Source organism: Mucilaginibacter sp. RCC_168 (genome assembly GCF_041355315.1).
Lineage (GTDB): Bacteria > Bacteroidota > Bacteroidia > Sphingobacteriales > Sphingobacteriaceae > Mucilaginibacter.
On sequence record NZ_JBFUPN010000025.1, the window covers coordinates 57,672 to 115,342 of the forward strand.

General features: G+C 42.1%; 60 protein-coding genes (1 of these 60 only partly in view). 50 read left to right on the forward strand and 10 right to left on the reverse strand.

Annotation, left to right across the window (positions count from 1 at the left end):
• Positions 1-301: 301 nt before the first annotated feature.
• The 5 genes from AB6735_RS22325 to AB6735_RS22345 are packed head-to-tail and all read left to right on the forward strand — an operon-like array spanning position 302 to position 7,370.
• On the forward strand, positions 302-2,212 hold the full coding sequence (locus AB6735_RS22325; RefSeq protein WP_370998293.1) for a hypothetical protein: 1,911 nt from the start codon (positions 302-304) through the stop codon (positions 2,210-2,212).
• On the forward strand, positions 2,209-3,318 hold the full coding sequence (locus tag AB6735_RS22330; RefSeq protein WP_370998295.1) for a hypothetical protein: 1,110 nt from the start codon (positions 2,209-2,211) through the stop codon (positions 3,316-3,318). The genes AB6735_RS22325 and AB6735_RS22330 overlap by 4 nt, the downstream gene beginning before the upstream one ends.
• Positions 3,311-5,200, forward strand: coding sequence for a hypothetical protein (locus tag AB6735_RS22335; protein WP_370998296.1), 1,890 nt, complete (start codon positions 3,311-3,313; stop codon positions 5,198-5,200). Before AB6735_RS22330 ends, AB6735_RS22335 begins: the two co-directional genes overlap by 8 nt.
• Positions 5,197-6,333, forward strand: a complete 1,137-nt coding sequence (locus AB6735_RS22340; protein WP_370998297.1) for a hypothetical protein — start codon at positions 5,197-5,199, stop codon at positions 6,331-6,333. The genes AB6735_RS22335 and AB6735_RS22340 overlap by 4 nt, the downstream gene beginning before the upstream one ends.
• Positions 6,334-6,338: 5 nt before the next feature.
• Positions 6,339-7,370: a PfkB family carbohydrate kinase gene (locus AB6735_RS22345; protein WP_370998298.1), complete on the forward strand. Its 1,032-nt coding sequence runs from the start codon at positions 6,339-6,341 to the stop codon at positions 7,368-7,370.
• Positions 7,371-7,532: 162 nt separating this feature from the next.
• Here AB6735_RS22345 and AB6735_RS22350 read toward each other — a convergent pair whose 3' ends face one another.
• Positions 7,533-7,763 (reverse strand): helix-turn-helix domain-containing protein, encoded by a 231-nt coding sequence (locus AB6735_RS22350; RefSeq protein WP_370998299.1) that lies wholly within the window; start codon positions 7,761-7,763, stop codon positions 7,533-7,535.
• 330 nt (positions 7,764-8,093) lie between these two features.
• On the opposite strand from AB6735_RS22350, the gene AB6735_RS22355 reads away from it, so the two are divergent.
• The 4 genes from AB6735_RS22355 (at position 8,094) to AB6735_RS22370 (ending at position 14,422) form a co-directional block, all read left to right on the forward strand.
• On the forward strand, positions 8,094-8,375 hold the full coding sequence (locus AB6735_RS22355; RefSeq protein ID WP_370998300.1) for a hypothetical protein: 282 nt from the start codon (positions 8,094-8,096) through the stop codon (positions 8,373-8,375).
• Positions 8,376-8,486: 111 nt separating this feature from the next.
• A complete protein-coding gene (locus AB6735_RS22360) occupies positions 8,487-9,785 on the forward strand; it encodes a TlpA family protein disulfide reductase (protein ID WP_370998301.1) in 1,299 nt (432 codons plus the stop codon).
• 27 nt (positions 9,786-9,812) lie between these two features.
• Positions 9,813-13,022 (forward strand): SusC/RagA family TonB-linked outer membrane protein, encoded by a 3,210-nt coding sequence (locus tag AB6735_RS22365; protein ID WP_370998302.1) that lies wholly within the window; start codon positions 9,813-9,815, stop codon positions 13,020-13,022.
• Positions 13,023-13,039: 17 nt separating this feature from the next.
• Complete coding sequence (locus AB6735_RS22370) at positions 13,040-14,422, forward strand: RagB/SusD family nutrient uptake outer membrane protein (protein ID WP_370998303.1); 1,383 nt, start codon at positions 13,040-13,042, stop codon at positions 14,420-14,422.
• Between the two features lie 36 nt (positions 14,423-14,458).
• Here the strand turns inward: AB6735_RS22370 and AB6735_RS22375 are convergent, their stop codons facing one another.
• The 4 genes from AB6735_RS22375 to AB6735_RS22390 form a co-directional block, all read right to left on the reverse strand.
• A complete protein-coding gene (locus AB6735_RS22375; RefSeq protein WP_370998304.1) occupies positions 14,459-14,809 on the reverse strand; it encodes a hypothetical protein in 351 nt (116 codons plus the stop codon).
• 76 nt (positions 14,810-14,885) lie between these two features.
• The gene (locus tag AB6735_RS22380; RefSeq protein WP_370998305.1) at positions 14,886-15,197 is read right to left on the reverse strand and encodes a hypothetical protein; all 312 of its coding nucleotides are present in this window, start codon (positions 15,195-15,197) and stop codon (positions 14,886-14,888) included.
• Positions 15,198-15,246: 49 nt separating this feature from the next.
• Positions 15,247-15,453 carry an HTH domain-containing protein gene (locus tag AB6735_RS22385; protein WP_370998306.1) on the reverse strand — a complete coding sequence of 69 codons (207 nt, stop codon included), beginning with the start codon at positions 15,451-15,453 and terminating at the stop codon, positions 15,247-15,249.
• A 104-nt stretch (positions 15,454-15,557) separates the two neighbouring features.
• Positions 15,558-15,887, reverse strand: coding sequence for a helix-turn-helix domain-containing protein (locus AB6735_RS22390; protein ID WP_370998307.1), 330 nt, complete (start codon positions 15,885-15,887; stop codon positions 15,558-15,560).
• Positions 15,888-16,023: 136 nt separating this feature from the next.
• Between AB6735_RS22390 and AB6735_RS22395 the strand changes: the two genes are divergently transcribed.
• A complete protein-coding gene (locus tag AB6735_RS22395; RefSeq protein ID WP_370998308.1) occupies positions 16,024-16,191 on the forward strand; it encodes a hypothetical protein in 168 nt (55 codons plus the stop codon).
• A 30-nt stretch (positions 16,192-16,221) separates the two neighbouring features.
• On the opposite strand, the gene AB6735_RS22400 is transcribed toward AB6735_RS22395, so the two are convergent.
• Positions 16,222-16,842: a rhomboid family intramembrane serine protease gene (locus tag AB6735_RS22400; RefSeq protein ID WP_370998309.1), complete on the reverse strand. Its 621-nt coding sequence runs from the start codon at positions 16,840-16,842 to the stop codon at positions 16,222-16,224.
• A 78-nt stretch (positions 16,843-16,920) separates the two neighbouring features.
• Between AB6735_RS22400 and AB6735_RS22405 the strand changes: the two genes are divergently transcribed.
• From AB6735_RS22405 to AB6735_RS22415, 3 genes are all read left to right on the forward strand, one after another.
• Entirely contained in the window at positions 16,921-17,589 is a 669-nt protein-coding gene (locus tag AB6735_RS22405) for a hypothetical protein (protein ID WP_370998310.1), read from the forward strand.
• Positions 17,590-17,634: 45 nt separating this feature from the next.
• The gene (locus AB6735_RS22410; protein WP_370998311.1) at positions 17,635-19,032 is read left to right on the forward strand and encodes a cysteine peptidase family C39 domain-containing protein; all 1,398 of its coding nucleotides are present in this window, start codon (positions 17,635-17,637) and stop codon (positions 19,030-19,032) included.
• A gap of 91 nt (positions 19,033-19,123) precedes the next feature.
• The gene (locus AB6735_RS22415) at positions 19,124-19,969 is read left to right on the forward strand and encodes an RteC domain-containing protein (protein WP_370998312.1); all 846 of its coding nucleotides are present in this window, start codon (positions 19,124-19,126) and stop codon (positions 19,967-19,969) included.
• 50 nt (positions 19,970-20,019) lie between these two features.
• On the opposite strand, the gene AB6735_RS22420 is transcribed toward AB6735_RS22415, so the two are convergent.
• The gene (locus AB6735_RS22420; protein WP_370998313.1) at positions 20,020-20,937 is read right to left on the reverse strand and encodes a bacteriophage abortive infection AbiH family protein; all 918 of its coding nucleotides are present in this window, start codon (positions 20,935-20,937) and stop codon (positions 20,020-20,022) included.
• A gap of 660 nt (positions 20,938-21,597) precedes the next feature.
• Between AB6735_RS22420 and AB6735_RS22425 the strand changes: the two genes are divergently transcribed.
• From AB6735_RS22425 to AB6735_RS22590, 34 genes are all read left to right on the forward strand, one after another.
• The gene (locus AB6735_RS22425) at positions 21,598-22,542 is read left to right on the forward strand and encodes a hypothetical protein (RefSeq protein WP_370998314.1); all 945 of its coding nucleotides are present in this window, start codon (positions 21,598-21,600) and stop codon (positions 22,540-22,542) included.
• 240 nt (positions 22,543-22,782) lie between these two features.
• On the forward strand, positions 22,783-23,193 hold the full coding sequence (gene mobC / locus AB6735_RS22430) for a plasmid mobilization relaxosome protein MobC (RefSeq protein ID WP_370998315.1): 411 nt from the start codon (positions 22,783-22,785) through the stop codon (positions 23,191-23,193).
• A 303-nt stretch (positions 23,194-23,496) separates the two neighbouring features.
• A complete protein-coding gene (locus tag AB6735_RS22435) occupies positions 23,497-24,492 on the forward strand; it encodes a relaxase/mobilization nuclease domain-containing protein (protein WP_370998316.1) in 996 nt (331 codons plus the stop codon).
• Positions 24,493-24,513: 21 nt separating this feature from the next.
• Entirely contained in the window at positions 24,514-25,140 is a 627-nt protein-coding gene (locus AB6735_RS22440; protein ID WP_370998317.1) for a ParA family protein, read from the forward strand.
• Entirely contained in the window at positions 25,128-25,487 is a 360-nt protein-coding gene (locus AB6735_RS22445; RefSeq protein WP_370998318.1) for a hypothetical protein, read from the forward strand. Before AB6735_RS22440 ends, AB6735_RS22445 begins: the two co-directional genes overlap by 13 nt.
• Positions 25,484-25,894 carry a hypothetical protein gene (locus tag AB6735_RS22450; protein WP_370998319.1) on the forward strand — a complete coding sequence of 137 codons (411 nt, stop codon included), beginning with the start codon at positions 25,484-25,486 and terminating at the stop codon, positions 25,892-25,894. Before AB6735_RS22445 ends, AB6735_RS22450 begins: the two co-directional genes overlap by 4 nt.
• Positions 25,891-26,175, forward strand: coding sequence for a hypothetical protein (locus AB6735_RS22455; protein ID WP_370998320.1), 285 nt, complete (start codon positions 25,891-25,893; stop codon positions 26,173-26,175). Before AB6735_RS22450 ends, AB6735_RS22455 begins: the two co-directional genes overlap by 4 nt.
• A 3-nt stretch (positions 26,176-26,178) precedes the next feature.
• The gene (locus tag AB6735_RS22460; RefSeq protein ID WP_370998321.1) at positions 26,179-26,475 is read left to right on the forward strand and encodes a DUF4134 family protein; all 297 of its coding nucleotides are present in this window, start codon (positions 26,179-26,181) and stop codon (positions 26,473-26,475) included.
• 227 nt (positions 26,476-26,702) lie between these two features.
• The gene (locus AB6735_RS22465; RefSeq protein ID WP_370998363.1) at positions 26,703-27,008 is read left to right on the forward strand and encodes a DUF4134 domain-containing protein; all 306 of its coding nucleotides are present in this window, start codon (positions 26,703-26,705) and stop codon (positions 27,006-27,008) included.
• The gene (locus AB6735_RS22470) at positions 27,008-27,295 is read left to right on the forward strand and encodes a plasmid transfer protein (RefSeq protein ID WP_370998322.1); all 288 of its coding nucleotides are present in this window, start codon (positions 27,008-27,010) and stop codon (positions 27,293-27,295) included. Before AB6735_RS22465 ends, AB6735_RS22470 begins: the two co-directional genes overlap by 1 nt.
• A complete protein-coding gene (locus AB6735_RS22475; protein ID WP_370998323.1) occupies positions 27,273-29,696 on the forward strand; it encodes a TraG family conjugative transposon ATPase in 2,424 nt (807 codons plus the stop codon). The genes AB6735_RS22470 and AB6735_RS22475 overlap by 23 nt, the downstream gene beginning before the upstream one ends.
• A complete protein-coding gene (locus AB6735_RS22480) occupies positions 29,693-30,373 on the forward strand; it encodes a hypothetical protein (protein ID WP_370998324.1) in 681 nt (226 codons plus the stop codon). Before AB6735_RS22475 ends, AB6735_RS22480 begins: the two co-directional genes overlap by 4 nt.
• Positions 30,370-30,891 (forward strand): MT-A70 family methyltransferase, encoded by a 522-nt coding sequence (locus AB6735_RS22485; RefSeq protein ID WP_370998325.1) that lies wholly within the window; start codon positions 30,370-30,372, stop codon positions 30,889-30,891. Before AB6735_RS22480 ends, AB6735_RS22485 begins: the two co-directional genes overlap by 4 nt.
• Before the next feature lie 8 nt (positions 30,892-30,899).
• Entirely contained in the window at positions 30,900-31,568 is a 669-nt protein-coding gene (locus AB6735_RS22490; RefSeq protein WP_370998326.1) for a hypothetical protein, read from the forward strand.
• Entirely contained in the window at positions 31,565-32,239 is a 675-nt protein-coding gene (locus AB6735_RS22495) for a hypothetical protein (RefSeq protein WP_370998327.1), read from the forward strand. Before AB6735_RS22490 ends, AB6735_RS22495 begins: the two co-directional genes overlap by 4 nt.
• Positions 32,236-33,015 carry a hypothetical protein gene (locus AB6735_RS22500; protein WP_370998328.1) on the forward strand — a complete coding sequence of 260 codons (780 nt, stop codon included), beginning with the start codon at positions 32,236-32,238 and terminating at the stop codon, positions 33,013-33,015. The genes AB6735_RS22495 and AB6735_RS22500 overlap by 4 nt, the downstream gene beginning before the upstream one ends.
• The gene (locus AB6735_RS22505; protein ID WP_370998329.1) at positions 33,012-34,169 is read left to right on the forward strand and encodes a plasmid transfer protein; all 1,158 of its coding nucleotides are present in this window, start codon (positions 33,012-33,014) and stop codon (positions 34,167-34,169) included. The genes AB6735_RS22500 and AB6735_RS22505 overlap by 4 nt, the downstream gene beginning before the upstream one ends.
• A gap of 89 nt (positions 34,170-34,258) precedes the next feature.
• On the forward strand, positions 34,259-34,873 hold the full coding sequence (gene traK, locus AB6735_RS22510; protein ID WP_370998330.1) for a conjugative transposon protein TraK: 615 nt from the start codon (positions 34,259-34,261) through the stop codon (positions 34,871-34,873).
• Positions 34,874-34,934: 61 nt separating this feature from the next.
• Positions 34,935-35,264 (forward strand): hypothetical protein, encoded by a 330-nt coding sequence (locus tag AB6735_RS22515; protein ID WP_370998331.1) that lies wholly within the window; start codon positions 34,935-34,937, stop codon positions 35,262-35,264.
• 6 nt (positions 35,265-35,270) lie between these two features.
• Positions 35,271-36,479 (forward strand): conjugative transposon protein TraM, encoded by a 1,209-nt coding sequence (traM, locus tag AB6735_RS22520; protein WP_370998332.1) that lies wholly within the window; start codon positions 35,271-35,273, stop codon positions 36,477-36,479.
• Between the two features lie 18 nt (positions 36,480-36,497).
• Entirely contained in the window at positions 36,498-37,292 is a 795-nt protein-coding gene (locus tag AB6735_RS22525) for a DUF4138 domain-containing protein (RefSeq protein ID WP_370998333.1), read from the forward strand.
• Between the two features lie 17 nt (positions 37,293-37,309).
• Positions 37,310-37,525, forward strand: coding sequence for a hypothetical protein (locus AB6735_RS22530; protein WP_370998334.1), 216 nt, complete (start codon positions 37,310-37,312; stop codon positions 37,523-37,525).
• Positions 37,526-37,550: 25 nt separating this feature from the next.
• A complete protein-coding gene (locus AB6735_RS22535; protein WP_370998335.1) occupies positions 37,551-42,986 on the forward strand; it encodes an SNF2-related protein in 5,436 nt (1,811 codons plus the stop codon).
• 12 nt (positions 42,987-42,998) lie between these two features.
• Positions 42,999-43,670 carry a hypothetical protein gene (locus AB6735_RS22540; RefSeq protein ID WP_370998336.1) on the forward strand — a complete coding sequence of 224 codons (672 nt, stop codon included), beginning with the start codon at positions 42,999-43,001 and terminating at the stop codon, positions 43,668-43,670.
• 68 nt (positions 43,671-43,738) lie between these two features.
• Positions 43,739-45,745 carry a type IV secretion system DNA-binding domain-containing protein gene (locus AB6735_RS22545; RefSeq protein ID WP_370998337.1) on the forward strand — a complete coding sequence of 669 codons (2,007 nt, stop codon included), beginning with the start codon at positions 43,739-43,741 and terminating at the stop codon, positions 45,743-45,745.
• Positions 45,735-46,151 (forward strand): hypothetical protein, encoded by a 417-nt coding sequence (locus tag AB6735_RS22550; RefSeq protein WP_370998338.1) that lies wholly within the window; start codon positions 45,735-45,737, stop codon positions 46,149-46,151. The genes AB6735_RS22545 and AB6735_RS22550 overlap by 11 nt, the downstream gene beginning before the upstream one ends.
• Positions 46,152-46,204: 53 nt before the next feature.
• Positions 46,205-46,615, forward strand: coding sequence for a hypothetical protein (locus AB6735_RS22555; protein WP_370998339.1), 411 nt, complete (start codon positions 46,205-46,207; stop codon positions 46,613-46,615).
• Complete coding sequence (locus AB6735_RS22560) at positions 46,612-47,094, forward strand: M23 family metallopeptidase (RefSeq protein ID WP_370998340.1); 483 nt, start codon at positions 46,612-46,614, stop codon at positions 47,092-47,094. Before AB6735_RS22555 ends, AB6735_RS22560 begins: the two co-directional genes overlap by 4 nt.
• On the forward strand, positions 47,033-48,208 hold the full coding sequence (locus tag AB6735_RS22565; RefSeq protein ID WP_370998341.1) for an ArdC family protein: 1,176 nt from the start codon (positions 47,033-47,035) through the stop codon (positions 48,206-48,208). Before AB6735_RS22560 ends, AB6735_RS22565 begins: the two co-directional genes overlap by 62 nt.
• Positions 48,209-48,985, forward strand: coding sequence for a DUF4099 domain-containing protein (locus AB6735_RS22570; RefSeq protein ID WP_370998342.1), 777 nt, complete (start codon positions 48,209-48,211; stop codon positions 48,983-48,985).
• Positions 48,985-49,587: a hypothetical protein gene (locus AB6735_RS22575; protein WP_370998343.1), complete on the forward strand. Its 603-nt coding sequence runs from the start codon at positions 48,985-48,987 to the stop codon at positions 49,585-49,587. Before AB6735_RS22570 ends, AB6735_RS22575 begins: the two co-directional genes overlap by 1 nt.
• Entirely contained in the window at positions 49,571-50,029 is a 459-nt protein-coding gene (locus tag AB6735_RS22580) for a PH domain-containing protein (RefSeq protein WP_370998345.1), read from the forward strand. The genes AB6735_RS22575 and AB6735_RS22580 overlap by 17 nt, the downstream gene beginning before the upstream one ends.
• A 54-nt stretch (positions 50,030-50,083) precedes the next feature.
• The gene (locus tag AB6735_RS22585; protein ID WP_370998347.1) at positions 50,084-50,386 is read left to right on the forward strand and encodes a hypothetical protein; all 303 of its coding nucleotides are present in this window, start codon (positions 50,084-50,086) and stop codon (positions 50,384-50,386) included.
• Positions 50,387-50,520: 134 nt separating this feature from the next.
• Positions 50,521-51,552 carry an alpha/beta hydrolase gene (locus AB6735_RS22590; protein ID WP_370998348.1) on the forward strand — a complete coding sequence of 344 codons (1,032 nt, stop codon included), beginning with the start codon at positions 50,521-50,523 and terminating at the stop codon, positions 51,550-51,552.
• 163 nt (positions 51,553-51,715) lie between these two features.
• On the opposite strand, the gene AB6735_RS22595 is transcribed toward AB6735_RS22590, so the two are convergent.
• On the reverse strand, positions 51,716-52,951 hold the full coding sequence (locus tag AB6735_RS22595) for an IS110 family transposase (protein ID WP_370998349.1): 1,236 nt from the start codon (positions 52,949-52,951) through the stop codon (positions 51,716-51,718).
• 158 nt (positions 52,952-53,109) lie between these two features.
• On the opposite strand from AB6735_RS22595, the gene AB6735_RS22600 reads away from it, so the two are divergent.
• The 3 genes from AB6735_RS22600 to AB6735_RS22610 all read left to right on the forward strand — a co-directional run bounded on the left by AB6735_RS22600 (position 53,110) and on the right by AB6735_RS22610 (position 54,927).
• Positions 53,110-54,078 (forward strand): hypothetical protein, encoded by a 969-nt coding sequence (locus AB6735_RS22600; RefSeq protein WP_370998350.1) that lies wholly within the window; start codon positions 53,110-53,112, stop codon positions 54,076-54,078.
• Positions 54,079-54,372: 294 nt separating this feature from the next.
• The gene (locus AB6735_RS22605) at positions 54,373-54,636 is read left to right on the forward strand and encodes a helix-turn-helix domain-containing protein (protein ID WP_370998351.1); all 264 of its coding nucleotides are present in this window, start codon (positions 54,373-54,375) and stop codon (positions 54,634-54,636) included.
• 3 nt (positions 54,637-54,639) lie between these two features.
• A complete protein-coding gene (locus AB6735_RS22610; RefSeq protein ID WP_370998352.1) occupies positions 54,640-54,927 on the forward strand; it encodes a hypothetical protein in 288 nt (95 codons plus the stop codon).
• Between the two features lie 286 nt (positions 54,928-55,213).
• On the opposite strand, the gene AB6735_RS22615 is transcribed toward AB6735_RS22610, so the two are convergent.
• A complete protein-coding gene (locus tag AB6735_RS22615; RefSeq protein ID WP_370998353.1) occupies positions 55,214-56,449 on the reverse strand; it encodes a site-specific integrase in 1,236 nt (411 codons plus the stop codon).
• A 768-nt stretch (positions 56,450-57,217) separates the two neighbouring features.
• Positions 57,218-57,671, reverse strand: the end of a protein-coding gene (locus AB6735_RS22620; RefSeq protein WP_370998354.1) for an enoyl-CoA hydratase/isomerase family protein. Its footprint extends 869 nt past the window's final position; only the last 454 of its 1,323 coding nucleotides appear in the window; the start codon falls outside the window, past its right edge — the gene reads right to left on this strand; its stop codon occupies positions 57,218-57,220.

The following is a 57,671-nucleotide window of genomic DNA, read 5'->3' on the forward strand; positions in this document are numbered from 1 at the left end:
GGATTAAATTTTATCCAATAATGTTATCTCCGAAATCAAAATGACCTCGATTCTGCCAGTAATACGCGAAGATTCTGAGGGATTTAACAACCCACATTCCGGCCTAAACATGAGAAATGCATTAACTATTCTTTTTATATATTATTGGAACAAAAACCGTCTCAAAACCTATTTTAAAATCAAAAATACTAATATTTTTAGTATTTTTACCTGGTGATATTTTGTGGGTGATAAAAATGTTAATAGGAAGACTTTTCAACACCGCCCCAAACTGCTATACCTTTTACTAAATTTACCAGATATGGGAAAACCCTTTGCTAAAGAACTTGATCAGTTAAATGCGACACTGGAATGGAGCCTTGAACAATCAACTGCTGACCTGAGATCAGCCATATTACATCAGAAAAAGCCGTTGCTTATCGTGGGTTCTGGAGGTTCTTTAAGTGCTTGTCATTATGCGGTTTTGTTGTACCAGCAATATGGGATGATGGCCAAAACCATCACCCCGCTTGAGTTGCACTATGCGCAGAACACGCTTCGAGAATCACATGTTTTATTTATCAGCGCCAGTGGGCGTAATAACGATATTCTTTTCGCCTATAAAACGGCGATTTCCTGCGAACCCAACCGTTTGTTCAGTTTATGCATGAAGAACGATAGCCCCTTGGGTGAGCTCGCGGCGTCCGTTTCAACCAGCAAACACTTTGCCTACCCTTTACCAACCGGAGGCGATGGTTTCCTCGCGACCAATAGCTTGGTTGCATTTTTTGGCTTATTATATAAGGCACTCCGCCCAGACGTGGCGCTAAATATCAGTGATACTCTTGACCACAGTTCTTATTTTGAGCAACTTCAGTCATTTTTCGGACAAGTTCGACCGGATTTTACTTTTACCCTTCTTTATGCTGGATGGGGACACCCGGTCGCGGCGGATATGGAATCCAAACTTGCAGAGGCAGCGCTGGGGGATGTGCTGGTTTCAGACTATCGGAATTTTGGTCATGGCAGGCACCATTGGTTTGACAAGCGCAGATCCAATTCCTGTATTATCGCGATCATAACGCCTGCCGAAAAGGAGATTGCTGCAAAAACATTTGCTTTGTTACCGAGTGACATTCCGGCACTTTTTATAGAAACTACATTAACGGGGCCCGCAGCCAGTATTGACCTGTTGATCAAATCTTTTTATTTCATCCGGGATTTAGGTAAATTGCAGGGAATAGATCCCGGCCGACCGGGGGTTCCAGATTTTGGCAGCCAGCTTTATCACTTGAATTATCAGCAGTTATACCGGACAAAACTGAAAAAGGCCGAGCATAAAAAACAAATGGCGATCATTCGCAAAGCCGGTGTTTCCTTATACCAAGAACTCGGTGAGCAGGAACAGGTGTATTGGGATAATGCCCATGATCATTTTGTTGCGGGTTTACGCAAGGCATCTTTTGGCAGTGTTATTTTTGATTATGATGGAACAATCTGTTCCTCCGAAAATCGCTGGCTCGGGGTTAATCAAGAGGTTGTTCCTTATCTCTTAACACTTTTAGAAAAAGGCTTTGTGATCGGGATCGCTACGGGCAGGGGAAAATCGGCCCGGGAAGCGCTTTGCCAGGTCATTCCGCAAACATTACAGGAAAAAGTGATCATCGGGTATTACAATTGCAGTGAAATTGCGCCGCTTGGTGATGCAACCGTGCCTAACAAAGGCTTGGCTATCAATGAAAATTTAAAATTATTGCACGAGCGGTTAACCGGCTATGATTTTCCCGTGAAGGTTGAAATAAAAGTCAAACCCTGCCAACTCACTATACAGATCGACGATTCTGAAAACTGGAATAAAGTGCGATCCAGTATTATTCAACTGATCATGCTGGAAAATTTGTCTCATATCCAGATATTAGAGTCCAGCCATTCGATGGATATCATCGATCAAAGCCAAACCAATAAACTCAATATCAAAAGTTATTGTCAGCAAATGGCTAGTGCAAGCGGCCTTGCAGCAGACTGTTTATTTATCGGTGATAAAGGCCAGTGGCCCGGTAATGATTACCAATTGTTATCGGAACCATACACGTTGAGTGTGGATGAGGTTTCTCCGCTCTATCAAAGCTGTTGGAACCTGGCATCGCCTAGCATTAAAAATGTGGAAGCGACAATATATTATCTATCTTGCCTTGAAATCGGCGAGACCGCCTTAAACCTTAAACTTAAATGAGAACTGCGCTTGCCGAACGACTCTTGGTAAAAATCATGGAGTGGAACTCTGATGAAATTTCCAAACAACGCCCCATGTTGCAAGCGCTAGCTAATTTTAAATATGATGAATATCAGCAATTCTCACCAGGTATCCGTTTTATGGAAAGCCTCGTTAAATGGCTCGGACAGTTTAAAGAACTGGAAGAAAAAAGAGTGGCCTATCATTTTATCATGTCGCAGCTCATTTTTATTTCGGGCAATCAGTTATTGCATTTGGTGAATATTACTTTTGCCGATAAGATCAACCCAATCATTATTGAAAAAGCGGCACTCTCCAGTAATTTCAGCCCATATAAATTAAAAAAAATTGTGCGCAGCAGTACCTATGGTTTTTTTCTGCGGCGATCACTCTTTATCGGCCTCAGTGACGGTTCTAAGATAGACTTGCTGCGTCGGAGTTATCCCAAGATCAGTAATGAGCAGGTGCTGGCCACCTATTCAGTATCCAAGGAAAAAGTGGACGATATGATAAAGGAACTAAAAAAATCAGGGATATCTTCTAAGAAGTTCAACACCGCCTTTTTAGTTGACGATTTTACAGCCAGCGGCACTAGTTATTTTCGCAAAGAGAACGGTAAATGGGGTGGTAAAATATTTAAGTTTATCAACTCTGTTTTTAACGAAGAAGCTAAAAAGCATTCGGCTGTACATGAGCTGATCCAGGAAGATGAATTATTGGATGTCCATATTATTTTCTATATCGCTACCGAGGAGGCTATTAAGAGATTGACAGCTAATATCAACGATTTTAAAACGGAATTTCCAGCTTACTCATTTCAGTTCCAGATCCACGCCATACAGGTGCTGGGCAGTGAAATCAAAAATAAAGTAATGGCTGATAGCCCATTTATGACGCTGATCAAAAAATATTTCGATTCGACAATTGTTGACTCTCATTATGAAATGGGCAAACATGACGATCCATATCTTGGATTCAACGAATGTGCGCTTCCGGTTGTTTTAAATCACAACACACCTAATAATTCATTGCCCATTCTCTGGTTTCCGGAAGATAAGGGAATACTTGGACTCTTTCCACGCGTAACAAGACATAAAGATGAGTAAGCTTAGAAACCCCTTCCGATTACGCGCATCTGAGAAAATTGAGTCAGACAGCAATTTTTTGAAGCTTTATAGTCCCAGCGTACTGGAGGCTTTACAGGAATTAGAGAAAAACGGAAAGCTATGGAGCAATGTGGTTTATATCCATAGTTCACCCGGTGCGGGCAAAACCTCACTCTTACGAGTTTTTGAACCGAACACCTTATCCACCTTGCTTAATAACAAAACAGCTGCCGAGTATAAGACCATTTTCACGATTTTAAAAAAACTTGGCGTGATCAGTGATGATGCCATCCGAGTTTTTGGTGCTTCGCTGGTATGTACCCGTAATTATGAGATATTGGAGGAACTGGAGGTTTCTCCCGCCCAAAAAATACGCTACTTTTTCTCACTACTCAATGCCAGGATCGTTTTGGCAACTCTTAAAACATTGGTCAGTGTTTCCCAGTATAACCGCTCTTTTGCGGATACACTGGAGACCATTATTTACAATTATGATGACCGGGATAATTACTTCAAGGATATTGACTTCCCCTGTACAGGAAAGGCACTTTATCAATGGGCTTCCGGCATTGAAAAAAAGGTATACGAAGCGATAGATAGCTTTTTACCGGTCGCCGATGTGAAGCCGGTGGGGCATGACGAGCTCTTTTCCATGGAAGCATTAAAACCGGCTTATTTTACCGTGAATGGTAAAAACCTGGAGGGACAGTTTTTATTTATGCTGGATGATGCACACAAACTGTCTTTCAACCAGCGTCAGTCGCTCAAAAAATACGTGATCGAAAAACGAGGTAATTTCAGCGTATGGATTGCCGAGCGCTTGGAGGCGCTGGAGCCGGTTGATAACCTGCGGTCTTTTGAAGAGCGTGACTATGACGAATTGAATATCGAAAAGTTTTGGAGTGAAAAGCCGGAAAAATTTGAAAAGATATTAAGTAACATTGCCGAAAAACGCGCAGCAACGTCTACCGAGGATGTGACTGCGTTCAGCGATTACCTCGACGAGGTATTGGAAGAACAGATATACAAAGACGATTTACTGGCTGCTATCCAGAAATCCAAAGACAACTTGAAAAAGATTACTGATTATACACCAAAGTTCGATCATTGGATCGATTATGTGGAGCGTCAGGATAAATTGCCGCTGGAGAAAGCGGTGCTGTATAAAAAGCTGGAGATCGTGATCAACCGGACACTTAACCGGCAGCAGCTTGCTTTGGAATTCCCTCTGGCCGAACAGGAATTATTCGAAAAGTTCAAAGCGGAAATGGACGGGATATCCAAACTCTTTATTGCCAATGAAAATTCCATTCCATATTATTTTGGTTTCAATGACCTTGCCAGGCTGGCTTCCAACAATATTGAACAGTTTTTGTCTTTTTCTGCTAACTTATTCGAGGAGATGCTTTCCAATAAGCTCTCCGGTTACCAGATTAATCTGGAATCCGGCGATCAACAGCGGATATTAAAAGAAGTGGCTGAAAATAAATGGAGCGAATTGGCGAAAATACTTCCTTATTCCAACCAGGTGATCCAATTTTTAACAAAACTAGGGGAGTTTTGCTACCGGGAAACCTACAGGCCGAGTGCACCTTATAAGGAAGGCGTAACGGGTTTTGCCATCCGGGATGAACAATCTTTATTTCGGAAGACTGGCGAATGGTTTGAAGATCATGCGAAACAACCCCTTATCGATGTCATATCTACCTGTGTTTCCTTTAATTTACTCGAAGTCAAACAGGTTAAACAAGGTGCGCCTGGGAAACTGAACGATGTCTATTACCTGAACCGTTGGCTCTGCCTTAAATTTAATTTATCCTTCGCTTACGGCGGATGGCGTCATAAATCAACGGATGAATTGCTTAAATGGACTAAAGTATGATGAAATTACGCTGGGATCCATCCATGCTGATACAAGGACAGCAAACTTCCGTATTCTGGAAAGAACACTTTTCTCAGACCGGGCGCAAGTTGCTTTTTATACTTGGTAAAGGCTTTGATGTTCGCATGAATATTGCGTTAACAAATTTATTGTATAACAGTCCCTCGGTTGATATGACCTGCTGGATGATCGATTTTGAAGAAGGAGAAGAGTCAAGTTCCAATAAATACGCGGCACAGGTCGCCGCTAATTATACGGAATTACAAAAACTTTTGGGTACCAGACCGCTGGTAGAAAAACAAATTTCGCTTTGGAGTAAAAAGAACCAGGGAAAAAAACAGCGGATCGGCGACCGGCAGGCAGCCGGTTTATTGACCGATTTTAACCAAATTGCCGGTTTTACCGACATTATTATCGATATCAGTTCGCTGCCACGCGGGGTATATTTTTCGTTGGTTGGTAAATTTTTATCTTTTATAGATCGCTTCGCGGCAGATACCCCGCCGAATTTCTTTATTGTCGTGTCCGAAAATGCGGACATTGATATCAAAATCAAAGAGAAAGGTATTGATGAAGATATTGGGTACTTGCATGGGTTTGGCGGGACGCTTGAACTGGCTTCAGAGCGTGAAGAGCCGGTGGTATGGTTTCCTATCTTAGGTGAAGATAAACTTGAACATTTAGAAAAAGCGCATGTGCAGATCCGGCCGAACGAGATTTGCCCGGTACTGCCTTTTCCTTCGAAAGACCCGCGAAGGTCGGATCAATTGATCCAGACCTATCACCAGCTGTTGTTTGACCGGCTGGGTATAGAGCCACAAAACCTGATGTACGTGCCGGAACGAAACCCTTTTGAAGCCTATATTCGTTTAACTAAAGCCATCTATAATTATCATAAGTCTTTGACGATACTTGGGGGGTGTAAAGCAGTCATCTCGACGTTTTCGAGTAAGCTTTTATCTATTGGCACGCTTTTATCTGCTTATGAACTGATTAATCATATTGGCGTCGGTGTCCTCAATGTCGATTCACAGGGTTATGAGATAGATGATTATGAAGAAATGAAAAAATTGAAGGATAATAGTGAACTTTTTGTAATTTGGCTAACCGGAGAACCCTATACTGAAAATTAATTTTTATGAATTCATCAACCCCCATTTGTGTAGGAACAGGCCTCGTTGCGCTGGACGTTGTGATCAGCGGCAACATTGTAAATGATACGCAATTTCTGGCTGGTGGATCTTGTGGGAACGTACTGACTATTCTATCTTATTTAGGATGGACCTCGTTTCCTGCAGCTCGTTTATCCAATAATATAGCGACTGAACTATTGCTGGAGGACTTGCAACGGTGGGGCGTTCAGGATGATCTGTTGTCCGTTAGTGAAACAGGAAGTACGCCGGTAATTATTCACCGGATTATGAAAGATAAATCTGGTTTACCAAAACACCGGTTTGAATTCAAAAACCCAGAGGACGGTAAGCATTTGCCGGCTTATAAACCTTGCCTGGCCAAGGATGTACAGGCAATTTTTGAGCAAAAGAGCAATTCAAATGTCTTTTATTTTGACCGGATCAACCGCGGAGCTATTGAGCTGGCGAAGGTTTATAAAGCTAGCGGAACGATTATTTTCTTTGAGCCTTCGAGCGTAAAAGATATCAAGGGCTTTAATGAGTCTTTGGAAATAGCGGATGTCGTGAAGTTTTCTGATGATCGTATTGCTGATTATGACCAGCTTTATCCTATTGCCAAAGCCGGTTTAGAAATCCAAACTTTGGGCTGCTCTGGGTTAAAATTCAGAACGAAAGGCCAGCAAAATTGGATAAAGCTATCTGGGTACCAGATCGATAATGTTGTTGATGCAGCGGGGGCGGGTGATTGGTGTACTGCGGCCGTGATCTACCATCTTTTTAAACAAAATAAAATGGCGGATTTGACAGAAGCCGATATCGTTTTTGCATTGCAATTCGGTCAGGCCTTAAGTGCTTTGAACTGCACTTTTGAAGGGGCACGTGGCTTAATGTATTATATTAAACGTACCGATCTCTTACTTTATATCCAACATATAGTAGAAAGTAATATATCCAAAATTGCTCAAAAGAGGACGATGCAAATCGATCAACCGCATAAGCAGAGCTTAAAAATATCTTCTTTATTTACCCGTGTATAGAAGAGTCGCTAAATTATATTTCCATACCGCCAATAACTTTAAACTATTCATGAATAGTTTAAAGTTCTAATAATAAGACAAATGCCTTATTATTAGATGGTATATTGGTGCCACGGATTTCAAAGCGTTCAAATAGGTCAACGCATAAAAAAACAAAAATCGCTATATTTTAAAGTCCAATAATTCTTTAGGTTCAACCTCAAGTCCCTTCGCAATTTCAAGTAGAGTTGTAAAGTTAAAGTCCTTATTGCCGTTTTCGATCATACTCAAATTTCCTTTAGTCACATCGCATTTCTCTACAACGTTGTCTTGACTTAATTGCAATTTGTGCCTTAGAGCTCGCAAATGTGCACCAAATTGTTTTAGTCTTTCTTTATCTCTTTCTTCATTCATGATTAATTCATGAAAAGAGCAGAATTTTTATCAAATAATTGTTACAAGAACTTGTAACAAACGCGATAAATGTTTATTTTTGATAGTTGTATCGCTTTTTGCGATTAACGTTATTATATATTTGCGAATCTTCTTGACAATTCAAGCATTCGCACTTAAATCTTGCTTTAGAAACCTAGGAAATTTCAAAGGAAACAAGAGGATAAGTGACAGTGCTCACGCCATAAGCGTGGGCCTGCTTATTCGTTTCCGGGCTTCCTAGGGCCTCTAAAGCGGTAAGTAGGTCCCACGTTTTATTTTTTTGGAGCCCGCTTGCCATAACTCATGTGCATGGAAGCGATAATTGTAAAAGACAACTTTACGTCCGGTTTATCCTTAAAAGACGAATTGGCTATCTTCTTTAGAGATAATACGCCTGAATCAGCGAAGGTTCTTTTCTGGAAGTTATTTCAATGCTGGGTAACAAAAGATTGTAACATTAAAGCGGATATCCGCGATGAAGAAGTAGCCCTGTTCTTTGATCAGTTAATGGACCTGGTGGCCGCGGCTTACATATTACACCAGGCGAACGGGGCTTTGCCAAATCCGCAGGAAGGGGAGTGGCATGAATAGCTATCCTGTCCATACCTGGCTGCTGCTTATTTCCCCACCGGAATAAGTAGAGCCTCCCAGGGCCGACTCCGGCAATCTAAATTTCTTTTTTAATTATTTAACTCAAGCAAAATGAAGCAAAAAATATGTTTACTGGGATTGCTATGCCTTTTTCTTAGGGCTCAGTCTCAAACTTCAAATTTCGCAAACGCCCTCAAAATCGGCGACCATGTACCTGATATTACCATTAATAATTTCATCAACTATCCAAATAAAAGTGCTAAAATATCTGATTTCAAAGGGAAACTGCTGATACTCGATTTTTGGGCGACTAACTGCGGGAGCTGCATAAGGGCAATGCCTAAAATGGACAGCCTTGCAAAGAAATTCAATAGGAATATACAAATAATAGCAGTGTCCTATGAAAAACAAGCGATTGTAACCGCCTTTTTAAAACGTAATCCTGTAGGCAGGTCAATGCAATTGCCGATTGTCACAGACGACATTAAACTTAGAAGTTTATTTCCGCACCGCATCCTTTCTCACGAGGTATGGATCGATGAAAATGGAATGGTTGTAGGAATCACCGAGCCTGAATATGTTAATGAAAGAAATGTGCAAGCTATGCTGGCTCATAAGATGCCGGATATGCCTGTCAAGACCGATATGATGGCTTATGATTACCAACAGCCACTACTCGTCAATAGTTCAAAAGCTATGATCTATAGCGCAATAGATAGCTATAAACAGGGAGTTGCACCAAAATTTGGCGCAGTAACTGATTCGCTAAACAACAGGCTCCGATTCTACATCATCAATTTTCCTATTCTGCAAATGTATATGCTTGCCCTGGATCACTTGCTTTACTTCCCTAAAACCTTTATGCAAATACAGATTAGGGATACCGCACGATTGCAAATGCCATCGGGTATCTACAGAAATCCCTGGAAGCAAAAGAATAATTTTTGTTATGAAACAGTCCAATCATCCAGCACATCAACCGCCCGGCTAAAGGAGATCATCAGGTCAGATTTAAACAGGTTTTTCAATCTGGATGGCCGCATGGAAAAGAGAAAGGCGAAATGCCTGGTACTGCAGCGTTTTAAAGAGGAAAATCATTTACTGGCAACAACAAGTAGCATACCACTAAATACCCTTCATAGTAAAGATTCAGTCAAAGTGATATCCGGCGGATCAATTTCCAATATCATATGGGAACTCAATGAGATTAAAAACGGAATGCCCGCAATCGACGAAACAGGTATCAAAGAAAACGTAGAAATGCATCTGCCTATACAATCATTCGCCAATATTCCACAAGTCAATCAGGCGCTCTACAAATATGGATTGGTCTTAAAAGAGGAAATGCGGGAACTGGAGTTCTTTGTTCTTTCTGATGCACAAGCGTCCACTCAATCATCACTCAATTAATTATTGCCCTCAAACCCGCATTTCAAAATGAAAAGATATTTACCTCTTATTTTTACTTTCATCTCATTAAATGCTGTGGCACAGGTTGAAGCGCCAATTACCGGTAAAATACTGAGTGCAAAAGACAGTCTTCCGCTGAATGGTGCAACCATCTTGGTCAAAGAAACAGGGCATAGCTACACAACCGATAATTCAGGTGTCTTTACTATCCGAGGACTAAAGGATCAGCTTAATTTAACCATTTCATTTATTGGGTATAAAAAAACAGCTTTATCGGTCAGCGTACCGCTCAAAAGTTCGCTCATCGTGTATCTGCAACAGGAGCATACCGAATTGAAAGAGGTTACCGTTTCTACGGGTTATCAAACCCTGCCAAGAGAAAGGGCGACCGGCTCATTTGAAAAGGTCAATGCCGAATTGTTTAATCGGGCTACGGGAACGGATGTGCTGACCAGGCTTGACGGAATAACCACCTCCACACTTTTTGATAAACGCACGGGGGCAGATCCCATAAGTTCATTAACGATCAGAGGGATTAGCTCCCTTTATGCAACAACATCCCCTCTGGTAATAATAGACAACTTTCCCTATGACGGCGATATCAATAACATTAACCCTAATGATGTAGCGAGTGTCACGTTACTGAAGGATGCGGCAGCTGCATCTATTTGGGGTGTAAGAGCAGGTAACGGTGTTATTGTGATTACTACCAAGAAAGGATCATTTAACCAATCTTTACAGGTCAGCCTGAACAGCAATATCACCTTTACAGCAAAACCCGATCTGTATTACCTACCGCAAATAAGTAGCTCAGACTTTATTGATGTAGAAAAAATGCTGTTTGCTAAAGGATTTTATGATAATGATCTCGGCAATACATTTTCCAGACCACCGGTTTCACCAGTCGTAGAAATTTTAAGCCAGCAAAGAAATGGTCAGATCAGTGATAATGAAGCCGATGCTCAGATCGATGCTTTAAGGAATTATGATGTACGTAAAGACTTTAATAAATACATCTACCGAACAGAAATTAACCAACAACATGCTCTTTCACTTTCTGGAGGCAATCAATCCTCCAATTATTTCTTTTCTGTGGGATATGATAAAAACCTCTATAACCTGATGAATAGTGGCTATGACCGGGTGACCATTAAAAGCAACAATACTTTTAAACCTTTTAAGCATACCGAATTACAAGCTGGCATACAATATACATCAAGTAACACATCTAATCAAAACTCGCTTTCTCCCTATGGTTATGGGCAGATCGTTCCAACAGGCAAATCGGCTCTTTATCCATATGCTCAATTAGCTGATGCTGATGGCAATCCTTTACCCATTGCCAAAGATTACCGTTTAGGTTTTATTGACACTACAGGGGCTGGGAAATTACTGAACTGGCAATATAAGCCGCTACAGGAAGTACAACAAGCCGATAACCACACCAAGGCGCAAGACGTTTTGTTAAACTTCGGTATCAGATATTATTTCAGTAATCATCTAAATGCTGAAGTCAAGTACCAGTACGAAAAAGCAATAAATGCCAATAACCAATACTATAGCGCGGATAATTATTATACAAGGAATCTGATCAACAGTTTTACACAGCTTAACGGAACAAGTGTTGCCAGGCCGGTACCGTTGGGCGGAATATTGGATATGACGAATAACAACCTAGAGGCCCATGATGTACGAACGCAGCTTAATTATAACAATTCATGGAATACAAAAAATCAGGTTTCTGCCATTGCAGGTGCAGAAATAAGACAGAATACCACGTCCTATAGTGTCAGCAGAATTTATGGTTACAATCCTAATGTGCTTACTTATACCAATGTGGATGAAGTAACTACTTTTCCCTTCTACCAGGGATTAAATAGTGATGGTACTATTCCCAACCCAGCCCAATTCGGCAATATTTTAAATCGTTATGTTTCACTGTATGCAAACGGCTCCTATAGCTACGATAACAGGTACATGCTTTCATTAAGTGCCCGTAAAGATGAATCGAATCTTTTTGGGGTGAACAGTAATCAGAAAGGGGTTCCGTTATGGTCAGCTGGACTGGCCTGGAATCTCTCCAATGAGCGATTTTATCACGTCTCCGTGCTTCCTTATTTAAAGCTGAGGTTGACCTATGGATATAGCGGGAACGTCGATAACAGCCGTTCTGCTTATACCACCATTGGCTATGTAGCTACCAATAATTACACGCACATTCCTTATGCTAATGTGATCAATCCGCCCAATCCAGAATTAAGATGGGAAAGGGTTGGCATGACTAACATAGGCATTGATTTTGGTTCTGTAAATGAACGTATAACCGGTAGTTTGGATTACTACTTAAAAAAATCAAAAGACTTGATCAGTCCGACCCAGATTGATTTCACAACCGGGTTCAGTTATCTGTTTATCAATAGTGCAAAAACAAAAGGACAGGGTGTTGACTTGCAACTAAATTCCCGCAACCTGACAGGGGCATTTGCCTGGAATACCACTTTGTTGTTTTCTTACAACCGTAATCAGCTCACAGCTTACTACAATGATTTATCGACTGCAAGTGCTTATGTAAGTACCGGGCTTACACTTAATCCCGGTGTCGGCAGGGATGTTTATGCTCTATATAGTTATAAATGGGCCGGACTTGATCCGCAGACTGGTGACCCACAGGGTTATGTCAATGGATCGATAAGTAAGGATTATTCCGCTATCATGAATGGAAGTTTAAATGACTTGGTTTACAATGGCTCAGCCATACCAATCTATTACGGGGGATTCAGAAACACTTTTACCTGGCGCGGTATATCTTTATCGGCTAATATTACATATCGCCTCGGCTACTTCTTCAGAAAAACAAGTATCAACTACAATAACCTTTATTCGGGCTGGGTAGGGAACAGTGATTACACTTTGCGCTGGCAAAAGCCGGGAGATGAAAAAACGACCAGTGTCCCTTCCATGATCTATCCTAACGATCCGAACAGGGATGAGTTTTATGCTTACTCAGATGCCACAGTAGCTAAAGCAGATAACATACGATTACAGGACATCCGGATTGGTTATCAACTGGAAAAGAACCAGCAAGCCTGGCTGCCTTTTAATAGCCTGCAGTTCTATGTATATGCCAGTAACCTCGGTATTATATGGCGTGTCAATAAGTGGCATATCGACCCGGATTATGGTTCAAGCTTTCCAGCACCCCGTACGATTTCACTCGGCCTTAAAGCAGATTTTTAATCTCAAATCAGACAAACATGAAAAATATAATATTCAAAAAACATACAGGTTCTAGGTTGATCTTGCTTTTCTTAGTGTTGGTAAGTACTTCTGTCGTTTCGTGTAAAAAATATTTGGATGCAAAGCCTAATCAACAACAGGTGGTTCCATCTAATTTACAGGACTTACAAGTCTTGCTGGATAACGTTTTGGTGATGAACCGCTCTTTTCCATCTATCGGTGAAGCAGCAGCAGATAATTATTACGTCACAATTACTGACTATAATGCCTTGGTTACGGTCGAAGACAAATCACTGTATTTATGGCAGCCGAATGGTATCATTCCAAACGGGCAATGGCTTGCTCCTTATCAGGTAGTCTATTACGCCAATCAGATTTTGGAAAGCCTGGAACAGATTTCCCCAACACCAACCGTTCAATCTCAACAAATCAAGGGAGCGGCTTTATTCTTCCGTGCCTATGCGTTCTTGCAATTGGCCAGTATCTTTTCAAAACCTTATAATGTACAGACCGCAGATAATGATTTAGGGATACCCATTCGGCTCACCGCTGATTTTAACCCAATTTCTGTACGTTCAACTAATCAGCAGACATATGATCGTATTGTTTCTGACTTTAAGGAAGCCGTGCCTTTGTTACCACAAAGCAGCGTTTATCCATCTCAGCCAACAAGAATAGCGGCTTATGCTGTATTGGCCAGGACCTATCTCGCAATGGGACAATATTCTATGGCTGGAGCTTATGCAGATTCATGCTTAAACCTTCAACCCGAGTTAATAAATTTCAATATCCTGAGTACAACATCTGCTAATCCGATTGCCCGGTTCAATAAGGAAACCTTGTTTTATGCCATGTCGGGAGGTTCAACCTTACTGGTTCCTTCAAGGTGTAAGATGGATTCCACGCTGTATTCTTCTTACGGTACAAATGATCTGAGAAAAACAATTTACTTTAAGAATAACAACAATGGTTCATATGCTTTTAAAGGGAACTATGATGGCAGCCAAAGCGCAACAATTTTTTCTGGGTTGGCAACAGATGAAATTTATTTGATCCGGGCGGAATGCTATGCAAGAGCAGGTCAAACCGCTAATGCATTAACAGATCTAAATACCTTACTGCAAACACGATGGAAAGCCGGAACTTTTGTACCCTTACAGGCAACGGATTCAAACACTGCATTAACTTTGATATTAAGTGAACGACGAAAAGAGTTAATATTCAGGGCGCTAAGGTGGACGGATTTAAGAAGGCTAAACCAGGAAGCTGATTTCAAAATCACAGTAAAGAGAAATTTGGGATCAACCCTTTACCAATTGCCGCCGAAGGATTTGAGGTATGAGTTTTTAATCCCGCAGGAGGTAATTACGACAAGTGGTATCCCACAGAATCCGAGATAAAAGAAAGAGAGCCAGGCTCTCTTTCTTTTATTAAAACTATTGATCCTGCAACAGCACATTGGTAGACGGTGAATGATTATTTACCGCGTTGTTGATTTCGGTCTGCAAGGCAGGAGTGATCACAGGTTTGGAATTACTGCCAACTGTCGCCTGAATGGAACACACACTTGTCGTTCCAGGGCAATCAGGAGTGCCGCTTGCTTCAACATAATTTAGCGGGTCGGTAATACTACCCGATCCATCATAGGTAAACCATGATATTGCAAAATTTGCTTTGCTGTTTTTTGCAGCTTTATGTGTGCTGGCCATAGCGATGCCAACACCTAACACAATTGTAAACATGGCTACTATAGCCATGACTTTGTTTTTGAACAGTTTAGTGTTCATAATGATTGATCTTTTTATAATAGCAAAAAAGGGCTCCAAAAACTTTATATTCGTATAATCATGTGACGGTTTGCCTTTAGGCAGGCCTCACCGGAAACTTTTGCGCCCTGGGTGCTACTGTTTCCATTTGCCCGAATAGCCCGGCACGGCTATTCGGGTTTTTCGTGAATACAGCATCTTTACGGTCGTGAGCATTGATGTGGATAACTCTGCTTGGGCAGCAAGCATAATTAAAGGCAAAACGTACATCTATAGTAAAGTAACATTTATATACGGGTATGTAATGTAGATTGAAACGGAAGGTCAGCACTACCGGAGGAGCAAGCCTGCAATAGTGAATCAAATGACTGATCAAAAAGTGAAACCAATTTTTACGTTCAATTGCCATAGCCCGTTTGTTTGATATAAAGGTAAGCTGGCTATAATGACAGAAAATGTCACTCTAATTTTTTGATGATATATTTTTTTTGTAGCCTGTCATACTGAATGTCATGCCCTCGTTCACGGAGATGGTTCAACATTCGTTTTACTGTGCGGGTGCTGCAACTGAAACGGGTGGCGATGGCTTCAATGGAGCGGAACCTATTTTTGGTAATTAGTTCCACAATGTAGTCCAGCCGCTTTTCGTACGATCTGTAGTCCATGACATCTGTTTTTTGTCCTCATTTTGATGAGTGAAAATCAGATAAATAGCTTAGATAAATTACAACCAGAAATTGTAAATTAATTCAAAAAAGTGTTTTGAATGTCACTGTAATGAAGTATGTGACTCGTTATCCTGGTTAAGGGAACTTTTTTTTCTTCGATTAGCTTGCCAGAATTTCCTTAGTTTATTCAGTGTTTTATAAACGTATTCCTGAGCCAACGCTGTACCATATTTGGGCTTTGGCATGAATATATAGGGTGAAACTTCGAGGATCTCTGCAATTTCAAAAATTCGGTTTATGGTAAGTTCCGTCTGTCCCAGTTCGATCTTGGAATATGCAGCCTGGGAGATATCAAGCTCGAAAGCCATATTCTCTTGGCTGAGCCTTTTTTCAAGCCTTTTTAATCGTATTTTCTCTCCTGTTGAATTCATTTAATAACAATGATATTCGTATTATCCTATAAGCAAATATAATAATTTACAACTAATAGTTATAGTGTCTGACTTTCATCCCGCGGAACTTTATATCAATTTCTAATAGTGGAAAGAAACATAAAATATAATCGAAATGAAAGATCTTTCAGACAATGAAGCAGATGAATTAAAAGCTGGTGCCAGTGCGTGTGCTACCAGTATTGTCTTATCTACATCAATAGGCGGACTGTTTGGTGGTGTAGGAGCGGCAATTGGTTTTATAGGTGCAGCAGCAGGTCCTGCTTGTCTTGGCATCTTCTAAATTAAATACCGGGGTGCAAATCCCCGGTATTTAGAACAAAGTAGGAGGGGAAACTACAAAGGCTGCTAAAATCCCTCCGAGTGCACCATAGAAATGAATTTCATGATTAATCATCTCATTTCCCTTCCTCCATTTGTAATAAATCAGCAGCAAAATATAAATCAACCCTGTATAAATATTTTCAACACCTCCGATAAAAGCAAAATTTACGGCTGTTCCATGTGGGTCAATGATCATAAAAGCAAACAGGCATCCCATAACACTTGGCGACGAACCGGCACTGGAATTATCAAAGTTGTTCCGGTATCTCAAAGTATAAAGTATATTGCTTGTAGCCAGACAAATAAAAAAGATTTCTAAAAACTGCCAGCTTCCGTATTCAGACTTTCTTCTCAAAACTTCTTCGAGATCAGAACAAAAAACATACAAAGTTACTTCATTTAAGATCAGGTGCATTAGATCATTGTGGACAAAGTCTGCTGTAAAAAGACGGTAGTATTCTCGTTGGTGAATAATGCTATACGGATGAAGTAACAGGCGCGCGAATATATTTCTTCGGTATATGCCGATTAGACTTACAATTAAAATTGTTGTAGCCAATCCGTAAGTCGCAGGACTCATTGAACGAGATATGGTGATAAGTAGCGTCATGCGTAATTATCTGATTCAGTGCAAACACCCCTGGCTGTAATTTACAACTATTAGTTATTGTTTATTGCACGTTGCAACATGAAATTTACTAAAAAATCTATGAATATGAAATTATTGTTAAAAAATTGTTACTTAAACCTTATTGTTTTACTGACGCTGACTTTCATTCTGATCTACTTTACTAACCGATATATACTTACCGTGGGTTTCTACGAAAATAGCTCAGACCCGCTTTCGGGGATACCCGGTGAAAGCCAGAGGATTTATGAAAGTTTGCAGTCTTGGATTTATATTTCTTCGGCGATATACCTGATCGCTAAATTATTCATCATTTCAGTTATTCTCAGCATAGCGCTTTATCTGAATGATCAGCAGATAAAGTTCAATCGGATTTTCAAGGTTACAATACTTGCAGAGTTTATATTTCTAATCCCCGCTTGTATAAAAATTGTTTCCTTTCGCACAGTATTTCCGGACGGAACAGTATCTGATTGGCATCAGTATTATATTCTGTCTGCTTTATCCTTATTTAAGGGGGTTCCTGCGGACTGGGCCTATGCACTTCAAACCTTGAATGTATTTGAAGTAGGCTATTGGTTTCTGTTGGCGTTCGGAATAAGTAGAATTTCAGGATTGGATTATGATCTGTCGCTAAGGACGGTAGTTGTATCCTACCTGCCAGCCCTTATAATATGGGTGGCCGTAGTTACTTTTTGTACACTTATCTTGTTTCCTGGCTTTGGTTGAAAAGCACGCCCAATACATCTATATTATCTATAATTCTTTATAACTATGAAAGATTTTAATTTACTCAGAAGTAAGTTTGTAAGGCAGTCTGGTCAAAATGACTGCGGCACGGCTTGTATGGCTATGATTCTTAATTACATCGGTAGGACAAAGGATTCTGCAATAATGCTTGCTGAGACCCTCGTGCCGGAAACAGGCTTATCACTGCTTGATTTGCGAAAACTGGCAGGTACACTTGGTATTAATGCCCGATGTGTTGCTATGGATTTAGCGACATTGCGTAGTATCGAAAAGCCAGTGATTCTTCATACGGTTACAGATGGAAGGGGAAATCATTTTGTCGTTTGCTATGGAAGTATACAGCAGCAGCACACTTGGTATTACATCATTGGAGATCCGGCACAGCAGATGACTGTGATTCCCGAAAACGAGTTTGAAATTATTTGGCAAAGTAACGCAGCATTATACTTTGAAGATATTGTATTTAGAAGTACTGACTTACGGGATCAGGCATGGATTTCACTATTTTCCATCAAAGTATTTCCAACTGCCTTATGGGTGGCCATTCCCTTTTTAAATATATGTGCAACATTCCTCGGTATTGCACTATCATGGGTACTACAACAGGGAATTAATGATTCTCTCGCAGAAAAAAAGAAAAGCCTGATCATTGCTGTACTATTGCTGTTGTTGGTCATCATACTTTTTAAAAGTGTGGTATCGTATATAAAACAACATGTACTCATTAAACTCAGTAACGAGGTCAATGAGCAGTTCATAAACTCTTTTATACAAAAGATCTTTAGTAGGAGGGGTAATGCTAACTTAATAATAAATGAACGAACTTTGAAAAGCAGTATGCTGGAGGTTCAGAAGATTCAAAGTGCTGTTTCAAATTTTGCCGCAGTTATGCTTTCGGAAGGCTCGTTGATAATCTTTATACTTACTGGTTTATTTTATGCTCAGCCTTTAATAGGCCTGATTAATGCCCTATATATTATCATATTGATTGTAATTGCGCTTAAAAACGCTTCATTTCTGTCTTGTAACACCGCATATTTAAATATACTTTCCGAGACAACGGAACGAAATTTACTAAAGGACCTACAGGATAAATCAGGTTTTGAGAGAAACGAAAAACACTTGAAACTGCATCTTCAAAATCACAGTCGGTATTTATCGCAGGCCCGGACAATAGCCACAAGGATAAGCCGGACTAATTTACTTTATGAATGTATAGGCGCCGTCTCTGTATTAATTGTTTTTGCATCATGTTTGGAGAAATTGAAGCAGATGGAAATGTCTTATACCGTTTTAATGGCTCTTGTAATAGCGAGTTATTTTATAACCACATTAACGCCCAGGATCTGTAATGTATTTGTGGTAATTATCGAAGGAGCTGAAGCTTCGAGATTGTCCATTGCAAGTACTACACTGGACTAATTGTAACATTATTTCTTTTAATACAGGTGACGAAGCTTTGAAATAAGGCTTCGAATGGAATTCTATTATTAATTTTTAATTATTTTTTACCATGAACCAACAAATTGAAAAGCTGAGATCAAAGTTAACCGATGATCTTTTTGAAATAAATGAAATTGAAAGCCCGCTTGAAAAATTATCTAAAGCTTCAAAGACATTAGAAGTGGCTATTAAGGATTTGAACCAATTTATCGAAAAACACCAGTTTTCTGATGAGGAAGAAGAAATTACTTTTTTTAAAATTATTAAACCTGAATTTATTGCACTTCGGATTGAAGAGGTAATGCGTTATAACTTAATCGTGAATAAGCCGATAGGCACCGCAGAGATACAGCTCAAATACTATGAAGATGAACTGAAGGCCTTGCAAAGCTTTTTTCGGATGAATTCATTCCATTATCAGTATTATAGGACCGGAGTAAACGACCTTGATAGATTATATTTCCTGAGGGGGGCCCAGCCGCTGTCGGTTCCTTTAGCAGAAATGCCGGACGGCGATTACGCATACTTAACACCGATGAGTTTTCTGTTTGCGAAGTTTATTTCCTATGAACATATACAATATTTTATACTGGAACAGATTACTCCTCTTAAATACCCAGAGTTAAACTTGTCATCCAGGAACGGAAACCAGGTCGTTGAAATGAAATGGACAGGGGATTCCATCAATATTGTTGAGCTGGCATACGGAATTTGGCTAACAGGTCAGTTGAATAACGGTAATGCCAGCCTGAATCAAATAGTGCGCTGGCTGGAAGCGAACCTTCATGTAACCATTGGGATAGTACAAAGGCGCTTTATTGAAATAGAAAGACGTAAACGACTAAGTCCTACCAAGTATGTTGATCAGATGCGGAACGCCATAATTCAAAAAATTGAATCTGGCAATGCCCTTTAATCTGGAAACTTGTAGCTATATAATAAAGCGGTAGGATTCACATGATCAGTTTAAAATAATTTTGGTTGATTGGTATAAAACTCACTAATCTGGATTAATTCAGTATTTGCAGGGCTAATACCAATTTCGGAGATGGCGGTTTGGTAATTGGCCATATCCCTGTCACTATAATAGCTAATCTTCCATTTAACTTTGTTAGAATCAGTTTTTTCCAAAACTCGGATAAAGTAACTGTAATCAACAATAGAAATGGAGTGGCCTAAAACATGTATTTCCTCAATGTCTTTTAAGTCCTCAAAAAATGCTTCATTTTCAGCTATGATCTGGGCTGTTGGTTTATAGGTTTCAATGAAATAATCATCCAGGATCTGGTTGCCTTCATAGATACGTGGATCTATACTTTCCAGGTCCTCGTTGTCATTAAAAGATTTTCCCTGTGGTTTTCTGCTATGGCCCAGGATAAGGACTGACGTCGTATCAATAGCTTTGTTATGGATGTATTTTATGTCGGAAGGATCAACGTGATAGATCCTTTCAAGGCTGTTTGTGTAATTAAAATTTAAAAACAGTTCATGAGTTTTTATCCCAAGCCGGTTGTCAAAGGCTGTTTGTGGTATTTCAAGTTGCAATATCCAGCATGTAAATTCCGTTTTCAAGTCTTTGGTAACGATATCGATCCGGTTCTGAAGTTCATATTGATAATCATGATGGCCGGAATCGCTCCAGTCATCTGCGCCATAACTCGGAAGGTAAATCATGGCTTCGTCAACCATAGTCTCAGTGTCCAAATCTGCGAGAGTTGCCTCAAAATCTGACCATAGAGAGTCGGAGTCAAAATATTTTTCGAGGTTCTCAAATAACGGCTTATTGTTTCTTTCAACAAACTCTTTAAAATTCCAGTATGCTGATCTGATGCCGTGAAATAGATCGAAGCCATTGCCAATAATATGTAATACTCTTTTACTCATGTTGCCGCAAATATCCGATTTCGTTTTCTGCAAAACTAAATTATAGCATATCAATACTCGGGTTTCCGTAAAAATAAATACACGTTTTTTTTCGGTACTACCGAAAAGCTTGTCAATTACCCTGCTCGGATAGCTTCACCTTTGATCCCAATGAAGCTAAAAGAAGTTTGATTCTTCTGAATAAGCAACAGCGTTTTACGCAGACCTAATATGTCCTTAAAATGCGCTTATCATTAGGATTAGCTCTCAAAATCACCTTTCGAACTGAGGTCAAAATTCGCCACAGTAATGCTTAGGGGAAGCCTCATTACCAAAAGCAAAAATAACACTGGAGCACAACCAAAGCATGATATGCTTTGGTTGCCGGAAAGATGGATCTGTCACAGATCCTGGGCTCTTTGACATACGGGGACAAAGCATTATTCCGCAGGAACGGAAAATATTGCGAAGCTGAGATAGTATCAAGATTGCGAAAACGCATAGGCAGGCGAGAGCCCGGCATGTAGATGCCGACGTGAGTAGTCCCGAATATATAAACCGGTAGAAGCGAATTATCCGGGTTCGATACCCGCTGCCGGTTCACTGGTCGCTGACCATCCATAATCAGGTCCATTCAAAATAAAATAATCCCTTTCATGAAACTTTAAAAACAACTATGGCATGGCTAATTTATTAACTGAAAAAGAACTCAAGGAGCAGGGTTCTATTGTTGATCTCTTGAGCGGTTTGGGGTATCAACCGATTCCGAAACGAGGTCGTGAAAGAATGTATTACAGTATGTTACGGGGAGGTAATACCGAACCCTCCTTTAGCGTGAATGATGACCTCGGCGTATGGTTCGATCATGGGGCCTGCAGAGGCGGCAACATTATTGATTTCGGCTTGGCGTATTGGAAGCACTTAGGATTGAATGAGGTCGTTAAAAAGATTCAGGATGTTTGTTCGTTAGAAACCGGTGAAGCAAGGGTGTCGCGCCCGAAAAAAATAATAAAATGTCCGAACCATATAGTTCAACTGGTCAAGCCACTGGGCACACATCCTGCTATCACCGAATATTTAAAAGATCGCGGAGTTTTTGAAATCGCTAAAAATTACCTATCTGAGGTGTATTACTTTGTGGAAGATGAAAATAATGTACGCAAACGTTATTTCGCGGCCGGCTGGCAAAATGAAAGTAAATCATGGGAAGTTCGCAACCGGTATTTTAAAGGATGTATGGGACACAAAGCTATAACCTTCATTCCTGGTCACAATAAAAGGGCCGTCATTTTTGAAGGTTTTCTCAATTTTTTGAGCTGGCGGTTAGAGAACCCTAACGACGACCATAGCGCAATTGTTTTAAATACCCTAACCTTATTACAACAGGCCATTAATAGAGCAAAAGCATTTTCTTCATTGGATGTGTATTTTGACCGCAATAGGACAGGAGCATTGGCCACCAGGGTTTTTCTAAAAGCGTTGCCATATGCCACAGATCGTTCACGGATATATGAAGGATTTAACGATTATAACGATAAGATCAAGGTACAGTTAAAGAAAGCAGTGTCAGAGAGTAAAAAAAAGAGCGTTTTTTTTTCCGGAGTTAAGGTGCCATTTGAAAGATAGTACTTCTAATTATATGATAGAGTCGATAGAATTTATTCAAATATACTTGGCAGGAATAGTTGCTGTGCACTTCTCCAATCTTTAAATTATCACCTGAAAGCTCATTTTTCTAACTCCAGAACTTCTAATTCATAAGCTAAAATTCCGTTGTTTTTGCAACGGCAAGATGTCTTTTTGTTACACAAAAAGTCTCTTGCCCTTCCAGGGGGGATATAAAAAATTTCGCGACTCAATTTTTCTATGGTTGACTTTAAGAAGCTGAACGGACGGCCAAAATTAAAAGAGGGTAGGCGCACTAATTTCATTAATGTCAGATTCACTGATGTTGAATATAAGGAGATAGCTGATTTAGAGCAACAGTTGGGTGTTTCAAAGACCGAATTGATCAGAATGCGGATATTAACTGATGCTAAAAAGGTAGTTATCAATTCTAAGGAACTGATCAAGAATCTTGATGGGGTTGGTGCGGAGCTTGGAAGGATAGGTAATAATATTAACCAACTCGCTAAACACGCGAATATCCTTAAGCTTCAGGGTCAGCTATCACCACTCGTTATCAAAAAGTTTAATGAACTGTTTGAAGAATATATAATGGTTCAACAAACATTAGAAGCCGCACTTCGCAGTATTATCAGGGCTATGGGACTTTAGTATTTTTAGCATTTGTTATCGCGTTACGCTGTTGTAAAGGAATTCGTGATCGTTAGTTATTGAGATTGAAAGTTATTCGGTTACAAAGTTACGAGGGTAGCCTGAAAATTGTTCTAAAGATCAGGCGTTACCAAGTTATCCGGTTATAGCGTTATGAGGGTATCCAGTTACCATGTTCTAACGATCTTGCGATATCGAGTTATAAAGTTCTAATGGAACAGGGTTAGTCAGATCGCATGTTACAGCGTTATTTTGATTTCGAGATTGACTGGTACAGTGTTACGAACAAACATCCTGTCCATAATGATCGCTCATATTTTAGAAAAACCTTCCAGGGTATTTGCCGGTGTAAAATATAATACCAATAAGGTGGACCGGAACAAAGGGGAATTGATGCTCATTGCCAACTTTGGTATATTACAAGCATTAAGCTCCCCCCGGCCGCAGGACCTGGTCAATTACCTCCTGATGGTATCTGCTCAAAATAAGGGTATCCAAAAAAACACGCAGTTTCACGCGGTTATTTCAGCCCGTGGGCGGACCTATAGCAAGCAGGAATTAACAAAAGCCGCTGTTATGTGGCTGAAGGAAATGAAATATGGAGGCCAACCTTACATGGTTGTTTTTCATAAAGACACAGAAAACCATCATGTTCATATTGTTAGCTCCAGGGTGGGGAAGGACGGTATACAGATAGATCGGGATTATGAACAGATCAGGGCTGTCAGGAACATAGATAAGGTACTGGGTTACACCTTCGCTATGCAATACCACTTCAGTTCCAAGGCTCAGTTTTATTTGATTTTAGAAAATCAGGGTTTCCTTGGTCGTGACTATATCAACGAGAAAAAGTTACTGCAAAAAATAAGTTCCTACGTGCCTGATAAGGCAAGGATAGCAGAACTAAAAGAATTATTTATTGCCCAAAAGACTTCACCGGATTTTGTGCACCATATGAAAACACAATTCCAAATTGACCTGGTATTTCATTCAGCTGAAGGGAAGAGGCCTTATGGTTATACCGTTATTGACCACGCCACTAAGCGGGTTTTTAAGGGCAGTGAAATTCTGAACCTGAAATATCTGCTGGGAGGGGATATCAATCATGAACCTGTATATAAACAACCCAGCAATACTCTCCATGATTATCTGGCTGAAGATGCCATTACATATTATTCTGAATATATGCCTGAAGGTGTGTACATCAGGTCTGTTATGATTTCAGATGACGTGGATGACCAACAGATCTACGGTATGAAGCGCAGAAGACAAAAAAAAGCAAGAACAAATACCCGCTAAGGGCTAAACCCATGAAAAACTATGATCTGTTTATTTGGCAACCAAAAAGGTGGCGTAGGAAAAAGTACGCTTACCGTTCTATCAGGGAACTACCTGAGCCTGGCTAAAGAATGGCCTGTTACCATCATTGATATGGATTACCAGCAGTCTATATTCCAGAAATTTGAAAAAGCCAAAGTGCTGGAGAATGCAGAACCCTATGATGTTCTCCCGGCGACGCTGGAAACATTTCCCTTGCTGAGCAATAAGCTCACTGCAAGCAAAAAGGACGCGATACTGATCGATCTTCCTGGAAAGCTGGATGACGACGGGCTGATCCCCGTTTTTAGATCTGCCGACCTGGTCATCTGTCCCTTTACCTACGATGAATTCACCTTTGAATCTACTGTTCTGTTTACCGTAGTCCTTAAAAAGGTAAACCCAAAAGTGGATATAGTTTTCATTCCCAACCGGATTAAAGCCAATGTCAAGTTTGAGATCATGAGTGAAGTCAACGAACAGCTTGCCAAATTCGGCAAAATCAGCGCTAAGCTCCCAGACCGTATAGACTTTCAACGCATTACAACTTTCGAAACACCCTTATCTCTTGATGAACTCATCACGCCTGTTTTTGAAGTAATATTCGCCGACCGCTTATGGAAAAAATGAAAACCCTGGCTGACCAACTACGTGAACAAATGGGAAAGCCAGCTGACAAGCTGTTGAATGGGGCTCATGTTCTGGAAGAAAAACTGCCTAAAACGAGCAGGGAAAAATCGGAAAAAATCACAGAAGCTGATATTCTCAAAGCACTGATCGAATATGATAACAGCGCCAATAAAAGCATGGTTCATGCGAGATTCGATAAACAAACTGTCGATATCATGAACAAATTTAAAATGGCAACAGGTATTGATGTGACAAAATTCGTCACTTTCGCGGTTAAACATTTTCTGGAAACATACCCTGAACTTAAAACGATCATCAAACAATTCATTCAAAACACTGACTTATGACCGGTACAAAATTCACTGCTTTACTTCTCGGAAGCTACATTTCCTTTTATGTAGCCAAAATCATTTATGGTTACCCGCGCAAGAAACGCGATTTAGATAATGACCAAAAGGCACCAGCCGATGCCCCTGCAACATTAGACCACATCCCATTAAATACCGCGATTGAGCCATCCATTATTCCTGCGCGCTCCACATTAAAATCGCTTTTTGCTTACGATACCAGTGATCATCATACCTTGATGCATGTACGGTTCGACCAACAAACAGTCGATACCTTAAACAAGTTTAAACTCGCCACAGGAGTGGACATGTCGAAGTTTGTGGCTTTTGCCGTCAGACATCTGTTAAATACCAATCCCGAATTTAAATCTATCATTAATAAATACCTTCAAAGAACTCAACTATGACCTGGATAAAATTTACGCTATGGCTGCTTGGTATATATACCAGTTATTATGTAGCCCTGATCGTTTGGGATTACCTGCGCACCAAAGGCGGGGATACCGGAAATGATAAACATGAACTCACTTTTGCTGAAGATATTGAACCATTTAAATCATACGTAGATGAATCCATTCCAAACGGGAATGAATCATCTGTTGTTTTTTCAGGAGGTGTCAGCCTAAAGCAGATGTTCAACCTCGCCCGCGAAGAATCCGTTGAGTACATCAAAGCCGTTAGCTATTAGTATATGAAATTTTTCTTGACAGCCTGGTGTAGCCTGCTTACGATGATTGCGGTCGCACAGCCCGGCATAACTGATGGTTCACTGGCGCAAGCCAAACAGGACCTTACTTCGTCGTTTTTTTCTGCCTTTGATTTCGCGCTCGTATTGGCCCTGTTATTGGGCAGCATGGGGGCGCTGAAAATATATCAAAATTGGCAAATGGGCGAGAAACGTATAGATGCGGTAGTTGCTGCCTGGTTTTTCGCAGCCATTTTTATGATCCTTTCGGGTCCATTTTTGCGGGCATTGTTCGGAATCTGAATGCCTGTTGTTTTTTATGATGCTTCTTCCCAGGAGGCAATAAAAGATTTCCGTCTACATTATCTTCAATAAAACCTGCTATAGGTTTAACTGTGCAGTTCAATCCTGCCATCCCCTTTGGGTGAATTTTTAGGGGCGCTGTTCGTGATCTGAACGCTCTTTTACCATATATGACCATCTCCCAGATGGCCTTAAAAGATCTCCGCCTTTATTTTTTCTCCCTTTTAATGTTTACAAAAACAAAAAAGTTATGGGCTTCAGCCGTATTGCTGGCCCTGTCTATTCCTGTGTTTGCACAAAGCGGTGTTAACGGTCTGAACACAGCAACTTCTACCTTAAAAACCTATGTAGCCCCGGTTACCAACATCACGCTGGTGATCGGTGGTATTGTCGGTATCGTTGGTGCCATCCGTGTCTACTCAAAGTGGAACTCAGGGGACCAAGACATCAACAAAGAGCTTATGGGCTGGGGCGGCAGTTGCGTCTTCCTTGTGGTGTCCGCATTGGTGATCAAAGCTTTCTTCGGCTTATAATGGCCAGGAAGTATCCCGTATATAAGGGGCTGCAACGGCCCCTTATATTCAAAGGTTTCAAAGGCAAATTCATTTACTGGGGCATTGCCTCCCTGCTTGCAGGTCTTGTATTCGGCGCTCTAACCATGTCTCTGGTCAATATGTGGCTTGGTGCCATGGTACTCATCGGCTTTATCGTAGGCGGTTTATTATTTACTGCCGGTAAGCAAAAAGGCGGCCTTCATTCCAAAAGCCGCAATCTAAATATTTACATCCTTAATCATTATGGCCGTAAAAACCTTGTTTAACATTCCCTATGCGGGAGTGGATCAAGATGGCGAATACGATTTACTCATCGGCCTAAATGGCGAATGCTCAGTGGTTATCCAACTGGTAAACCCTGTCATCCGTTATTCCGCTTATCCGGCAGGATATGAAGAATTTCACCATCTGCTCATTAATGTTGTTAAAATATTAGGCGATGGTTACCTCTTGCAAAAGCAGGACATCATCAGCCGATCTCCTTATAAAGGCCCGCCAGCCACTGAATACCTGCAAAAACAGTATAATGCCCATTTCGATGGACGTGAATGTATGCATGTTAAAACCTATTTAACCATAACGCGCCAGGTAAAGAAAGGCGCGTTTTATGTTTACGATGGCCGGGTACTAAGGGATTTTCGCCAGGCAATCGGAAAAGTATTGGATGTGCTGCCTTCAGCAAGTGCGTTGAATGAGGGCCAGTTAAACCAACTGGTTCTACAACTGCTCAGCATGGACTTTGGCAGGTCCAACATCGTTCTTGATAACCTTGCTCCATCAGAGATAGAGATCAGGATGGGCGAAAAATCAGTACGCAGCATTAGCCTGGTCAATATTGATAACATCGATCTGCCGCCAGACGTTTCCACGTACATTGAATTGAATGACAAGGAAAGCATGCGCGGGTTTCCCGTAGACTTCCTGTCGTTCCTGTTCAAGGTCCCCGGTGTGGATGTGATCGTTTATAACCAGGTCATTGAAATACCTAACCAGGTCGTAACCCTCCGGAAGCTGGAACAAAAGAAGAAAAGGCATGCTGGTATCCCTGATCCTGCCAATCAATTATGCGTGGAGGATATCGACCTCTTGCTGAATGACGTCGCCCGCGAAAACCAGTTGCTGGTCAATTGCCATTTTAATATCCTGGTCGCGGCACCGGTTATCGCCATCCAAAGAGCGGTGAATTTTGTCGAAAGTTCGCTTTTTCAATTGGGGATCATTCCCAGCAAAAACGCGTATAATCAACTGGAACTATTTAGGACAGCCTTACCGGGAAATGGAGTAGAGCTGAAAGAGTATGATTGGTTCCTGACCACATGTGACGCGGCAATTTGCTTTTTCTTTAAAGAATCTTTGCCGAAAGACGAGCCTTCAGACTTTTTAGTCAGGTTCACCGACCGGCAGGGAATACCCGTTGGAATAGACCCCTCAGATTTGGTAATGCGCTCCGGACGGATTAATAACAGGAACCGGTTTTGTCTTGGCCCAAGTGGATCCGGTAAGTCTTTTTTCATGAATTCGCTGATAGAACAGTACATGTTGTACAACATGGATATGGTTATTGTTGATACCGGCCATTCCTACTCTGGCCTGTGTTCTTACTACCAGGGAAAGTATATCACTTATACGGATAAAACACCCATCACCATGAACCCGTTCCGAATTACAGAGGCGGAATACAATATCGAAAAAAAAGATTTTCTATGTACACTTATAAGTGTGGCGTGGAAAGGCGCTGAAGGAACATTCAGCCCGGTTGAAAGGGATGTGGTCGCTAATGTGATATCTGCCTATTATTTAAAATTCTTTGCTGATGACGGCGAACTGAGTTTCAATACTTTCTATGAATTCGCGATCGATAAAATACCGGAGATCAAAGCCGAAGAAAAGATCATTTTCGATTTTGACGAGTTTCGGTATGTACTTAAAAAGTTCTATAAGGGTGGTGAATTTGCGCCCATTCTCAACAAGGAGGCTGACAGGTCATTATTTACCGAACGGTTTATCGTGTTCGAAATTGATTCGATAAAGGAGCACAAAATTCTGTTCCCGATAGTAACGCTCATCATCATGGATGTGTTTATTCAAAAGATGCGCTACCGGTCCGACAGACGGAAAACTTTGGTGGTCGAAGAAGCATGGAAAGCCATCGCCAGCCCACTTATGGCGGGGTATTTACTCTACTTGTATAAGACCGTCCGCAAATTTTGGGGAGAAGCAATAGTCGTTACGCAGGAACTGGGCGACATCATCGGAAATGCAGTAGTAAAGGACAGCATTATCAATAATTCCGATACCATCTGCCTGTTGGATCAAACCAAATTCAAGGACAATTACAACGATATCGCAGCCTTGCTTTCTATTAATGAAACGGAGCGCCGGAAAATATTTACCATCAATCAGCTTGATAACACGGAAGGTCGTGGCCGGTTTAAAGAAGTCTATATCCGTCGCGGCGCAGTAGGGGAGGTTTATGGCGTAGAAGTGTCGCTGCACCAATACCTTACCTACACTACAGAAAAACCGGAGAAATCCGCAGTAGAAAGCTACACCAATCGCTTCGGTTCTTACCCGGACGGCCTTGATGCCTTTATCCGGGACTTTAAAGGCAGCGGTAAATTCTTACCTGCCTTCATTTCACAGGTTAATAAAAATCAAGCATCATGAAAACTTACATTTTTAAATGCCCTCTTTTAATGATCATCCTATTAATAGCTTTTTGTAATTCACACGCGCAGACATTGACCGTTGACCCTGCCGTTTCAGCGGCTATTGCCGTAAATGCAGGTGTTATTAACAGTCAATTGAATACTACTAATGACAAGTTAAACCTGATCCAGAAAGGTCAGCTGGCGGTTAGTGGTCAACTGGTTATTGTCAATAACCTGCAAAACAAGATCTACCAGGGTTTGAGCCAGGTGGCATCAGTGATCAATAACTTATCAACCATAAAAGAAATAGCTGAATGTGGTTCAGATATTATCCGTGACGTGGAGTCATCGGTAAAACTGGCCAAATCTGATCCAGTATTGTTGCTATTTGCAGAACAGGGGGCCCGGGACTTTGAAACAAGGGCGACTATACTCGCCGCTGACGTCAGCGCTTTTGTGCTGAAAGGCGGAAAAGGGAATCTCATGGACTCCGGCGAACGCGGCAAACTGCTCAATCACATTGCTGATGAAATGCGCATTCTGCGGGGTATCGCTTATGGTATGGACCGGGCGATGTACTGGGCGAAGATCAACGGCATTTTTCGCTCGCTTAACCCCTGGGCTGAATGGCAAAACCAGGATGTCAGGATCGCAAATGACGTATTAACGAACGCTAAATACCTGAAGCAATGAAACACGAGGTTATTATGGTCTGTCCGCCATGGAAGCAGTATCGCATTTACAAAAGATCGCATAGGATACTGACTGATAACATACCTCCCAAAATGTTGAAAGCCATGCTGGCGTTTCAGTTCCTGGGGGAGTGTCTCGAGCATCTGGTGTCACCAAACCACATCGTTTTCATCTGGGTTACCGAAAAATTTTCGGATGAATGCAAGGATTACATGAAACGCCTGGGTTATCAATACCAACAGTATTTGATATGGCACAGGCCAAAGTGGAAAAGGGGCACCTCAGAGGAGGTCTTCGAATATCTTATGGTTTATTATAAGGACGCTTTGTTTTCATCAGCGATAACTTTCCCCGATCCATTAAAGTCACCATTTACAGCGAGGGTTAAAAATCGGAAACGCAAACCCGCGGATGCTTATACTTTAATAGAAAGTTTATTCCCAAATAGATCGAAACTTCAAGTTTTTGGCTATACACGCCGGCCCGGTTGGAATGTATTCCACCATAATAACAAATAAAATTATTTATGAAAGCCATACTAATTATTCTGGCTATGACGATAGCCCTCTGCGCAAAAGTTTTTGCGCAACAAAAAATACTCGACATTCCCGCCCTTCACCAATTAGTAGACGAATCTGAATCAGAAAATAAACTGCAGGTAAAGGCTAAAAACCAACAGGCCCTAACAACTGCTAATGAGCAAGCCAACCTGACTTTGCTCGATAAAACGAAAGCCATGTACCGGACCTTACAGCAACGGTATAATACGCTTAGTGCCGCGATCAATATGGCCGATATCGGTATTTACGCGACACCAATGGTCAGCCGCATCATCAGTAACCAGGCACAAATCGTTCAGTTAGTACAAAAAAATCCGGCTTTGATCGCTATCGGGTACCAATCTGCCCTGCAATTTGCAACTCAAGCAAAAAGCCTCGTTGCCTACGTTACAGGCCTTTCCTTATCGCTGGGCGATGTCAATCAAATGAAGGCAGCCGACCGGAAGATGCTTTTTGATTACGTGATCTCTGAATTGAGCAATATCCAGGACCTTTCCGGCAATATGCTAAATATGATGCAATATTCCGATCTGGCATCATTGTTACGGGCAGCAAATCCATTTCAGAATTTTATTGATGCGGATAAATCTATAGGGCAGGACATCATTCAAAACGCCAAATATCTGAAACGATGAAAAAAAGAACCTTTGGGCTCCTGTTGCCTTTCTCCCTTTACTTTTCTCCATCGTTAATGGCGCAACAATATGTCATCGACTACCAACACCTTATTGCAGTTTCGCAAAATGCAGCTGTCAGGAGTGGTGCGGAGGTTACTCATGAGCAATATCTCGGTAAGATCAATAATAATATCAATGACCTCAATACGAATGTAGGTTCTGTTGTATTGGCCCAAACCATGATCTACGAAGGGCTTTCTAATGTTAACTCTGCGTTGAAAGACGGACTCGCGGTTAAAAATATCGCCGTCATCATTGCAGATATGACGGGTTATATCAACCAGGCCCTGGCGATAGCCAAAAGCGAGCCCTATCTTTTGGCATTTGCCGGCAATATTGCCGCCGAAATGCGAACAAGATCACTCACGCTGGTTAGCGATGTTTCCGGTTATATCCTTAAAGAAGGGAATAATGTTCTTGCTGATTATAATTCCCGTGACCAGTTGCTACGCAAAGTAATTACACAACTTCAAATACTAGACGGCTTAGCCTATGGTGCCTGGAAGTCTATGTACTGGGCGAAGCAACGAGGCATCATCGCCTCAGCAACCCCTTTCGCCGGCTGGGTTAACCAGGACAAAGCCTATGTCAGTCAGATCATTCAAAACGCTAAATACTTACACCAATGAAAATTTTAATTCCTATAACATTTATGCTGCTCGCATTCATTCGCAGCTGTTTCGGCCAGTCGGCGGCAAATGACCAAAGCGTCCGCTACCAGGAACAACGCATGGTTTACCTGCAATGGGACCAAAATAAGTTTACGCCAAAGGCGGGCTTTCTCAGCCTCAACCCCTATTACTGGCTGACCTGGGGCTTATTCCATCCGAACTATCACAAGAAAGATCTGCGCCCATTAAGCGCCACCGGCCCACAGACCCAGCGCCTTGCCCTGGTGGGTGCCATGAACAACACCGACAATAAATACAAACTGCAATCAGATACCGTGCGTAACACGGCACTTTCTGAAATAGCCAACCAATCAGGTTTGATTTCGAATGTAGATCCTTTATGGCAATTGTATTATAACAATGAGCTCAAACCGGTACTTAATAATTCGACGGCTTCCATATTAGGCGGCCTTTCGCCGCAGGTAAGCGCTAAACTGCTTTCCGAAGGCTTATACGATTGGTATAAAAATGAGCTGGATATGCTCAAGGAAAGAATCCAGGCCGCGCATTCCACCACAATGGATAGAGGTGCACGCATCCTGGCCTATCACCGGTACCTGATGGAATACCGCAGGCTTGCAGGCGTATGGGCCATCCGGACTTCATCGGCGCAAGCCACTATCAATATGACCGCCCAACAGCAGAAATTAAAAGCTAACCAGGTGACGGTCAGCGAATGGACACCACAGTCAGATATCCAGATCGCCAAACAGGTTTTACAACATCTACAATGAAGAAGAAACTATTTTTATTAATACTCCTGTGCTTTTGTGCCACTGTGGTATTCGCGCAAACAGCGAGCACACCCGATAATGGAAAGACTTTGCAGTTTCTACAGGGTGACGGTGTTTATGAAGCCGGTGTGATGGTGTTTTTGAAAGGGCTCAAAGACTCGGTATGGACACATTTCGACCTTTTTATTACTGATGCCAAGGCGCTTTCCGCCATTTTTATGATCATCTTTTTCGCTATCAAATCATATGAGATGATGGCGGGCGATAAGCAGTTAGAGATTATGCCGCTTTTAAGGCCCTTTGGTTTGGCCATGGTGATATTGTGGTGGGGGCCATTCACCAGGATAATCGCTTTTCCGACAGACATCGTTGCCAATCAAACTGAACAAATGTTTAGCAGCGAACAAACCATCGTCAACAACCTGCGCCTTAACCGCTCCAGCCTGATGCTGGCAGTAGCCAATTCCCTGTATACCTACCAGGCACAAACCGAAGTTGCTGAGAAAGAAAGCGACACCTGGTATGGCCAGGCCTGGGATTCCGTTACCAGTACGGTTAAAGAGGGGATCAGCAGTGTGGTTTCGCCATTGCTGGAATTGAAAAACAGGCTCACTGTGGGGATGCAGCTACTCTTTACACAGTTATTGGAACTGTTAGGAATATGGATATTGCGTTTAGCGGTGTACATCATTTTTATGATACAGATCATTTACTCCTCCATTTTGATCATGCTCGGCCCATTTGCTGTAGCCGTCAGTATCCTGCCGGCTTTCCGCGATAGTTTCAGCACCTGGATCGCCCGTTTTATTTCTGTAAACCTTTATAGTGGTATTGCTTACCTGATCATGTACATCTGTGGGCTGATGCAGGAATATGCGCTGAAATCTGAGATCAGTAAATACACGGAACTGGTCGGTGCAAATGGCACGAACGCCAACCTCGAAAAAATGGCCTGGTTTGCCGGTAACGGTATCCTGTCCTTCGGCACCGTGATCATTGTATTTTTAATCGGCGCGATCTGCATGTTCACCGTACCCAGCATCTCTACCTGGATTATCTCTACTTCAGGTATCAGCTCGGCCACTTCCACCTTTGCCCGCAGTGCGGGAACGGTAGCCAGTATGGCTCGAAAAGCCGCTGGCAGCTTCTTTTAATCCGAATTTTTTTTCTTTGTTCCTTTCTCCTTTTAATTGGGGCCGTTCCATTGTCATGGGCGGCCTTTTTTATTTAACAACCAGATTTTATGATCATCAAAAATATCGAAGCCAAGGTAAAGCTGGCGACTTTCATCGCGGCCGGCAGCCTGCTTACCGCCCTGGTTATTGTCGGCATGAATTGCTTTTATGCCTTTAAACTCGTATCCAATGCACAAAAAAGCATTTATATACTGGATAACAATGTCCCTATACTGGCCCGGCAGACAGATGTACAGATGAACAGGCCAGCCGAATACCGGGCTGATGTGGACTTATTTCATTCGCTGTTCTTTTCCTTGACCCCGGATGATAACTACATGGAGTACCAGATGAAAAAGGCCATGTACCTCGTGGACGAATCGGGAATGCAGCAGTACAATAATTTGAAAGAGAACGGTTTTTTCAACTCTATCCTTTCCTCCAGTTCCGTCCTGACCCTGCAAACAGATTCCATTGCTGTAGACATGCCCCGGCGCTATTTCCGCTATTACGGAAAACTGAAAATTGACCGGCGCAGCTCTACGGTTGTGCGCTCGCTGATTACGGAAGGCAACCTGAAGGATATACCCCGAAGTGACAATAATCCCCATGGCGTACTCATTACGAACTGGAAAACCCTGGAAAATAAAGACCTTCAAGATGTGGAAAAAAATACATTCTAACAGAGATCCCAGGGATACACTGTGTAGCGAGTTGCAAAAAGAATTTGGCACTTATTTCATTATGATCAGGAACATGGTTAAACGGTTGTCAGAAACTTTTCCGAAGTTCCTGTTTGGGTGCATGATCTTTCTGATGGCGTTATCGCTTGTGTTATCGTTTACAGTTTTTCACCACCCGGATAAGGTAAAAATAACTACAGTTAAAAAAGCCAACCCGGTAGAGGAGGGCTTTGATCAGATCATGCAGGCGACCGGAAATATCAGGGAAACGCTGCACCTCAAAAAAATGGTAGATAGCATTTCGGCCAAAAAACAATTGACAGGTGCAGACAGCGCCTTACTGGATAGCGCTCTTGACCGCCTTTCCAAAATTCATCAAACCTTCCAATAAAATGTTATGAAAATCGATTTTAAACAGCCCAAGTATGTGCTGCCGGTCATCTTATTGCCTTTTTTGTGCCTGTTTTTTTATGCCTGGCATAGTGGTTTTTCCAAACCAAAGCAGGCGGTGAAAGAAACCATCGGCCTGAATGGCTCAGTCGGCGCGGTGTCATCCGATGTACGTAAGAAACAACTGGCGGATAAGCTCGATGCCTATAGGAACACCTACAAGGAAGCCGATGGCCTGACCGCGGTAAACGTGATCCCCAAAGAAAATTCCAGTAACCCAACCTATAATAATGACTATTCAGACCAGCAGAAAAGAAAGCTGGATTCCATTCAATTAGCCATGAAACTGAAGTTTGGCTCGGGTAATAAATCCAATCCCGGGCAGGCAACGGAAACAGGTGTTGCACACGACCGGCAGGTTGCCAAAGCGGTGGAGGAAATGAGTCGCCGCCAGGCAAACCAGGCTCATGAAAAGGAAAGTACCTCAAAGGAAAAAGACCCCATGGACGTCTTTAGGCAACAAATGGCCATAATGGATAGTATCAACAAGCAGAATGACCCTGCCTACAAAGACGAGTTAAAGAAAAAGGAGGCTGCTGATAAAGCTGCGAAACAAAAGGAAACCCAAATAAAGTTGAACGTTGAAAAGGCTGATGCAGTATCTGGTGACTTTAATACCGTACTTCCCGAAAAGGAACCGGCATTTATCAGCGCTATGATTGATGAAAATGTGACCGGTTATGCTGGATCGCGTTTGCGGATCAAACTACTGGAAGATATTAAAGCCGGTAATAACCTGATCAAAAAAGGCACTTTTCTGTATGCGCTGATCAATGGATTTTCAGAGCAGCGGGTTACGCTTTCCATTACATCCATCCTGTATGATGGTAAGATCCTCCCGGTGAAACTGGACGTTTACGATATGGATGGACTGCCGGGCCTCTATGTGCCCTCGTCCGCTTTCCGCGATTTTACCAAAGACCTGGGCAGTAACTCCGTACAGGGTGTCACGGTGGATGGCGGTTCCGGAAACAGCCAGTTCGTCATGAGCTCGCTCAGTAAAATGTTTCAGTCCACTTCCTCGGCTATTGCTGACCTGATCCGCAAGAACAAGGCAAAGCTTAAATACAACTCTTACCTCTATATCATCGACCCGGATGCGCTACAAAGTGCACAGAAACGCGAAAGTGTATTAGGTGCCGGTGACCAACAATAACCCTCACAAATAACTAACATGAAAAAGTTACTATTATTCATTGTATGGCTGCATATCGCACCATGTCTTTATGCGCAGGATAAACTGCCGGTAATTTACCTGCCCGAAAACCTGACCATTCATTTTATCTCACCGGAACCCATCCAGTACGTAGATATTTCTACTAAAGACCTAATCGGTGACCTGCCGCTCAAAAATGTATTACGTTTAAAACTGCGTGACACTCTCAAATTTGTCGGTTCGGTCATCACTATAGCCGGTGAAAAATTCATTGCGCAATACAGATTAATGCCAGGGTATCCCGGCGTTCCAACCGAAATAGAAATAACACCTGCCGCCATGCGGCCATTGGATATTTCCGGTATCGGGCTTTCACAAAATCAGTTAAGGAGTTTAGCGCTTAGCCTGGTGGCCAAAAAACCGGATAAACGGATCGAAAAGGTAAATGCGTTCAGTATTAAGGCGCAATTGAACCATGTCTGCACCATTGGCGATTATATTTTCCTGGATATTTCCTATCGTAATAAAACCAACTTAAAATATGATATCGCAGATTTCAGGTTTAAGATAGACGACAAAAAAGTAACGAAGGCCGCCAATAACCAGTCCGTGGAGATCAAACCGGAGTTTGTACTGTTCAACCCACCCGCCTTTTCCAAAAATTACCGGAACGTATTTGTCTTTAAGAAAATGTCATTCCCCGGAAATAAAGTCCTGCGTGCAGAACTCAGCGAAAAGCAGCTTTCCGGCCGTATCGTCACGCTAAGCATATCCTACCAGGATATCCTGGATGCGGATACACTACCCAATTAACCTTATACTCTTTATTTATGACTGATTCCATAGCCTACGATTATGTAAAGCTTGTATTGGAAGAAGAATTTCTGGCGACCTACCTGCGCTTCTCCAACCAGGGGATACTCCATTACGAACTTACCAATATCCTCGAAATATGCGCGCCCCTGATCAGGGGCCTCGACCAGGACGACCGCTTTTTAAAATATGAAGTGATCGGAATCATAGCAGATTATTTACAGGAGGTGTAATATGGCATTTAATCCGGTAAGGAAGATGGCGGACAATATCGCAGCCATCCGGATCGCGCTGGACTTCACTGGCCAGCAGCTCTCTGAAATAGAACTGGAAACCTTAAAAAATTATGCTGGATTTGGCGGCCTTAAAGCGATATTGTTTCCACCTGGCGAATTAGCCGAATGGCCCCGGTTCGGCGCTTCAAAGGCCGACTTAAAACTCTATCCCCAGGTCATGGAATTACACGGCCTGCTTCAGGAGAAATTAACGGACAAGGAGTATAAGGCGGCCATTGATGCCTTAAAAAGTAGCTCCTCAACGGCTTATTATACACCGGATTATATCCCGGAGGCCATTTATGCCGCGATGACTGAATGCAATATTTTACCGAAACGTTTATACGAGCCGAGCGCCGGGGCCGGTGTTTTTATCGGAGAAGCAATAAAAGCTTTTGATGGTATGGAGCAAATAACAGCCATTGAGAAAGATATTCTGACAGGCAAGGTGCTCAAAGCGATTTGTTCGGTCCATACCGTTCCGGTAGACGTACAGATCAAAAAGCTGGAAGAAACGGCAGCGACCGAAAAAGCCCAATTCGATATCGTCATCAGCAATATTCCTTTTGGCAAGATCGCGGTACATGACCCCGCCTATAACAAAAGCGGGATTTCTGCCAAAGTACATACCTATTTCTTTGCTAAAGGGCTGGATAAGATTAAGGACGGCGGCATTTTAGCTTATATCGTTACGGATGCTTTCCTCAATAATCCTTCCAATGCCACCGCCAGGAAATACCTGTTTACTTCAGCTGATCTTTTAACAGTTGCCGTATTACCGGCCAACCTCATGAAGGAAAATGCCAACGTAGAGGTTGGTATGCACCTGATCCTGGTGCAAAAAAATGATACTAAGGAAACACTCACGGAGGCGGAAAGCCAGCTGATCGATACGGTGGAGCGTGAAAATACTTTTGGTAAATACTACCTGAATGCCTGGTTAGCCGACAAAAATGAACTGGTATATGCCGATGAGATCATCGAAGGCACCAATGCAAGGGGCAAAGCATCGCGGGTGGCCTGGCAAAATGGAGAGATGCAGGATATTTTGCCCCTGCTCAAAAAACAGCTGATCGCCGGCTTTAATAATTTTGACCGTGCCAAATGGGAAGCGATTTCTTTTGATAAAAAGCAGGGCCAGCTCAGCCAATTTACCTTTTTACCCGTTCCCGAGCAGGAAAAAAAAGACGATGAGCCGAAATTGAGTTTTGGCCAGTTGGGTTTGTTTGATGCGCCTGCAAAAACTGATCAGGACAACAAAGCGCTGGCTTACCTTGACGATCTTGATCGTCAATTTATTGACGCGGGCACGGCACGGCTGATCAGTACCATTCGCACAACAGCAAAGCCATTGCATGACAGTATTGTATTGCTGACCGCCTGTGCCAAAACCAATAACCGCTATACCTATAAGCTGTACAGTAACCTTTCGGAAATCTCCTTTCCCGGGAAGTGGATGTCCGGCAACAATCTCGGTCACGAACTGGACGCGCTTTCAGCGAAGCTGAAACATTTCGGTTATGATTACCGGTATGAAGGAGATACCTCATTAGAACCCGCTTTTAAATTATTACCCGATAAACCAAAGGCTTTTACCGACTTGAAGCCTTTTTATACAAAGGATACGCTGGTCATCTTTAATGGCAAACTCGGCCTGATCGGGGAGCCCCACAATTTTGAGGCGAAATTTGAGCCACTTGACCCGCAACCGGAACTAGCCTTTTATGAGGATTACCTGGTGTTGCGGGACATTTACCTGGAACTTTCCAGTTTTGAAAATGAGCACAGCATCCAGTTCCCCGAATTGCGCAAGTCATTAAACTTTTATTATGAGGCCTTTGTAGCCAAATACGGGGAGCTCAATAAAAATGTCAACCGTAACCGCATTTTTAACGATGCCGCTTTAGGTTTTAAGATCATATCCTCTCTTGAAATTAAGGATCAGGATAGATTTGTCCGTTCAGATATATTTTACGGGCCGCTTTTTGAGCAAAAGGAGATGCTGAAAACGGATGACCCTGCCGAAGCGCTGGCACGCTGCCTGAATGATACCGGGCGGGTCGACCTTTTGGTTATTTCCCAGATCACTGGCCTAACTCAAGACGAGGTTATCGTTCAGCTGGATAAGCAGATCTTATTAAATCCTCAAACCCTTAAATGGGAGACCACTGATAATTATTTGTCGGGTAATGTAGTAGAAAAGTTAAAGGTCGCCGAGAAACTGGCGGAAGCAGAACCAGAGGACCTGCAATTTGCACGGAGCCTTGCCGCCATCCGGCGTGTACAGCCCGAGAGGATCCCCTTTGAACTACTTGATTTTAATCTTGGAGAGCGGTGGGTGCCGGTTGAGTATTACCAGCGTTTTGCCACGGATTTATTTAAGCTGGATACCAGGGTTGATTTTTATAATTCCATAGATACCTATAAGGTAAGTTATGCGAAAAAGGGCAATACCATTACCAACGAAGAATTCTCGGTAACGCCCAAAGAAAGCAACAAGGTCACCGGCCGCACCTTATTGGAATATGCGCTGCTGAATACCAACCCGCATTTTACTTATCCGGTAGAGCAATACGGCAAGGTCGTCCGGGTGCCCGATACCGAAGCGATCCAGAATGCGCACCGGAAAATCGACAACATTAGGTCACGCTACCTGCTTTGGCTGTTGGAACTGCCGAATGAGGATAAGCAGCGCTTAGAAAAGCTGTACAACGATACTTACAACTGCTATACTCTTCGGGAATTTGATGGCAGCCACCTGACTTTTCCGGGCCTTGATCTTAAAGCACTAGGTATTCCTGGTATTTATTCCTCGCAAAGTAACGCGGCATGGCGGGTCATCCAAAATAACGGTGGATTAATTGATCATGAGGTGGGTTTAGGTAAAACCCTGACCATGATCCTGGCTGCGATGGAAATGAAACGGCTTGGTATTGTTCATAAGCCGATAATTCTGGCTTTGAAAGCCAATGTGCAGCAGATCACGGATACTTTCCGGCTGGCCTATCCTAAAGCAAAACTCCTGGCGCCGGGTGAAAATGATTTTGAGCCGGCTAAGCGTATGCGGATTTTTCATGAGATCAAAAACAACAACTGGGACTGCATCATCCTAACGCATGACCAGTTCGGTAAAATCCCACAGTCGCCGGAGATTCAACGGCAGATCATTGAAATAGAACTGGATAACACAGAACAGGACCTATTGAGTTTTCAGGATTCCGGTGAAGAGATCACCCGTGAGATGCTAAAAGGTTTGGAGATCCGTAAGGAAAATCTTGAAGCCAAGCTGAAAGGTATCATGGACGCCATTGAACAGCGAAAGGATACCGGTATTAATTTCAGCGAGCTGAATATAGACCATTTGTTTATTGATGAATCCCATAAGTTCAAGAACCTGACTTTCACCACCAGGCATACAAAGGTTGCGGGCCTGGGTAACATGCTGGGTAGCCAGAAAGCGCTAAATATGCTTTTCGCCATCCGGACCTTGCAGGAAAGGAGTGATACGGACCTTTGCGCCACATTTCTTTCAGGAACACCGATTTCCAATAGCCTGACCGAGATGTATCTGATCTTCAAATACCTCCGGCCGCGTGAACTGGAAAGGCAAAGAATCTCCAATTTCGATGCCTGGGCAGCAGTATATGCACGGAAAACGGTCGATTTTGAATTTACCGTTACTAACGAGATCAGGGCAAAAGAACGTTTTCGTCACTTTATCAAAGTACCTGAACTGGCTCTGTTTTATAACCAGATCACCGATTACAAAACTGCTAAACATATCAATCTCGATAAGCCGGAAATTGATGAAACCCTCGTCAATATAAAACCGACCCCAGATCAGCAGGATTTTATCAAACGGCTCATGCAGTTTGCTAAAACAGGTGATGCTACGCTAATCGGAAGGCGGCCGCTGACCAAAGATGAGGATAAAGGCCGGATGCTGATCGCAACCAACTATGCCAAGAAAATGGCAGTGGATATGCGGCTGGTCGATCCTGAAAAATATGGCGATCACCCCGGCAACAAGGTCAATGTCTGTGCCCGGAACATAGCGGAGATCTATCATGAAAGTACACCCCACAGAGGCACACAGATCATTTTTAGTGACATAGGCACGCCTAAAACCACTGAATTCAACGTGTACGATGCTCTGCGTGATAAGCTGGTAAGTGATTTTAATATCCCGGCAAAGCAAATCACCTTTATTCATTACTGGGCAACGGATAAACAGCGGAAAGAGCTGTTTAAGAAAATGAATGCCGGGGAGATCAGGATTCTGATCGGCAGTACGGAAAAGGCGGGAACAGGTTTAAATGTGCAGGAACGGATCGTAGCCATGCACCACCTGGATATTCCATGGAAGCCCTCGGAACTGGAGCAACGCGATGGCCGTGGTGCAAGGCAAGGTAACTGGCTGGCTAAAAAGTTTTATAACAATAAAGTCAGGAACTTTATATATGCCGTAGAGCAATCACTGGATAACTATAAGTTCAACCTGCTCAAAAACAAACAGATCTTCATTAGTCAGATGAAAAATAATGAACTGGCCGTGCGCACCCTCGATGAAGGCGCAATGGATGAACAAAGCGGCATGAGCTTCTCTGAATATATCGCCATATTATCGGGTGATACCTCTTTACTGGAAAAGACCCGTATTGAAAAGAAGGTTGCAGAATTGGAAGGCTATAAAGCTGCTCACTTTAAAGAAGTTGCCCGCAGCAGGTATTTGCTGGAAGATTTGGAAAAGAAAAGCAGGGATACCCAGGTTACACTGGATATGGTGCGTGCAGATGAAATAGCTTATAAACAGGCGCTGAAATATGATGCTAATGGCGCGAAAATAAACCCTTTGCAGCTGATAGATATGTTTCAGGTGGATGCGGTTGCCATCGGTCAGAAACTGATTGATCTATATAAAAACTGGTATCCCAAAGATTTTAACGAGCCTGATTTCCATTTGGGCGAGTTGTATGGCTTTGATCTGTACATCAGGCGGAAGCTGCAAACGGTTGAGAGTGAATTTTCCAGCAGGATCGACCATGTTACTTCCCTTTACGCGGAAAGCCGCACTACCGGAATTAAATATATGCAGAATGGGGGAGCGCCGAATATTGACAACCCAAAACTCGCTGCCCGGTACTTTTTAAATGCTGTCGACCGGGTGATCGGTATGGCTGAACGCTATGAAAAAGAACTTACCGGTATCAATAAACAGATCCCGGAGATACAGGAACTCACACAGCGACCATTTGAACAGGAGTATGAGCTCGCTTCATTAAAACGTGAACTGGACAGGCTGGAACTGGAGATCAGTCAAAAAATTGCTGAAAGTGAAAAGCAGGCCCAAGTGGAGCAATTAATTATTAAAGAAGAAACAGCCGTCGATGTAGAAACGCCGGTGTTTATACAACGCTGATAATTCAACAAAATGAAACAAACAGATGACTATAAAGGCCCTTTTCCGGTGGTTGAACTGGAAGGGACTTCATTCTATGTGAATGGCTACTTGATGGCACTTGTAGAAGTTGCGGACGCAGGGAACCACATCACTATGTATGACCTCATGTGCCTAGATGACCATGTAGAGCTTTGGTATGATCCCCTTACTAAAAATGCTTTTGATGGGCCTTTGGTCGGAATATTGCCTGACAGGGTAAAGTTATTTTGGCTTTACCCCTTTGATGCTCTCGATCCGTTGGGTAAGAATGCCTGGATGGATGAATTCCGCCCCGGTTGGAGGGAGCATTACCCTAGTGATTTACCGGTTGTTCAAATTGCAGGAAAGGATTTCTTTATTGATGAACAGCGTAACGCGTTTCGGGATACCGAAAACTATTGGAACCAGATCAAGTTTGCGGACGTATTTAAGCATAACGGAAGAACGGGTGTTTACATTGATACAAAAATGCTCCAGGTACCCTTCCCACATGAATTGGATCCCTACCACCCTCCGGCAGAACTTCCTGAACACATCATTTTTGCGGAGGTTCCAGATGGTCACCATACAGCTTTTTTATTGCACGAATACAACAGATCTCATCATACCCGAGACCAATCTTCGCAAAACGGACAGGATAACGGGCAGGGAATGATCCGCTAAATCAGCCCATTTATCTATAAGCCCCCCGCAAAACCTGGTGGCTTTTTTCATTTTAGGTCCCTATTATTATGGAAGAAACGCGTGAACAGCAAAAGCTTCACGGTTTTTTGCAGTGTGCGATTTACATATCCATAGGCTTAGAAGCCGCCATTTTTATTTATCACAATGCCCCTTTCTGGGGCATTTTTTTTACCCCGCTGGATAAGATTAGTCACCTGGTCATTTACTCGAAACTGGTCTATAGTAAGCTGGCAACGTTTGGCCTGATCTGCCTGGTCAGCATCGGCACGCTGGCAAAAAAGGAAACAGACCTTGACCCTAAGAAGCATATCGTATACCCGCTTGCGTTCGGTCTGTTTTTGTTCTTCGGTAGTCTCGTCTTTCAGGGCCGTGCCTCCCCGGTTGCGTTCGCTTATACGACATGGTATGCTCTGCTGTATATGGTCTGCTCTTTTTTCGGTGCGCTTCTCGTGAGTGTGTCGATGGACAACATCTCTAAGATGATCAAGTCCGGTTTAGGCAAGGATATCTGGAATACCGAAGCCGAAAGTTTTATGCAACCTGTAAAAAGGGTAAACACCCCTTATTCGGTGAACATCCCCATGCTTTTTTACTATAAGGGGAAAGTAAGGAACGGCTGGATTAATATCTGCAACGTTTTCCGGGGCACGATGGTGATCGGCACCCCTGGTTCGGGTAAGAGTTTTTCGATTGTAAATCCGTTCATCCGGCAATTAATTGCCAAGGGGTTTGCGGTGTGCTTGTACGATTTCAAATTCCCGGACCTTGGCCAGATCGCTTATTATCATTACCTGTTGGCCAAGCAGAATGGCAAGTTGAAAGGCTATGCCTTTCATGTCATTAACCTTAACGATATCGAAAAGAGTCGTAGGATCAACCCCTGGCGAGCGGATTACATTAGGTCATTGGCTGATGCGGCAGAGACTGCTGAAGCCCTGGTGGAAGCACTGAAAAAAGGTGACAAATCTGGCGGCAGTGACCAGTTCTTTACCCAATCTGCTATTAACTTTTTGGCCTCGTGTATTTATTTTATGAGTAAATACAAGGGCGGAATATATTCCAGCTTTCCCCATGTACTTGCCTTGCTTAACTGCAGTTATGAAGAGATTTTCAACGCCTTAACGTCAGAGCCCGAACTGCGCCCGCTGTTATCACCATTTATGACGGCATACGATGCCAAGGCATTTAACCAATTGGAGGGGCAGATAGGTACGCTCAAGATCTTTATCAGCCGATTGGCGACTAAAGAGACTTATTGGATTTTTTCGGGGAATGACTTTGATCTAAAGATCTCAGCCAAAGAAAACCCAGGTATGCTCATACTGGCGAACGATCCCAGTACACAGAATATTAATTCAGCCTGTTATTCAATTGTTGTTAACCGATTGACAAAATTGATTAACTCCAAAGGCAATTTACCGTCTGCTCTGATCGTCGATGAGATGCCATCTTTATATATAAATAAGTGTGATAACCTGATCGCAACTGCCAGATCCAATCGCGTATGTGTATGTCTTGGGCTTCAGGAAATTCCGATGTTAAACCAGCAATATGGTAAGGATACGGCCGCTGTGTTGACATCCGTAATAGGAAATGTGATATCCGGTTCAGTCAGAAATAAGGAAACTTTGGAATGGCTGGAGCGCTTATTCGGCAAGTCTAAACAGATTGGTGAAAGCCTTTCCATTGACCGCAATAAAATATCTACCTCCCTGAACGAAAAGTTGGAGGCACTCATCCCGGCAGGCAAAATCGCCTCCCTGAATTCCGGGGAAATGGTTGGCGTGATCGCTGCTGATGCCCAGGAAAAGTTTACCGGACAATTTGAAACTTCTGCTATTAACTGCAGGATCAATCTCGATATGGAGGCCATCAAACGCGAAGAAAAAGGTTATAAACCGCTGCCGACCTTCTATGATTTCGGGGGACAGATGGATGAAAAGCTCCGCCAAAATTTTAACCTTATCAGCCGGGAAATACAGGAAATGGTATTGGCATTCAAGCCACCTGCTTTACCGGACACAGCGAAAATAAGTTTGAAAAATGATAGATGAACAAAATTTAAAAGGAACAGTGGTCATGATGCATCCCGAAATGTGGGAAGCACATGCTGACAAAGAGGGTGTAATAGGGGAGATCGTAAAAGCAGATCCCGTCCGCGATGATTTCTATGTTAAATACGATGGTGGGGCCGAACCACGCCTTCACAGCGCGGATGCCCTTATGGTACTGCGGGAGCCTGATGAGATTTACGAATATCTGCAGAATCATTCAGCTGACATCTCTCCGTATGATTTTAAAGATCTGAAGAGGATTGCTCTTTTAACGGATCGCAGTACGGTTAAACAAATGCGAACCGCAATGGAACTGGTCGAGAAGAATGAAAATATCCGGGAGGCCAGTGCAACCACATTGGACAAAATTATCGGACTTCGGCAAAGCAAAGGGGTAGATAGATAAGTACAACAAAAAGCTGCTTTTACCCGCAATCAGAAGAATTAATAATTAACAACATGAAAAACAATGAAAGTTTAAACGGAACACTTGTTCTGGTGTTGCCGGATTTAGAGAATGATCCCGCGACGAAACAGGGACAGATCGGAGTGGTGACCTACGCCAGATCAGCATCCGAAAATTATGTGCGTTTCCTGGAAGGGAACGAAGCTATTTATCCCGCCACACAGGTGCTGAAACTCAAAGATAAACAGCAGGTTTTAGATGATTTGACAAAAAATAGTTCGTCTATGCCTCTTGATGATTTTAAAGCTATGTATAAGATCATGTTGTTGCAGGATAGAGGAACGTCCCAGGCCTTATTTTCAGCACTTGCTATTGCAAAAGATAATCCCGGCGTGCGGGACAAGGTGTTGGAATCCATTAATCCGGCACAAAAACAGGAAATGGCCAAATCTTACGGCCGATGAAAATACTGATCGGCATTTGCCTGGTCTGCCTTCCCCTCAAACACCTTAAGATAAATTCTGATTTCGGTTACCGGATTCATCCACTTACCGGCAAATACGCCCTGCACGCAGGTGTCGATTTTAAGGCCCGGCACGATACGGTGTATGCCATCCTTAATGGACTGGTGAAATCAACAGGCTACGATGATGGCCTCGGCATCAATATCCGGCTGGAGCACGGCGAAATTATATCGGTTTACGGACACCTAAGCCAGGTTTTAGTTGGCCCGCAGGACACTGTAACAACTGGCGAACCCATTGGTATCACCGGCGCGACAGGTCGCGTAACCGGCGAGCATCTACACTTCAGTATCTGCTACAGGCATAAATACATCAATCCAATTAAATTTTTATATGAACTGCTAATTAAACAAGAAAATGAGCAAAAACTTCAAAGCACTTCCCATTCAGCTTTCAGACAAGCTGATAGCGGAAATTAAAGAGGGTAACTCTTTATTTCAAAAACCGATAAAAGAGAACGGGATGCCCGCATTCGTAAAACCCATTAATCCGACCACGGGAAAAGGCTACAGTGCCATGAACGCGCTGGCCCTTGGGATGCAGCGGCGTGACGACCCGCGCTGGATGTCGGCAGATGCCGCCCGGTACGCCGGTAACTGGGTAAAAGAGGGTGAAAAAGGCACCCTGATCGAGTTTTCAAAAACAAGCGATATACAGGCCATCCGCACCGCTGAAGGTAAAACCATCAAAGACGACAACGGGGTTACCCAAACAAAAACCGTTGAATTTGAAAAGCCGCAGCAAGGCAAGGCTTTCCTGTTTAATGCGGAACAGATGAAGGATATCATGCCATTGCAGGAATTCCTCGCGAAACAGGAAGAAGGTCAAGCTTTATCGCCGGTTGAACGCGCGGATAAATTGATTGAAGATAGCAAAGCGGTCATCATCCACGGCGGTCAGGAAGCTTATTACGATAAGCAACGCGATGCCATCTTTATGCCCGAAAAGGAAACTTTCGAAAACGAGACCAAATACTACCAGGCAGCCATTCATCAACTGGCGCACTGGTCAGGTCATGAAAGTAGGCTAAACCGCACTATGGAAGGCAAATTTGGTTCGCAGGATTATGCACGTGAAGAAATGCGGGCAGCAATTGCCGGCATCCTGATCGGCGGTGAATTGAAGATTGGTCACAACTTCGGTCAGCAGGCTGCCTATATGAGCAACTTCGCCAAGATCTTAAAAGACGAACCTTTTGAGGTCGCCAAGGCTTCCAGGGACGCGCAGAAGATCGCCAATCTCTTATTGGGTGTTGACCAGAAGCGTGAACAAAAGCAAAGTGCAGAAGTCGGTTTTAAAAAAGGAGACGAGATCGCCTATCTCGATACTACCTACAAAGTGCTGGAAACCTACAAAACTAAAAGCATCAAAGTAGAAGACGCCGACGGTACCCGCAAGGTGTTGAAACCTGACTATGGCCTTTATAAGTCACTGTTGGAGGCAAAAGCCAATCCAAGAGGGCCGGAAATGGAATTAGACGAGGGTAAAGGTCAATCGGTTGAACGGGAACAAGACTATCAAATGGAAAGATAAATGAACCTGGTTAGTTATCGTGAAGGTGATCTCCCGATCAAGGATCTGGAAACCATCGGGCTGGCCGCGGGCGGTCAGCTCCTGTTAAATGTAGACGATCTGAAGGCTTTGCTTTCAGGTCGTCGTACCGGCTTAATGGAATTGCATAATCTCGAGGCAGAAAATATCAAGATTAAATCCCTTAATGCTAAGATCTCCCTTATGCCTAATGAAAGTGGCAAACTCGACCTGCTCATTCATCCCATTTACCATAGAGCGGTTACCCCCGAATTCCTGGATGACAACGAAGCACAGCAGTTGCAGAAAGGGGAGGTAGTCAGCATCCTCAAAATCACAACCGATAAAAAGGGTAATAAAAAGGAAATGTTAATCGAATACGATGCTGAAACAAGGGAATACATTGTATCAGATACCGAAAAGATCCTGATACCGGATATGGTTAATAATGAGTTCCTGACGCCCACTCAAAAAGAAAAGTACCGTAAAGGTAAGGAAGTCGAAATTGCCGATGGGACCAGATTCAGCTATTCCGGTGTTGACCATCATGGCATTCGCTCAAATAAATTGGCGCTCGTGGCATCTATTCTGATCGATGGCGGTTTATCATATATGGTCTACAAAGGTTTGAATGCTTTATTTAACAAAAAGCACGATCCAAAAGTGGCTGAGAAATTGAGCCCTGGTTATCACAATGCCATTAAGGACATCGAAAACCAACGGCCCTCTAATCCAAATGAGGTTTCCCATTCCTATACCCGAAGCGGGAGATCACGCTGATGAACGCACTGTTAACAAGACTTGGCGTTTCTCCGGAGATCCAGGCCTTTTTTAATATCGGTGGCGAACTGTTGTTTCATTATGGCGATACCCGGGAGCATTACGGAGAAGGGTTTCATAAAATTCCTACGACCAAAAATCTCTGGGTAGCCGGGAATGAAGCAGCGCATGAGGTAATAGTCTCCTATTCAGCAATGGAACTCATTGCCTTTATCACGATCAATCGCTCTCGTTATGCTAACCTGGAACAATTGGCGTTTATCGCCATCGGCAATCAACTGCTGAAAGACCAGGTAGATTGGATCAGGCAAACATACCCTAAGCGCAGGTTTACACTCCTGTTTGGGAAAGATGAATTGGGCCATCTTACTGATATCAAGCTGGCGGCTGGCATCCAGAATACGGCCATCCATATTTACTATATACGCCAGAGCGGACAGGTGACCATAGATCGCAAAGGCAAGTTGATCATTTTTGAATACGGGCAAGTCAGCCTGAATAGTTATAAACGGGCCTTCCATATTCGCGGTCGCATTCGCACCCGTAAGCCAACTAAATCATTAACTTTTTTAGATCAATTAAAATATGAAGCAGAACAATGATGTTTTATTAATGCCAGCGGTAATGTTTGCTTTTTTGAAAGGCTTGCCCCTGATTTTTCTATCCATTACTTTTCTTTTACTGTCGTGGTGGCTGTCGCCGTACTTTATTTTATTCAGCCTTGCAGTATGTGGTGCCGCGTGGTACCGTATACTATATATCCGCAGTTTTAAATATTTAATAACTACAGAATATATCCGTATTACCCGTGGAATTTTCTTTAAACAAATCGATCAAACAGAGATGTTTAGAGTCAAAGATTTCATTATTACCCAATCTTTCGTACTTCAGCTATTCAAGTTAATGAACCTGACGCTGATAAGTACAGATCACTCCAATCAGATCATCAACCTACAGGGCATTCCGGAGTCCAATATTGTTGATACTATTCGCGATAGGGTGCAGGAGGCCCGCCACCACAATAATATCTATGAACTAAATTAAAAAAGTGCTTGTTGTTTACTAATTAAATTAGTAATTTTATAAATAGAAATCATTATGAAAGCTATAGTCCGCAATGTTTTACTCGCCTTCCTAATTTCCACTTTTGCCTTCTTCGGAGCATTGGGAGGGAAACAAATTAAACCATCTACAGCGATTATAAGGGAAACTAAAAAAAATAAAGAATTCATCACCGAACGACAAAAGGAAACATTTACCTGTTTATCGGTAGCTTTTTTGGCTTGGGGCTTATGTTTCTGGAGATGTTCGGTTATCAACCGCAGAATAAATGAAGAAAGGGAATATCAGCGCAGGTTTAATGAGTATATGCGCAACTCTTCGTTTAATCGCCATTATTGACAGGTAAATATTTATTGCTATTTTGCAAAATCTTGGTGGGCTATCTGCCCGCTATTGTGATAAGGTTCCTCTAAAAATAATAAATCAAACAAATTAAGTTTAACTTAGCCAGTATGAAGTATCTCTTACTTACGTTGGCTTTTACGCTTTTTTTTACATGTTCATCCTTTAGTCAAAAACTACCTGCGGGAAGTCTCGTAGTTAAAAATTTTATTGCCGCATCACTTAAAGGCAACCCTGCCGGTGAAGATCCGTCAAGAAGCATAACTGTCTATTTGCCTCCGGGATACTATAAAAGTAAACGTAGCTATCCTGTGATTTATTTATTGCACGGCTATACTGGGACAGATACTTCAACTGTAGAGTTCCTCAATTTGGATAAGCTAATGGATACCGCGATAGCAAATAATCGCATACGTCCCTGCATTATTGTATTGCCCAACAGTAATACTCGTTATAGCGGTAGCTTTTATACAAACTCAATTCTGAATGGGAATTGGGCAAATTTTATCGGAAAAGACGTAGTTAATTTTGTAGACAATAACTTTAGAACGATAGCTATCCGTGACAGCAGAGGGATTGCTGGTATATCGATGGGCGGGCACGGTGCATTAAAACTGTCGATGCTATATCCCGATGTTTACAGCTCTGTATATGCCATGAGCCCGGCTATTCTAAACTGGTCAGATGGAATGAATACCAGCATAGGAACCTTTGAGGATATTTCAAAAGCAAAGACTGATGCTGAAATATTCAAGACTTTTCCCACAACACTAATAGTTGATCTGGCCCGCTGTTTTTCACCTGATCTTAACAAACCGCCGTTTTATGCAGACATGCCTGCAAACTATGTTAACGGGAATATGGTACCTGATATAGATGTTATTGCCCGATGGAATGCCAACCTCCCGACACAAATGGTCGAAAGTCATTTACCTGCCTTAAAAAGTATGAAGGCAATTAAATTTGATTGGGGCAGAAATGATGAAGCGAGGCATCTGCCGTTAACCTGTATTGAATTAACTAAAAAGCTGGAAAGATATGGCATCAATCATTTTGCTGAAGAATACCGGGGAGGCCATATCGATCAATTAGCTGGAACTGACGGTAGGTTTTATAACAGTGTGTTGCCGTTCTTTAACAGATATTTACAATTTGAACCATAAGGAGCATACATAAACTCTAACCACAATATCCAGTAAGAAATAAATATAAAACAAGTTTCCTCTGCGTTCTCATGGAACAAGCCTGGATTCTGAATATGGTATTGGCAACTTAGGTGACAGACTTTTTATTCTAAAACCTTATTCGTCCTTTTTATTTTTTGTATCATGCACTTGTAGTGGGCCAAAGTTGTCCTGCTCTTTTAAAGGCAGTGAACTTGGCTTGTAAGTCAAAGTAATGGGCAACACCCTTCTCCTGATAGTGTGTTAATGTTTCTAATGTTTTATACACTACCTTCAATATTCTTCTTGCTACTGCTACTATAGCTTTCTGTGCTTTCATACGCTTCCGCATCCGTTCAAATAGAGCATGCCAATAGGAATCTTTAACACGAACAGCTGCCCATGCGGCGCTAACGATTGATGTTTTTAAAAAACGATTGCCCTTTTTAACTGAAGTATCATGCCGTTTACCAGCACTTTCATTGTTGCCTGGTGCCAGACCGCACCACGCAGTAAAATGATCAGCCGTTGGGAATCGGCTCATATCTTTTCCAGCCTCACTCAAAATAGTTTGTGCTGATTTATGGGCAATGCCGGTAATAGTATCAAGACATTCAAATGCCACAGCATAATGTTTGCTGATAATGTCACCAATGATATCTTCTAATGCATCAATCTGTTTCTGTACGTGATCAAAATCCTGCAATAACATTTGCAGTTGCATCTTGTGATGCTGCTCCAGCGTTCCTTCAAGTGCAAGCATCATATCATCACGCTTGTTTTTGGCTCTTCCTCGCGAACAGTTCGCCAGTTGAACTTTGTCGGTAACACCAACAGCGAGTAAGCGAATAATGTCCATTGCAGTTTTCGTGCGTATAGAACTAATCACAGAACGAAGTTTGATGTTATTGCTTTCAAGGATCTTCCACAACCTGTTTTGAGTTTTGTTCTGTTGTCTTGTATAAAACAGGCGGCTACGACAGAAATCCCGCAAAACACGCTGCTCCGAGGTAGGCATAAAGCTGGCGCGAACTAACCCATGCAGTAACAAGGTGCAAAGCCAGCGGGCATCTTTCCTATCGGTTTTACGCTTTGGAATCTGTTTGATATGAGTAGGATTAGCGACTGTTACTGTTATGCCGACTTCGGTAAGTATCGTGTATAAACTCATCCAGTAAATGCCTGTACTTTCCATCAGGCAATGTTCTACACCATTGCCCTGAAGCCAGTCCTTTACCTTGTGAAGCTCACAGGTAAAGGTCCCAAACTCCATAAGTTCTTGTTCGCTGCCATCTTTGCATGAGATAAAGCCGACGATCTTTTCTTTGTGCATGTCAAGGCCACAGGCTTTATCTAATTGCGGCGCAATGTTCACATCTTTGTTTGTTAACTGTTTCATAAATATCCTCCATGTTTCTAAGAAAGACATTTTTATGAGCCTGGGTGTTTTGTTTATTCATCCCACTTAGGTTGAAGGTCCCGGCGGCGAGCGTTTAGGGACTTTCTTTTTTGCCATTTTTTTAAACCCAACTATCCGTTTCACTGAACTCATAAGTTATGACAGATGAATTTTATCTTTTTGTAGAAAATGAGCTGCAAAAATCGCAGCCCGCCAATTGGCAACGAATTTCTGCCGACAAACAGCTGGGTGATGAGCCCTGTGAAATAAGCTACGCCTTTCTGACAACAATTAAAGGTGAACAAAAACTGGTCAATATTTTAATTTTGCCCTTGTCTTTAAATTTGGATGCCGCACAGGAAAGCACTCTACTCAAACTAAGAGACTACATTTTATCTAAAGGCTGTTTGTTGATTGTCATTAACGAAGAAGCTGCCTCCTTGCAATTGGGCAACACAGGGGTTTTTATCTCTGAAAAGCTGCAAATACACACCCCTGATTTTATATGGATAACTTGCTGCAGAGATAAAAGTAACAAGATAACACTCGATGGCAGTAATTACGAAAGTTTGCATCTTGGTTTTGCAAGCCTTTGGGACGGTACGCTTACTTATCTGGGACCTAAAGAAGGGTTTCAACCAGTCAACCTCGAAATTATGCGTGATCATTGCTGGAAATGCAAACAAGAGATCAAAACGGTAACTGGTATTGTTTTTCCCGACCGACAATTAGACAATTGGAATAACGCAGATTGGCAATATTATAATGACCAATTAAGCCTATACCATATCAAGGGTGATACCGCAGAACTGATCAGTAATTTTGTTGCCGTTCTTCGGCAAAATGATGAAAGCATTACGCCTGTTGGTCTTAAATTCAGCCACACCATTAAAGAACATTACTGCGCGTCCTCCTGTCCCTATTGTGACGCGTTGCAGGGTAATTTTTATGTGAACGACAAACGGATAGACCTTTTGCATTCCTTGCAATGTCGCATCGAAGGCAGCCTGACGTACTACTCTATTGGATTAAATATCGACAGGTATTTAATCCAATGTCTTTATGAAGGTTGTGAAATTTGTGACCATTCCACATTTGGTGGATGGGGTAGGCACGAAGTATGGTAATACTCAGGATTACCCCTTTCTTAACCGGGGCTAATCCGTAGAGCTTTACTAATTCGGAACGTTAACGGGTTGCCGATTATATTAATTTACGAAACATTACCGCAGCTCTCTTTTGCGTTGCCTGTTATTGTAACATTTCAGATGACTGGCTGAACATACATACTTGCCAAAAGTATGGTAGATCAGGCACTACAAACTATCAGGATAGTTCCGCCCGGAATGACCTGCTGGTTATTATGCGCGAACCTCTATAAGACAGGTTCGCATCGAACTCCTTTTTCAGTATGCATTTCTATGGCTATCGAGCTCATTACCAAAGAAGATCTGGAAGCATTTCGCAGGACCTTACTTAACGATATTAAACTTTTACTTACCGCAAAACCCGAAGATAATAAGACCTGGCTCCGGTGCAGCGATGTCCGGCGAATGCTTAAAATCTCAACAGGAACCGTACAGAATTTAAGAATTAGCGGTAAGCTTAAATCCCAAAAAGTAGGAGGGATTCATTTTTATAAACTTACTGATATTGAAAATATGATCAGTGGTAAATCCCGATAGCATATGTTACCAAACCTATCAACATTCTCAGAGCTATATTCAAAAATAGCCGATGATCCGCGGGTAACTGTGTGGCACATCAGTTTATATACATGCATGTTAAACCTGTGGGAGCAAAGCGGCTTTCAAAAGCAGGTAAAGGTTTCTCGAAAACTACTTATGGCAAGAGCTCATTTTGGTAGCATAACAACCTACCATAAATGTATCACTCAGTTGAAGGAACTTGGTTACATCTTGTACGTACCAACCTATGACTCTTACCAGGGTAGTGTTATCGAGATTGTACTATAAGTCTGTTCTACGATATTTAGTATTTAAATACCTATCCCGAATTCTCAACTTCCCTCTCTATAGTGGGCCTATTCTGGCCCACAGTTATTCCCAAGCTTATTATATCTACAAAAGATTGGCTGCCATCTAATGGAAGCCGGTAGCTACGTTTACAATGAAAAGTGGTTTTATCATACACCATATCATATCCCTGAGCATAGTTCCTACGATAACGTTCTCCATTATTTACCTGAAATCAAAGAAAAAGAAGCTGTTTTCATATTGAACAGCCTCTTTTCTTCGGTATTTACAATGCTCTTTTTTCTACAACGCGCCGCCTACTTATGAGCTTCTGCATGTCATCACTTACCTTCCTGTCAGTTAGCTTCGCATAATGTTGTGTCTGTTTAATGTTGGTGTGACCAAGCATTTTCGATACTGTTTCCATCGGCACACCGTAATTCAGCGTGATTGTAGTTGCGAAAGTATGCCTCGCAATGTGGAAAGTCAACTCTTTATTGATTCCTGCGATGCCAGCGATCTCTTTTAAATAGGAGTTCATTTTTTGATTACTCAATACCGGAAGTGCTAAGCCGGTGTTTATGCATTTGGAATTTGTTCTATAAATATCTAAGATTGCTAATGCTTCCGGTAGGAGCGGTACCCTGGTCGACGTTCCGGTTTTTTGTCGGTTTGTGAATATCCAGGTACCATTATCTATCCCTTTTACTATTTCACTGTACCTTAATTTCTGTACATCGGCGTAAGAGAGCCCGGTATAGCAGCTGAAAAGAAAAATGTCGCGAACAAAAATCAACCGTTCAGCAGCAAATGGTTTGCTTGCGATCTTTTTTAATTCATGTTCAGTTAATGCCACCCTTTCGACAGGTTTTCTGGTAAATTTAAAATCTGCGAACGGATCAACAGGCAACCATCGGTTTTTAACACAGATCAAAACAATCTTCTTGAAGTTTGACAAATATTTCATAGTCGAATTGTGATTGCATTTTTGCACACTCTTAAACCAAAAACAAAACTCAGTAATAAACTCATGATCCAGATCTTTAATATTCATGTCCTCTAAACCGTATTTCCACTGTAGGAAAGCGGTGGTGTGGTTTATGGTGGTTTCATATCTGTCAATAGTATTGGAGGAAAACTCAGTTCCTTCCAATGCTTTCATTTGCTGGTTATGGTTTTTAAAAACCTCCAGGATCATCACTTTCTTCTCATCCGTACCGGTCAATACGCTCTTAATCGCCTCGACCGTAATCTCCTTATCCGTATCAATTAATTTTCTTTTCGCCTGGAACACCTTTTGTTCCAGTGAATCGAGATAATGATTCAGTTCTTTAACCGATTCTTTATTTCCAATAGCTCTTCCCGACTTTCCACTCCACTGTGATGGCTCACATTTTCGTTTTGACGAAAGCTCTGTTGCGGCGCCGTCAATGGTGATTTTCAGATAGATAGGCAATGGCCCTGCCTTGTAATTTTTGGTTTTTCTCATAAAGAACAATAACCCGAAGCTTTTTTCTAACATAATTACTCAATAAAAGGGTAAAACAAATGTCGGATTTCGGTCGCTGATAATCAAGATGTTTACGAGGTGTACATGCTTGTATATCAGTCTATTGTGACGTTTTCATTGAGTCTTTTTTTTGAGTTTAGATGACTCAATGAATCGTTCAATAGAGTTATGTGTTTATATGCGATTTTTGAGAGGGTCTAAAATGACAAAAGCCCCTAAATCATTGATTTAAGGGCTTTTTGTTGCGATTTTACTCTGCTTTTGTACTCCAAACGGTTCAACTCACAAACCATTTTGAAGGAGATTTACAGCTTTTAGTTAATTTAATTGATCATTGACGTGGTTTCACTGATTGGTAACGGGAAGTTTTTTAGGACACTTTTTTAACTTGCGATATTATCTAATAAAATAGATTCTAAGACTTGAAGCCCCGGAGGGATTCGAATTTAGCTATGTAACTATCTGTAAATTAGTTTATTGCAATTGTTCAAAAAGTCATTGCCACGATTCTGCCACGATTTTGAAAATGGAGCAAAAAGTGAGCGAATTACCAACATTTCCGAAATATCTCATCAGTTATCAACTGCTTGGTCTACATATGCCAAAGCGCCCTATATCTGTAAATCGTTTTCTTAAAATAAAGATAATAAAAATGGCCTTTATATAAAAAGATTTTCAAGGACTGGCGTTTATTTAACACAATTATTAAGCTATGTGTGGCATTAAACTGTAGGCTAACCAGCCCGGAACAGAGAGGGGAGATTTATTTTCGTTAACAGTTTATTTGCGCATTACCCAAAATCTTTCTAGATTATTCACAATATCTGGGCCATACATACATTTAACTTGTTCTCGGCAGAATGTAGCCATGTATTGCAGAAATAGAGAGATTGGCTCGACACCAAGGCGAAATGCCTTACGATTGCTAATAAATCCACCAATGCCAAATTCAGTCATGCTATCAATAACACTTTTAAGAGAATCATTTATGCAATTTGCATCAACTACTTCATCAACTATAAGTTTGCCTTCATCACTATCTACTATGATTTGATAATTATTGTAAACCAATTGATTTGATAATCGTTGGCCTACAAACCGTGGTAACCGCAAATTAGTAAGTCCAGGAATAAATCCTTCACGTCTAGCAGGAACTGAAAGTAAAGCGCCAGATTCAGCAATTACATAGTCAGACACCAAAAGCATTTGAAACCCACCTCCAATAGCATGCGAA

Coding starts and splice junctions, on each gene's coding strand:
- AB6735_RS22370 (WP_370998303.1), top strand. CDS start 13,040: ATGAAAAATATAATATTCAAAAAACATACAGGTTCTAGGTTGATCTTG.
- AB6735_RS22475 (WP_370998323.1), top strand. CDS start 27,273: ATGGCCGTAAAAACCTTGTTTAACATTCCCTATGCGGGAGTGGATCAA.
- AB6735_RS22550 (WP_370998338.1), top strand. CDS start 45,735: ATGATAGATGAACAAAATTTAAAAGGAACAGTGGTCATGATGCATCCC.
- mobC (WP_370998315.1), top strand. CDS start 22,783: ATGGTTGACTTTAAGAAGCTGAACGGACGGCCAAAATTAAAAGAGGGT.
- AB6735_RS22480 (WP_370998324.1), top strand. CDS start 29,693: ATGAAAACTTACATTTTTAAATGCCCTCTTTTAATGATCATCCTATTA.
- AB6735_RS22610 (WP_370998352.1), top strand. CDS start 54,640: ATGTTACCAAACCTATCAACATTCTCAGAGCTATATTCAAAAATAGCC.
- AB6735_RS22380 (WP_370998305.1), bottom strand. CDS start 15,197: ATGGCAATTGAACGTAAAAATTGGTTTCACTTTTTGATCAGTCATTTG.
- AB6735_RS22350 (WP_370998299.1), bottom strand. CDS start 7,763: ATGAATGAAGAAAGAGATAAAGAAAGACTAAAACAATTTGGTGCACAT.
- AB6735_RS22605 (WP_370998351.1), top strand. CDS start 54,373: ATGGCTATCGAGCTCATTACCAAAGAAGATCTGGAAGCATTTCGCAGG.
- AB6735_RS22445 (WP_370998318.1), top strand. CDS start 25,128: ATGGAAAAAATGAAAACCCTGGCTGACCAACTACGTGAACAAATGGGA.
- AB6735_RS22340 (WP_370998297.1), top strand. CDS start 5,197: ATGATGAAATTACGCTGGGATCCATCCATGCTGATACAAGGACAGCAA.
- AB6735_RS22330 (WP_370998295.1), top strand. CDS start 2,209: ATGAGAACTGCGCTTGCCGAACGACTCTTGGTAAAAATCATGGAGTGG.
- traK (WP_370998330.1), top strand. CDS start 34,259: ATGATCATCAAAAATATCGAAGCCAAGGTAAAGCTGGCGACTTTCATC.
- AB6735_RS22420 (WP_370998313.1), bottom strand. CDS start 20,937: ATGAGTAAAAGAGTATTACATATTATTGGCAATGGCTTCGATCTATTT.
- AB6735_RS22485 (WP_370998325.1), top strand. CDS start 30,370: ATGAAACACGAGGTTATTATGGTCTGTCCGCCATGGAAGCAGTATCGC.
- AB6735_RS22525 (WP_370998333.1), top strand. CDS start 36,498: ATGAAAAAGTTACTATTATTCATTGTATGGCTGCATATCGCACCATGT.
- AB6735_RS22585 (WP_370998347.1), top strand. CDS start 50,084: ATGAAAGCTATAGTCCGCAATGTTTTACTCGCCTTCCTAATTTCCACT.
- AB6735_RS22465 (WP_370998363.1), top strand. CDS start 26,703: ATGTTTACAAAAACAAAAAAGTTATGGGCTTCAGCCGTATTGCTGGCC.
- AB6735_RS22385 (WP_370998306.1), bottom strand. CDS start 15,453: ATGGACTACAGATCGTACGAAAAGCGGCTGGACTACATTGTGGAACTA.
- AB6735_RS22505 (WP_370998329.1), top strand. CDS start 33,012: ATGAAGAAGAAACTATTTTTATTAATACTCCTGTGCTTTTGTGCCACT.
- AB6735_RS22365 (WP_370998302.1), top strand. CDS start 9,813: ATGAAAAGATATTTACCTCTTATTTTTACTTTCATCTCATTAAATGCT.
- AB6735_RS22395 (WP_370998308.1), top strand. CDS start 16,024: ATGAAAGATCTTTCAGACAATGAAGCAGATGAATTAAAAGCTGGTGCC.
- AB6735_RS22570 (WP_370998342.1), top strand. CDS start 48,209: ATGAACCTGGTTAGTTATCGTGAAGGTGATCTCCCGATCAAGGATCTG.
- AB6735_RS22400 (WP_370998309.1), bottom strand. CDS start 16,842: ATGACGCTACTTATCACCATATCTCGTTCAATGAGTCCTGCGACTTAC.
- AB6735_RS22360 (WP_370998301.1), top strand. CDS start 8,487: ATGAAGCAAAAAATATGTTTACTGGGATTGCTATGCCTTTTTCTTAGG.
- AB6735_RS22535 (WP_370998335.1), top strand. CDS start 37,551: ATGGCGGACAATATCGCAGCCATCCGGATCGCGCTGGACTTCACTGGC.
- AB6735_RS22495 (WP_370998327.1), top strand. CDS start 31,565: ATGAAAAAAAGAACCTTTGGGCTCCTGTTGCCTTTCTCCCTTTACTTT.
- AB6735_RS22540 (WP_370998336.1), top strand. CDS start 42,999: ATGAAACAAACAGATGACTATAAAGGCCCTTTTCCGGTGGTTGAACTG.
- AB6735_RS22580 (WP_370998345.1), top strand. CDS start 49,571: ATGAAGCAGAACAATGATGTTTTATTAATGCCAGCGGTAATGTTTGCT.
- AB6735_RS22515 (WP_370998331.1), top strand. CDS start 34,935: ATGATCAGGAACATGGTTAAACGGTTGTCAGAAACTTTTCCGAAGTTC.
- AB6735_RS22455 (WP_370998320.1), top strand. CDS start 25,891: ATGACCTGGATAAAATTTACGCTATGGCTGCTTGGTATATATACCAGT.
- AB6735_RS22410 (WP_370998311.1), top strand. CDS start 17,635: ATGAAAGATTTTAATTTACTCAGAAGTAAGTTTGTAAGGCAGTCTGGT.
- traM (WP_370998332.1), top strand. CDS start 35,271: ATGAAAATCGATTTTAAACAGCCCAAGTATGTGCTGCCGGTCATCTTA.
- AB6735_RS22460 (WP_370998321.1), top strand. CDS start 26,179: ATGAAATTTTTCTTGACAGCCTGGTGTAGCCTGCTTACGATGATTGCG.
- AB6735_RS22425 (WP_370998314.1), top strand. CDS start 21,598: ATGGCTAATTTATTAACTGAAAAAGAACTCAAGGAGCAGGGTTCTATT.
- AB6735_RS22470 (WP_370998322.1), top strand. CDS start 27,008: ATGGCCAGGAAGTATCCCGTATATAAGGGGCTGCAACGGCCCCTTATA.
- AB6735_RS22595 (WP_370998349.1), bottom strand. CDS start 52,951: ATGAAACAGTTAACAAACAAAGATGTGAACATTGCGCCGCAATTAGAT.
- AB6735_RS22500 (WP_370998328.1), top strand. CDS start 32,236: ATGAAAATTTTAATTCCTATAACATTTATGCTGCTCGCATTCATTCGC.
- AB6735_RS22375 (WP_370998304.1), bottom strand. CDS start 14,809: ATGAACACTAAACTGTTCAAAAACAAAGTCATGGCTATAGTAGCCATG.
- AB6735_RS22575 (WP_370998343.1), top strand. CDS start 48,985: ATGAACGCACTGTTAACAAGACTTGGCGTTTCTCCGGAGATCCAGGCC.
- AB6735_RS22600 (WP_370998350.1), top strand. CDS start 53,110: ATGACAGATGAATTTTATCTTTTTGTAGAAAATGAGCTGCAAAAATCG.
- AB6735_RS22450 (WP_370998319.1), top strand. CDS start 25,484: ATGACCGGTACAAAATTCACTGCTTTACTTCTCGGAAGCTACATTTCC.
- AB6735_RS22325 (WP_370998293.1), top strand. CDS start 302: ATGGGAAAACCCTTTGCTAAAGAACTTGATCAGTTAAATGCGACACTG.
- AB6735_RS22545 (WP_370998337.1), top strand. CDS start 43,739: ATGGAAGAAACGCGTGAACAGCAAAAGCTTCACGGTTTTTTGCAGTGT.
- AB6735_RS22490 (WP_370998326.1), top strand. CDS start 30,900: ATGAAAGCCATACTAATTATTCTGGCTATGACGATAGCCCTCTGCGCA.
- AB6735_RS22560 (WP_370998340.1), top strand. CDS start 46,612: ATGAAAATACTGATCGGCATTTGCCTGGTCTGCCTTCCCCTCAAACAC.
- AB6735_RS22355 (WP_370998300.1), top strand. CDS start 8,094: ATGGAAGCGATAATTGTAAAAGACAACTTTACGTCCGGTTTATCCTTA.
- AB6735_RS22345 (WP_370998298.1), top strand. CDS start 6,339: ATGAATTCATCAACCCCCATTTGTGTAGGAACAGGCCTCGTTGCGCTG.
- AB6735_RS22565 (WP_370998341.1), top strand. CDS start 47,033: ATGAGCAAAAACTTCAAAGCACTTCCCATTCAGCTTTCAGACAAGCTG.
- AB6735_RS22530 (WP_370998334.1), top strand. CDS start 37,310: ATGACTGATTCCATAGCCTACGATTATGTAAAGCTTGTATTGGAAGAA.
- AB6735_RS22335 (WP_370998296.1), top strand. CDS start 3,311: ATGAGTAAGCTTAGAAACCCCTTCCGATTACGCGCATCTGAGAAAATT.
- AB6735_RS22435 (WP_370998316.1), top strand. CDS start 23,497: ATGATCGCTCATATTTTAGAAAAACCTTCCAGGGTATTTGCCGGTGTA.
- AB6735_RS22615 (WP_370998353.1), bottom strand. CDS start 56,449: ATGTTAGAAAAAAGCTTCGGGTTATTGTTCTTTATGAGAAAAACCAAA.
- AB6735_RS22415 (WP_370998312.1), top strand. CDS start 19,124: ATGAACCAACAAATTGAAAAGCTGAGATCAAAGTTAACCGATGATCTT.
- AB6735_RS22390 (WP_370998307.1), bottom strand. CDS start 15,887: ATGAATTCAACAGGAGAGAAAATACGATTAAAAAGGCTTGAAAAAAGG.
- AB6735_RS22440 (WP_370998317.1), top strand. CDS start 24,514: ATGATCTGTTTATTTGGCAACCAAAAAGGTGGCGTAGGAAAAAGTACG.
- AB6735_RS22555 (WP_370998339.1), top strand. CDS start 46,205: ATGAAAAACAATGAAAGTTTAAACGGAACACTTGTTCTGGTGTTGCCG.
- AB6735_RS22405 (WP_370998310.1), top strand. CDS start 16,921: ATGAAATTTACTAAAAAATCTATGAATATGAAATTATTGTTAAAAAAT.